General features: G+C 58.1%; 55 protein-coding genes and 8 pseudogenes (1 of these 63 cut by a window edge). 37 read left to right on the top strand and 26 right to left on the bottom strand.

Going from position 1 to position 55,483, the window contains the following annotated elements; translation table 11 throughout:
- Together istA and KX729_RS31330 are read right to left on the bottom strand one after the other, a co-directional pair.
- Nucleotides 1–157, bottom strand: a pseudogene (gene istA / locus KX729_RS31335) (IS21 family transposase); it reaches 1,406 nt to the left of the window's first position.
- A gap of 111 nt (nt 158–268) precedes the next feature.
- A pseudogene (locus tag KX729_RS31330) lies at nt 269–1,337 on the bottom strand (hypothetical protein); the annotation flags it as partial.
- A 230-nt stretch (nt 1,338–1,567) separates the two neighbouring features.
- Here KX729_RS31330 and KX729_RS31325 point away from each other — a divergent pair.
- The 4 genes from KX729_RS31325 (at nt 1,568) to KX729_RS31310 (ending at nt 4,516) form a co-directional block, all read left to right on the top strand.
- Nucleotides 1,568–1,882: a helix-turn-helix domain-containing protein gene (locus tag KX729_RS31325; RefSeq protein WP_219746368.1), complete on the top strand. Its 315-nt coding sequence runs from the start codon at nt 1,568–1,570 to the stop codon at nt 1,880–1,882.
- The gene (locus KX729_RS31320) at nt 1,875–3,128 is read left to right on the top strand and encodes a type II toxin-antitoxin system HipA family toxin (RefSeq protein ID WP_219746367.1); all 1,254 of its coding nucleotides are present in this window, start codon (nt 1,875–1,877) and stop codon (nt 3,126–3,128) included. Before KX729_RS31325 ends, KX729_RS31320 begins: the two co-directional genes overlap by 8 nt.
- A gap of 327 nt (nt 3,129–3,455) precedes the next feature.
- Nucleotides 3,456–3,929 (top strand): mobile mystery protein A, encoded by a 474-nt coding sequence (locus KX729_RS31315; RefSeq protein ID WP_219746366.1) that lies wholly within the window; start codon nt 3,456–3,458, stop codon nt 3,927–3,929.
- Nucleotides 3,926–4,516, top strand: a complete 591-nt coding sequence (locus KX729_RS31310; protein ID WP_219746365.1) for a mobile mystery protein B — start codon at nt 3,926–3,928, stop codon at nt 4,514–4,516. The genes KX729_RS31315 and KX729_RS31310 overlap by 4 nt, the downstream gene beginning before the upstream one ends.
- A 189-nt stretch (nt 4,517–4,705) precedes the next feature.
- Here the strand turns inward: KX729_RS31310 and KX729_RS34015 are convergent, their stop codons facing one another.
- The gene (locus KX729_RS34015) at nt 4,706–4,918 is read right to left on the bottom strand and encodes a Fic family protein (protein ID WP_246618010.1); all 213 of its coding nucleotides are present in this window, start codon (nt 4,916–4,918) and stop codon (nt 4,706–4,708) included.
- Nucleotides 4,919–4,956: 38 nt separating this feature from the next.
- Nucleotides 4,957–5,757, bottom strand: coding sequence for a Fic family protein (locus KX729_RS31305; protein WP_246618009.1), 801 nt, complete (start codon nt 5,755–5,757; stop codon nt 4,957–4,959).
- A 379-nt stretch (nt 5,758–6,136) separates the two neighbouring features.
- Here KX729_RS31305 and KX729_RS31300 point away from each other — a divergent pair, with 379 nt between their 5' ends.
- Entirely contained in the window at nt 6,137–7,225 is a 1,089-nt protein-coding gene (locus KX729_RS31300) for a nucleotidyltransferase family protein (RefSeq protein ID WP_219746364.1), read from the top strand.
- A 176-nt stretch (nt 7,226–7,401) separates the two neighbouring features.
- Here the strand turns inward: KX729_RS31300 and KX729_RS31295 are convergent, their stop codons facing one another.
- The 3 genes from KX729_RS31295 to KX729_RS31285 form a co-directional block, all read right to left on the bottom strand.
- Nucleotides 7,402–8,151, bottom strand: a complete 750-nt coding sequence (locus tag KX729_RS31295) for an SDR family NAD(P)-dependent oxidoreductase (protein WP_219746363.1) — start codon at nt 8,149–8,151, stop codon at nt 7,402–7,404.
- Nucleotides 8,152–8,232: 81 nt separating this feature from the next.
- Nucleotides 8,233–8,955, bottom strand: coding sequence for a ribonuclease activity regulator RraA (locus KX729_RS31290; RefSeq protein WP_219746362.1), 723 nt, complete (start codon nt 8,953–8,955; stop codon nt 8,233–8,235).
- Nucleotides 8,956–8,980: 25 nt separating this feature from the next.
- On the bottom strand, nt 8,981–10,228 hold the full coding sequence (locus tag KX729_RS31285) for a glucarate dehydratase family protein (RefSeq protein WP_219746361.1): 1,248 nt from the start codon (nt 10,226–10,228) through the stop codon (nt 8,981–8,983).
- A gap of 90 nt (nt 10,229–10,318) precedes the next feature.
- Here KX729_RS31285 and KX729_RS31280 point away from each other — a divergent pair, with 90 nt between their 5' ends.
- The 6 genes from KX729_RS31280 to KX729_RS31255 all read left to right on the top strand — a co-directional run bounded on the left by KX729_RS31280 (nt 10,319) and on the right by KX729_RS31255 (nt 16,364).
- Nucleotides 10,319–11,086 (top strand): GntR family transcriptional regulator, encoded by a 768-nt coding sequence (locus KX729_RS31280; RefSeq protein WP_246618008.1) that lies wholly within the window; start codon nt 10,319–10,321, stop codon nt 11,084–11,086.
- A gap of 66 nt (nt 11,087–11,152) precedes the next feature.
- Nucleotides 11,153–12,751 (top strand): ABC transporter substrate-binding protein, encoded by a 1,599-nt coding sequence (locus KX729_RS31275; protein WP_219746360.1) that lies wholly within the window; start codon nt 11,153–11,155, stop codon nt 12,749–12,751.
- 23 nt (nt 12,752–12,774) lie between these two features.
- Complete coding sequence (locus KX729_RS31270) at nt 12,775–13,833, top strand: ABC transporter permease (protein WP_219746359.1); 1,059 nt, start codon at nt 12,775–12,777, stop codon at nt 13,831–13,833.
- Nucleotides 13,833–14,729 (top strand): ABC transporter permease, encoded by an 897-nt coding sequence (locus KX729_RS31265; RefSeq protein ID WP_219746358.1) that lies wholly within the window; start codon nt 13,833–13,835, stop codon nt 14,727–14,729. The genes KX729_RS31270 and KX729_RS31265 overlap by 1 nt, the downstream gene beginning before the upstream one ends.
- 1 nt (nt 14,730) lies before the next feature.
- A complete protein-coding gene (locus KX729_RS31260; RefSeq protein WP_219746357.1) occupies nt 14,731–15,618 on the top strand; it encodes an ABC transporter ATP-binding protein in 888 nt (295 codons plus the stop codon).
- Nucleotides 15,615–16,364: an ABC transporter ATP-binding protein gene (locus KX729_RS31255; RefSeq protein WP_219746356.1), complete on the top strand. Its 750-nt coding sequence runs from the start codon at nt 15,615–15,617 to the stop codon at nt 16,362–16,364. The genes KX729_RS31260 and KX729_RS31255 overlap by 4 nt, the downstream gene beginning before the upstream one ends.
- Before the next feature lie 125 nt (nt 16,365–16,489).
- Here the strand turns inward: KX729_RS31255 and KX729_RS31250 are convergent, their stop codons facing one another.
- Genes KX729_RS31250 through KX729_RS31240 form a run of 3 tightly spaced genes read right to left on the bottom strand, consistent with a single transcriptional unit; the run spans nt 16,490 to nt 19,925 of the window.
- Entirely contained in the window at nt 16,490–18,142 is a 1,653-nt protein-coding gene (locus KX729_RS31250) for a hydantoinase/carbamoylase family amidase (protein WP_246618007.1), read from the bottom strand.
- Nucleotides 18,142–19,077 (bottom strand): dihydroorotate dehydrogenase, encoded by a 936-nt coding sequence (locus KX729_RS31245; protein ID WP_219746354.1) that lies wholly within the window; start codon nt 19,075–19,077, stop codon nt 18,142–18,144. Before KX729_RS31245 ends, KX729_RS31250 begins: the two co-directional genes overlap by 1 nt.
- Nucleotides 19,077–19,925 (bottom strand): dihydroorotate dehydrogenase electron transfer subunit, encoded by an 849-nt coding sequence (locus KX729_RS31240; protein WP_219746353.1) that lies wholly within the window; start codon nt 19,923–19,925, stop codon nt 19,077–19,079. The genes KX729_RS31245 and KX729_RS31240 overlap by 1 nt, the downstream gene beginning before the upstream one ends.
- A 339-nt stretch (nt 19,926–20,264) precedes the next feature.
- Between KX729_RS31240 and KX729_RS31235 the strand changes: the two genes are divergently transcribed.
- The 7 genes from KX729_RS31235 to KX729_RS31205 all read left to right on the top strand — a co-directional run bounded on the left by KX729_RS31235 (nt 20,265) and on the right by KX729_RS31205 (nt 26,609).
- Nucleotides 20,265–21,152, top strand: coding sequence for a helix-turn-helix domain-containing protein (locus KX729_RS31235; RefSeq protein WP_312993065.1), 888 nt, complete (start codon nt 20,265–20,267; stop codon nt 21,150–21,152).
- A 187-nt stretch (nt 21,153–21,339) separates the two neighbouring features.
- Nucleotides 21,340–22,113, top strand: coding sequence for an ABC transporter ATP-binding protein (locus KX729_RS31230; protein WP_219746351.1), 774 nt, complete (start codon nt 21,340–21,342; stop codon nt 22,111–22,113).
- Nucleotides 22,113–22,877 carry an ABC transporter permease gene (locus tag KX729_RS31225; RefSeq protein WP_219746350.1) on the top strand — a complete coding sequence of 255 codons (765 nt, stop codon included), beginning with the start codon at nt 22,113–22,115 and terminating at the stop codon, nt 22,875–22,877. Before KX729_RS31230 ends, KX729_RS31225 begins: the two co-directional genes overlap by 1 nt.
- Complete coding sequence (locus tag KX729_RS31220; protein WP_219746349.1) at nt 22,874–23,665, top strand: nucleoside phosphorylase; 792 nt, start codon at nt 22,874–22,876, stop codon at nt 23,663–23,665. Before KX729_RS31225 ends, KX729_RS31220 begins: the two co-directional genes overlap by 4 nt.
- Nucleotides 23,666–23,669: 4 nt before the next feature.
- Nucleotides 23,670–24,674 (top strand): ABC transporter substrate-binding protein, encoded by a 1,005-nt coding sequence (locus KX729_RS31215; RefSeq protein ID WP_219746348.1) that lies wholly within the window; start codon nt 23,670–23,672, stop codon nt 24,672–24,674.
- Nucleotides 24,675–24,676: 2 nt separating this feature from the next.
- A complete protein-coding gene (locus tag KX729_RS31210; RefSeq protein ID WP_219746347.1) occupies nt 24,677–25,420 on the top strand; it encodes an ABC transporter permease in 744 nt (247 codons plus the stop codon).
- Nucleotides 25,421–25,430: 10 nt separating this feature from the next.
- A complete protein-coding gene (locus tag KX729_RS31205) occupies nt 25,431–26,609 on the top strand; it encodes a phosphopentomutase (protein WP_219746346.1) in 1,179 nt (392 codons plus the stop codon).
- A gap of 41 nt (nt 26,610–26,650) precedes the next feature.
- Here KX729_RS31205 and KX729_RS31200 read toward each other — a convergent pair whose 3' ends face one another.
- On the bottom strand, nt 26,651–27,241 hold the full coding sequence (locus KX729_RS31200; protein WP_312993106.1) for a LysR substrate-binding domain-containing protein: 591 nt from the start codon (nt 27,239–27,241) through the stop codon (nt 26,651–26,653).
- A 76-nt stretch (nt 27,242–27,317) separates the two neighbouring features.
- On the opposite strand from KX729_RS31200, the gene KX729_RS34010 reads away from it, so the two are divergent.
- Nucleotides 27,318–27,524 carry an ATP-binding protein gene (locus tag KX729_RS34010; protein ID WP_376776105.1) on the top strand — a complete coding sequence of 69 codons (207 nt, stop codon included), beginning with the start codon at nt 27,318–27,320 and terminating at the stop codon, nt 27,522–27,524.
- Between the two features lie 132 nt (nt 27,525–27,656).
- Here KX729_RS34010 and KX729_RS34720 read toward each other — a convergent pair whose 3' ends face one another.
- From KX729_RS34720 to KX729_RS31185, 3 genes are all read right to left on the bottom strand, one after another.
- Nucleotides 27,657–27,932, bottom strand: coding sequence for a DUF892 family protein (locus KX729_RS34720; protein ID WP_376776109.1), 276 nt, complete (start codon nt 27,930–27,932; stop codon nt 27,657–27,659).
- Between the two features lie 164 nt (nt 27,933–28,096).
- Nucleotides 28,097–28,699: a general stress protein gene (locus KX729_RS31190; RefSeq protein ID WP_219746344.1), complete on the bottom strand. Its 603-nt coding sequence runs from the start codon at nt 28,697–28,699 to the stop codon at nt 28,097–28,099.
- Between the two features lie 28 nt (nt 28,700–28,727).
- Entirely contained in the window at nt 28,728–29,045 is a 318-nt protein-coding gene (locus KX729_RS31185) for a PepSY domain-containing protein (protein ID WP_219746343.1), read from the bottom strand.
- 282 nt (nt 29,046–29,327) lie between these two features.
- Here KX729_RS31185 and KX729_RS31180 point away from each other — a divergent pair, with 282 nt between their 5' ends.
- The 3 genes from KX729_RS31180 (at nt 29,328) to KX729_RS31170 (ending at nt 33,360) form a co-directional block, all read left to right on the top strand.
- A complete protein-coding gene (locus tag KX729_RS31180; RefSeq protein ID WP_219746342.1) occupies nt 29,328–31,265 on the top strand; it encodes an AI-2E family transporter in 1,938 nt (645 codons plus the stop codon).
- Between the two features lie 88 nt (nt 31,266–31,353).
- Entirely contained in the window at nt 31,354–31,524 is a 171-nt protein-coding gene (locus KX729_RS34005) for a response regulator (RefSeq protein ID WP_246618005.1), read from the top strand.
- A gap of 351 nt (nt 31,525–31,875) precedes the next feature.
- On the top strand, nt 31,876–33,360 hold the full coding sequence (locus tag KX729_RS31170) for a phospholipase D-like domain-containing protein (protein WP_219746341.1): 1,485 nt from the start codon (nt 31,876–31,878) through the stop codon (nt 33,358–33,360).
- Nucleotides 33,361–33,392: 32 nt separating this feature from the next.
- Here KX729_RS31170 and KX729_RS31165 read toward each other — a convergent pair whose 3' ends face one another.
- Nucleotides 33,393–33,776 carry a lysozyme inhibitor LprI family protein gene (locus tag KX729_RS31165; RefSeq protein WP_219746340.1) on the bottom strand — a complete coding sequence of 128 codons (384 nt, stop codon included), beginning with the start codon at nt 33,774–33,776 and terminating at the stop codon, nt 33,393–33,395.
- A gap of 356 nt (nt 33,777–34,132) precedes the next feature.
- On the opposite strand from KX729_RS31165, the pseudogene KX729_RS31160 reads away from it, so the two are divergent.
- Nucleotides 34,133–34,318, top strand: a pseudogene (locus KX729_RS31160) (DUF1403 family protein); the annotation flags it as partial.
- A 2-nt stretch (nt 34,319–34,320) separates the two neighbouring features.
- Nucleotides 34,321–35,004, top strand: a pseudogene (gene scpB / locus KX729_RS31155) (SMC-Scp complex subunit ScpB).
- Between the two features lie 151 nt (nt 35,005–35,155).
- On the opposite strand, the gene KX729_RS31150 reads toward scpB, so the two are convergent.
- Nucleotides 35,156–36,922, bottom strand: coding sequence for a sensor domain-containing phosphodiesterase (locus KX729_RS31150; protein ID WP_219746339.1), 1,767 nt, complete (start codon nt 36,920–36,922; stop codon nt 35,156–35,158).
- Between the two features lie 97 nt (nt 36,923–37,019).
- Here KX729_RS31150 and KX729_RS31145 point away from each other — a divergent pair, with 97 nt between their 5' ends.
- Nucleotides 37,020–37,295, top strand: a complete 276-nt coding sequence (locus tag KX729_RS31145) for a hypothetical protein (protein WP_219746338.1) — start codon at nt 37,020–37,022, stop codon at nt 37,293–37,295.
- A gap of 388 nt (nt 37,296–37,683) precedes the next feature.
- Nucleotides 37,684–37,932, top strand: a complete 249-nt coding sequence (locus KX729_RS31140) for a CapA family protein (protein WP_219746337.1) — start codon at nt 37,684–37,686, stop codon at nt 37,930–37,932.
- Between the two features lie 324 nt (nt 37,933–38,256).
- Here KX729_RS31140 and KX729_RS31135 read toward each other — a convergent pair.
- Nucleotides 38,257–38,388, bottom strand: a pseudogene (locus tag KX729_RS31135) (IS5/IS1182 family transposase); the annotation flags it as partial.
- Between the two features lie 163 nt (nt 38,389–38,551).
- Here KX729_RS31135 and KX729_RS31130 point away from each other — a divergent pair.
- On the top strand, nt 38,552–38,758 hold the full coding sequence (locus KX729_RS31130; RefSeq protein ID WP_219746336.1) for a hypothetical protein: 207 nt from the start codon (nt 38,552–38,554) through the stop codon (nt 38,756–38,758).
- Nucleotides 38,759–38,861: 103 nt separating this feature from the next.
- Here KX729_RS31130 and KX729_RS31125 read toward each other — a convergent pair whose 3' ends face one another.
- From KX729_RS31125 to KX729_RS31110, 5 genes and pseudogenes are all read right to left on the bottom strand, one after another.
- Nucleotides 38,862–39,563 (bottom strand): glutathione S-transferase family protein, encoded by a 702-nt coding sequence (locus KX729_RS31125; RefSeq protein WP_219746335.1) that lies wholly within the window; start codon nt 39,561–39,563, stop codon nt 38,862–38,864.
- A gap of 71 nt (nt 39,564–39,634) precedes the next feature.
- Nucleotides 39,635–40,813 carry a molybdopterin cofactor-binding domain-containing protein gene (locus KX729_RS31120; RefSeq protein WP_219746334.1) on the bottom strand — a complete coding sequence of 393 codons (1,179 nt, stop codon included), beginning with the start codon at nt 40,811–40,813 and terminating at the stop codon, nt 39,635–39,637.
- 412 nt (nt 40,814–41,225) lie between these two features.
- Nucleotides 41,226–41,705: pseudogene (locus tag KX729_RS34000) on the bottom strand (molybdopterin cofactor-binding domain-containing protein); the annotation flags it as partial.
- Entirely contained in the window at nt 41,705–42,184 is a 480-nt protein-coding gene (locus tag KX729_RS31115) for a (2Fe-2S)-binding protein (RefSeq protein WP_219746333.1), read from the bottom strand. The gene KX729_RS31115 and the pseudogene KX729_RS34000, both read right to left, overlap by 1 nt.
- Before the next feature lie 533 nt (nt 42,185–42,717).
- Nucleotides 42,718–43,682: pseudogene (locus KX729_RS31110) on the bottom strand (tyrosine-type recombinase/integrase).
- A 185-nt stretch (nt 43,683–43,867) separates the two neighbouring features.
- On the opposite strand from KX729_RS31110, the gene KX729_RS31105 reads away from it, so the two are divergent.
- Nucleotides 43,868–45,637 carry a methyl-accepting chemotaxis protein gene (locus KX729_RS31105; RefSeq protein WP_246618004.1) on the top strand — a complete coding sequence of 590 codons (1,770 nt, stop codon included), beginning with the start codon at nt 43,868–43,870 and terminating at the stop codon, nt 45,635–45,637.
- Nucleotides 45,638–45,724: 87 nt separating this feature from the next.
- Nucleotides 45,725–46,210, top strand: a complete 486-nt coding sequence (locus KX729_RS31100) for a GAF domain-containing protein (RefSeq protein ID WP_219746331.1) — start codon at nt 45,725–45,727, stop codon at nt 46,208–46,210.
- A 290-nt stretch (nt 46,211–46,500) separates the two neighbouring features.
- Here the strand turns inward: KX729_RS31100 and KX729_RS31095 are convergent, their stop codons facing one another.
- From KX729_RS31095 to trpB, 3 genes are all read right to left on the bottom strand, one after another.
- Nucleotides 46,501–47,163 carry a ChrR family anti-sigma-E factor gene (locus KX729_RS31095; protein WP_219746330.1) on the bottom strand — a complete coding sequence of 221 codons (663 nt, stop codon included), beginning with the start codon at nt 47,161–47,163 and terminating at the stop codon, nt 46,501–46,503.
- Nucleotides 47,160–47,744, bottom strand: a complete 585-nt coding sequence (locus KX729_RS31090) for a sigma-70 family RNA polymerase sigma factor (protein ID WP_246618003.1) — start codon at nt 47,742–47,744, stop codon at nt 47,160–47,162. Before KX729_RS31090 ends, KX729_RS31095 begins: the two co-directional genes overlap by 4 nt.
- A gap of 212 nt (nt 47,745–47,956) precedes the next feature.
- Entirely contained in the window at nt 47,957–49,159 is a 1,203-nt protein-coding gene (trpB, locus tag KX729_RS31085; RefSeq protein ID WP_219746329.1) for a tryptophan synthase subunit beta, read from the bottom strand.
- Nucleotides 49,160–49,478: 319 nt separating this feature from the next.
- Here trpB and KX729_RS31080 point away from each other — a divergent pair, with 319 nt between their 5' ends.
- The 4 genes from KX729_RS31080 to KX729_RS31065 all read left to right on the top strand — a co-directional run bounded on the left by KX729_RS31080 (nt 49,479) and on the right by KX729_RS31065 (nt 50,929).
- A complete protein-coding gene (locus tag KX729_RS31080; RefSeq protein ID WP_219746328.1) occupies nt 49,479–49,754 on the top strand; it encodes a hypothetical protein in 276 nt (91 codons plus the stop codon).
- Nucleotides 49,755–49,795: 41 nt separating this feature from the next.
- Entirely contained in the window at nt 49,796–50,071 is a 276-nt protein-coding gene (locus tag KX729_RS31075) for an ArsR/SmtB family transcription factor (protein ID WP_219746327.1), read from the top strand.
- 89 nt (nt 50,072–50,160) lie between these two features.
- Nucleotides 50,161–50,565, top strand: a complete 405-nt coding sequence (locus KX729_RS31070) for a response regulator (protein WP_219746326.1) — start codon at nt 50,161–50,163, stop codon at nt 50,563–50,565.
- Nucleotides 50,555–50,929, top strand: a complete 375-nt coding sequence (locus KX729_RS31065; protein WP_219746325.1) for a response regulator transcription factor — start codon at nt 50,555–50,557, stop codon at nt 50,927–50,929. Before KX729_RS31070 ends, KX729_RS31065 begins: the two co-directional genes overlap by 11 nt.
- 517 nt (nt 50,930–51,446) lie before the next feature.
- Here the strand turns inward: KX729_RS31065 and KX729_RS34715 are convergent.
- Nucleotides 51,447–52,070 (bottom strand): annotated as a pseudogene (locus KX729_RS34715) (HWE histidine kinase domain-containing protein); the annotation flags it as partial.
- Between the two features lie 443 nt (nt 52,071–52,513).
- Between KX729_RS34715 and vapB the strand changes: the two are divergent.
- The 4 genes from vapB to KX729_RS31045 all read left to right on the top strand — a co-directional run.
- Nucleotides 52,514–52,744, top strand: coding sequence for a type II toxin-antitoxin system VapB family antitoxin (vapB, locus tag KX729_RS31060; RefSeq protein WP_219746324.1), 231 nt, complete (start codon nt 52,514–52,516; stop codon nt 52,742–52,744).
- Nucleotides 52,744–53,145: a type II toxin-antitoxin system tRNA(fMet)-specific endonuclease VapC gene (vapC, locus tag KX729_RS31055; RefSeq protein WP_219746323.1), complete on the top strand. Its 402-nt coding sequence runs from the start codon at nt 52,744–52,746 to the stop codon at nt 53,143–53,145. The genes vapB and vapC overlap by 1 nt, the downstream gene beginning before the upstream one ends.
- Nucleotides 53,146–53,654: 509 nt before the next feature.
- Nucleotides 53,655–54,431, top strand: a complete 777-nt coding sequence (locus KX729_RS31050; protein ID WP_219746322.1) for a PAS domain-containing protein — start codon at nt 53,655–53,657, stop codon at nt 54,429–54,431.
- Between the two features lie 84 nt (nt 54,432–54,515).
- Nucleotides 54,516–55,483: IS110 family RNA-guided transposase (locus KX729_RS31045; protein ID WP_219746321.1), on the top strand; the 968-nt coding region annotated here is incomplete at its 3' end.

The following is a 55,483-nucleotide window of genomic DNA, read 5'->3' as shown; positions in this document are numbered from 1 at the left end:
TGCTCGGTCGTTCCGGTACCGTGAACGTCGGCTCGATCGTACCCGCGCTCAGATACTTCGCGATCGTGTTGCGCGACAGTCCAGTCCGCCCGCTGATCTCGCGCACCGACAGCTTCTCACGCAGCGCCATCCGACGGATGATGTTTAAAAGTCCCATGTGGATCACTCCGTTGCCCCCGTCGCTCTCCGCGTTGGGGGAAGGTTCACATGGCTCAATTCTCAATGGAAATTATGCGCCTAACCGGCTCCGTTCTGCGTGGAAACCAACAGGCGGGGCATCGACGACGCCGGACAGCAGATCTGGATCGTCGAACTCCTCGGCCATATGCTTGTTGGCATTGGCAGCAGATGCCAGTGCGCGCGGCGAAAGTGAACTGCCGCCATAGGTGACCCCGGGAAAAACGGATCGCATAACGCTCCTTGCTCTTTGCGGCCTGGTAACGGCGATACTCAGTCGAACCCGAGATAATTACTCGACGCACCCAGTCGAGAATCTCCTCCCGCTTGGTGAAGGGCAGGCTGCTGAAATCATCTGGCAGATGCATAGAGATCCGCCGACGCTCGGCCGGGCTGATGTCGCCGAGATCATGCCCGTACAGCGAGCGCGCCTGATGCGGCAGCTTCGCCTTGAAATACCCCTCCTCCAGTCGGTAGCGACTCTCGATCCGGCGCAGGATGTCGAAGCTCGTAACCGACCGTGGCACACGCTCGCCCTGGATCCAGGACAAAAGCGTCTTGCTGTCGAAGGTCTCTGTCAAACGAACCACGGCACGATAGAGCTGCCAGTAGCTGTCGCCGAACCGGCGCATATGGTAGATGAGCGCATCCTGAAAGCTTGCTGGATCGTCGGTCGCCTCGAATAACGGATCTGGAAATGGGCTGATCGGCTTGGGTGCCTGCCCGCGTTGTGCGGATGTGTTCCTGGCAAACACTCCGTCGGCCGCAGCGCGTTGCGGTTTTCTGGTCGACGAAACCGCTGCGGTCTTTTTGACCGGTTCGGCCTTGCTTGTGCGGGAAGATGGCTCTGCCGATGGGACATCGTCGCGAACTGGAGGCGCCTTCAGCCATCGGATGATCGCATCCAGTGCCGGCCGCAATTGCTTCCGAAGCTCGGCGGTCATGTCGTCTCCGATCCCGCAGGCCTCCCCGATCGCGATCCAGTCGATATGGCCGTTCAGAATCGGCGGCCGTTTGCGGTAGATGATCAGGCTGATCAGGTAAGGGCGGACATTCTCCAGGACCCGCTTCGAGGAGGTCGGTGCAATACGCACCTCGCAGTATTCCGAAATTTTTCGTTGAAAATGACGTGATGAAAGATCGTGTTTGGGCATACTCATTCGGTTTCTCTCCGGCACCAGTGCCGAGGGCGATCGGAAATAGGGGGGTGCCTTTAACAAACCACGTATGTTGGATCAGACCCGCAGGTTGCGACACTACCATTCAAAAAACAGCATGAATGATATGTAAACGGATCAATTCAGTAATAATGATTCGTATTCATGTCTTTCGCATTGACTTACCTCAAAATATTTGAGATAGCTTTCCTTACACCACGGAGATGGGTGGTATGGCACGATCAGAGTCAGAATCCTTGCTGGAAATCGGGCGATTGCTGAAGGCGACTCGCAAAGCCCGGCAACTGACCCAAGAGCAGATTGCTGACATGGCGGGCATATCGCGTCCCCGCTATCGTGAGATCGAGTCCGGAAGCAGTTCCGCACGCACGACGACCCTGATCAACATCGCTCGCGCTCTCGGGCTTGAACTGATGTTCGTCCCACAGGCAATGGTTCCCGCCGTCGGTGCGCTGCTGCGGCCGCAGGATGATCTCGACGATCTTCCGGCATTTATGGCGCATCCGGACGGGGATAAGAATGTCTGAGGTTTCTTCCGATCCCAGATCCATTTCGTCGCTCGACGTGCTGCTGAACGACGCGAAGGTCGGCACGATGGTCAGGACGCCCGGCGACTTCAATGCCTTCAGTTTCGAGGACAGCTATCGCGCAACCGGCGGATTTCCTGTGCTCAGCCTGTCTTTCCGAGCGGCCACTGGCGGATTGCGCAAGGACCCGAAACCCGTCGCCAGAGCGTTGCCAGCGTTCTTTGCCAATCTGCTCCCGGAAGACAAGCTGCGCGAGGCGATGGAAAAACATCACGCGGGGAGCGTTCGTGCCGGAAACGATTTCGACCTGCTCGTCGCGCTCGGGTCGGACCTGCCTGGCGCCGTCCGCGTCGTGCCAAGCGACAAGACGATTACTCGTTTTGATACCCTGTCTGCTCCCAAGCCTAAAGCCCGGTTCTCACTCGCCGGCGTTCAGATGAAGCTTTCAGTCATCAAGAATACGGGGAAGGGCGGTGGACTGACGCTGCCGCTCGGCGACGACCAGGGATCCTATATCGCCAAGTTTCCATCGACCTCGTTTCCCGGCGTTTCGGAAAACGAATATGCCAATCTCGCTTTGGCCGAAGCGATCGGCATGGAGGTGCCGGAGCGGGAGCTTGTCGAACAGTCCGAGTTCGAAGGAATCCCAAAGGAGTTCGAGACTCTGTCGGATGGAAAAGTCTTGCTCGTCAAACGCTTCGATCGCGGCGCAGACGGCGAGCGTATCCACATCGAGGATTTCGCGCAGGTGTTCGGCATCTATCCGTCCCGGAAATACGAAGGGGGTGCCTATCACGATATCGCCGCAGCCTTGAACGTTGCCGTCTCGCCGACCGCTGCTCTTGAGTTCGTCCGCCGACTGGCGCTGGCAGCCATCACCGGCAATGGCGACATGCACCTCAAGAACTGGTCGCTGATCTATCGCGGGGCAGGCGACAAACCGCAGCTCGCACCCATCTATGACGTGCTCTCGACAGTTCCCTACATTCCCGCGGATGCCATGGCTCTATCGCTCGCCAGCGAGCGACCTTTCAAGGCGCTGAACGTGCAACGATGGAAAGCCTTCGCCAACCGTGCACGGCTGCCGGAAGCGGCCGTGCTCAAAGCTGTGGTCGATACAGTCGAACAGGTGAACGGTTTTTGGTGGTCGCTGCCGGGACGTGATGTCGTCCCGGCGAAGGTTCTCGAGCGTATCGATACGCATGTAAGGCTGATGACGCCGATCCTTGGCACTTGTGCCAATTAACGTGGCGGCAAATCACGCTGATCTGCAACAACGCCGTGAGACTTTCCGGATCGTATCGCGGGCGATCGCCCGCGCCAGATGCCGACAGCTGGAAATCCTTTAAAAGAAACAGATAGATGTAAATAAGTCTGTTCATTATTGGGCTCGTCCGGCCCCAGGCCTAGCGGGCGCAGCAAATAACCTTATTGCGTGTTACTGTCGAGGCGAACAAAGCACCGTGGTGGAGCCTAAAAATTCCAAAAATCTACATAACTGGAATCTATAAATTCCGAATATATGGATTTGTCAGAATTCATAGGTTATAAATTTTATAGGAGATTGAAACCTATGAATTCTAAAAAGCGCAATGTGAATGCCCTCGCGCGGTGGGCGCTGGACATACAATTAAAGCCTCTGCGGACAATGGAGCCGTTGATCCGCCCAGAAAGGGGATGGATCCGGGCTATTCGCGAATCCATCGGCATGACGACTGGGCAATTCTCGAAGCGATTGGGCGTTTCTCAGCCACGCATCGCAGCTCTTGAGCGGGCTGAGGCAAACGATGTTGTAACGCTCAAGAGCCTGCGAGAAGCAGCCGACGCGTTGGATTGTGTTCTCGTCTATGCTGTCGTGCCTAAAGCTCGGTTGGAAGATGTAGTGAGAGCCCGAGCCCGTTATGTGGCCGAGCAACAACTCAAACGGACCGATCAGACCATGCGGCTGGAAAATCAAGCTGTCAGCCGCGCACGACTGGAACGCGCCCGAGATGACCTCACGGAGGAGATTCTCAGGGACTATAAGCGCTTGTGGGCGGACATATGAGCGATCCGCTGATCGATGCTGAGGATGATGCTGCGACGCCGTTGACGCCGGATGAGCGCCGCGATCTGATCCCCAGCTATATTACGACGCGCGACCAATTGAATGAAGTAGAGCAACTCGGGATCGCGGAAGCTGACCGATGGGCCTTTGGCCGAAAGCGCGACGTCCTCGATGAGCGATTTTTGCTAGGCCTGCACAAGCGGATGTTCCAGGATGTCTGGAAGTGGGCCGGAAATTTCCGCACGACACCGCGAAATATCGGAGTTGACGCCTATAAAATCGGCGTAGAGTTGCGCCAGCTCCTTGGTGATGTACGCTATTGGAGCGCACATTCCACTTTTACACCGGATGAAACTGCACTTCGATTTCATACGCGCTTAACCTGGATTCATCCGTTCCCAAATGGAAACGGTCGTCATGCACGTCTTGCGGCTGATCTTCTGGTGGTGGCGTTGGGTAGTCGTCGCTTCACTTGGGGCGGAGCCGGCCTGGTCGATCCGAATGCCATGCGGAGAGCCTATATCGACGCTGTACGTGCTGGTGACAATTATGATTTTGCACCGCTTCAAAGATTTGCGCGTTCCTAAATTTAGATTCGGGTCGGGTGCCGTTGTCGCAAACGCGTAAGCTAACCGATGCGCCCGTCCGAATGGCATGATAAAGTATCATACCGGATAATATCAATCAAACCATCAGCTTAGGAAAAACGACTGCGGGGCCGCCGGTTCACATCCCTTCAAGAGCAAACCCAGTAGATCTGCCTGTTATCTGATTGATCAGGAAAGACCGTACCAAGCACCGCGGCCCGCACCGTGCAGGACGAGGTGCCCTTGATCGACGAGGGCCTTGAGGTGATCCTTGATGGTGTGACGGCTCGCATGTGAAATGCTGGCAGCCTCGGCGACCGTGATCTGCCCATGCTCGCGCGAGAACTCGAGCAATGTGACGGATAGTTCCGGCATGTCGGCGAGGATGCGCTCACGCTCCATTTTCTTTTCAAGTCGGGTCTTCTGCCGATGCAGGGCTCTTAAAAAGAACTCGATCCAAGGATTCCAATTGGGTTCAGTGCTTCGGATCGTTCCCTGTGTACGCCGGAGAGAGATGTAATAGCTCTCCTTGCTTTGCTCGATGATGCTTTCGAGCGAGCTGTATGGGACGTAAGCGTAGCCAGCTCGCTTAGCAGCAAGGTGGTCAGAATACGCGAGAGGCGGCCATTGCCATCTTGGAACGGATAGATTTCCAGGAATACAACAACGAAGATCGCGACGACCAAAAGCGGATGGAGCCGTTTTTCTCGTCCTTGCTCGTCCAGCCAAGCGAGAAGTTCTTCCGTTCGACGCGGCGTATCGAACGGCGACGCCGTTTCGAAAACGATGCCAAGGCTCTCGCCTTGTTCGTTGAACGCTTCCACGTTGTTGGAGAGATTTTTGTAGGAGCCGCGATGACGCTCATCCTTGGTCGAATGTGCAAGAAGGTCGCGGTGGAGCTGACGGATATGATTCTCGGTGAACGAGATAGCTTCGTAAGCACTGAAGATAGTCTCCATCACCTCCGCATAGCCAGCAACCTCTTGTTCGTCGCGCGTTGTAAACGACCCCAGGCGAATGTTTGCCAGCAACTTTTCGACCTCTCGGTCGGTGAGGCGCGCTCGTTCGATACGTGTGGAGGAACCGACACTTTCGATCGTCGCAACGCGCCGGAGATTGGACAGCCGCTCTGGAGCGATCCGGCCGATCGCACGCCAAGCGCCTTTGAATTCGTCGATTTCGGCGATCAGGGACAGGATTTCGGGCGTGATCCGCACGGTCGCCGTGTTCAGAGTTTCCATTCTTCCATCCATTTCCATCCAATTTCTTAATTGGTGGTCTGCGCGTCGGCCTGCGCGTCGTGAAACAGAAGAATTGCCAGTCTTCGTTAGAGCGGATCCAGACTTTTATGGGGCGAGACAAAAGAGATGTTGAGGATGGCTCCCAGCAGAAGCTGCAACGGTCTTTGGATTTCATCAGGAAGGCAATAGCGACCAAGAACGAGGACCGGGATTTCTAAGTCCCTGCCGTCCCTAAGAATTCGAGTGACATGGAAGCGAAACAACATCAGGTCGCAGGTTCGGATCCGTTCAAGGCGATAGAGCTAGCATCCTATCTTGCTATCTATCCCTTGGCCGTTATATTGTTTTTGAAAAACGGTATAACCCCGGAGACGAGTCTGTGAAGTCAATCGACCTCATGTATCAGACGATGCTCGCCGAGCTAGGTCAGCGCTCGCTCGACGCCGCTTGGACGGCTGATTTCCCTCCGGAGGGTCGGTTCACTCCGGCGAACATCAAGGGGCGCAAGTACTGGTATTTCGACATCCCCGATGGACATGGTGGTACGAAACGTCGTTACGTCGGTTCAGCTGATGATACGGTTATCGCGCAGCGCGTAGCTGATCACAAGCGTGATAAAGACGATCTACGGGCTCGCAGGCGCTTGGTAAATACATTGACCCGCGAAGGCGGGATGATTGCCCCTGATGCGATGTCGGGTGACATCGTCGAGGCTCTTGCCGATGGCGGTCTCTTTCGGCTCCGGGGTGTTCTCATCGGCACGGTGGCTTTTCAATGTTATTCAGGACTGCTGGGCGTCCGCCTTCCAATGGCTGCGATCCTGACCGGCGATGCGGATATCGCTCAGGACTATGCCATCAGTCGAGAGGTTGAGGACAGTCTGCCTCCGATTGTAGAGCTGCTGCAAGGCGTCGACGCCAGCTTCCGGCCAGTTCCACATCGATCGGGATCCGCGGCCTCGTCGGCGTTTCAGAATGCCGATGGCTACAGGGTTGAATTCCTGACATCGAACCGTGGTTCGGACGACTATGTCGACCTGCCGGCAAAGATGCCTGCACTTGGTGGTGCCAGCGCGGATCCACTACGCTTTCTTGACTTCCTCATAAGGGAACCCGTCAGGACAATGTTGCTCCATCGAAGCGGTGTTCCCGTCGTCGTCCCTGATCCGTCCCGGTATGCGGTCCACAAGCTCATTGTGGCCAGCCGCCGTCATACTGATGGCCAGGGTCCAGCGAAGCGAGAGAAGGACGTTCGTCAAGCTGCGCTGCTCTTTGAAGCCCTGCAGCAGACGAGACGATCCACCGACTTGGCGCTAGCCTACAACGAAGCATGGGAGCGCGGACCTGCCTGGCAAGAAGGTATTCGAACCGGAGCAGGAATGCTGCGAGCACAAGATGCCGAGCGGCTCAACACGGTCCTGCTCGAAGGCGCAAGACGAAACCGTGAAGAGATTGAACTTCCGTTTTGAGAATAGGTCGTCCTTCACTTCGAAAGCCAAGCAGTTGATTTGATTCGAAATGGCGAAGACAAAAATGGTGCCGAGAGTTCATATCCTTTCAAGGCGAAGAAGCATACTTACACTGCCGCTCACTCAAGTCTTGAACAGGACGACGGCGCAAATGTCGCGCCGTCGTCCTGATTGCATCAAGAGAAAAGAGTGCCGCCATTGACGTCGTAGCATGCGCCGGTCACGAACGACGCGTCGTCGGAGACAAGAAATGCCACGAGCGAGGCCACTTCTTGCGAGCCGCCTTCGCGCTTCAGCGGCGTGGACGCGGCGACCCGTTCGCGGACTTCCGGTTTGGTGAAGGTATCGTGGAATGTCGTGGAGATCATTCCCGGGCAGACTGAATTGACGCGAATGCGCGGCCCAAGCTCCTTCGCAAGCCCGCGGGTGAATGTCATCACTGCGCCTTTTGAAGTGGCATAGGCGACCGCCCCCGCCCCACCGCCATCACGACCGGCCTGTGATGCGAATGTCACGATCGACCCACCGTCCGGCAGCACGGAAGCCGCGGCCTTGGATACGTTGAACAGGGAAACCAGATTAAGATCGATCACTTCCCTGAAGAAGGCCTCGTCCATGTCCGCCAGCGTCTTGCGCGCCAAAAGGCCGCCGGTGACATGCACGACGCCATCCAGCTTTCCGAACTCTTCCACGGTGCGGTGTATCGCGCCCTGTGCTTCCGAGGCCACTCTGAGATCCGATTGAATGCTGACGGCTTTTCCGCCTGCCTCGTTGATCATGCGTACACAGTCGTTCGCGCCATCGGCCGATTGTTTGTAGGTCACGGCCACCTTTGCGCCTTCCGCTGCCAGCCTCTCGGCACAGGCCCTGCCGATATCGCGCCCGCCGCCGGTCACAAGAATGACCTTGCCTTGCAGTCCCTTCATGGAGATTATCCTTTCATTCCAGATACTGAGGGAGCGAGCAGGATGTTATCTGGCTCGCCCGTTAAGATTGCGCAGCCGGCTTCAGCGCTTGGCTGTCCCGCGCCAGCTTTCGAAATCAGCGGCCGCCTTTTCATCGGTCGGTGGATAAAGGCCGAGTATCGATCGGCCGCCATTCACCTCTTCCAGCACAAAATCCTCGAAGGCGGTCATCTCGACCGCTTCTGCTGCGACCTCATCGGCCAGCTCGGCGGGAATGACTACTACGCCTTCGCCGTCACCCACCAGAATGTCGCCGGGAAAGACGGCAACGTCGCCACACCCGATGGGAACATTGATGTCGAGCGCCTGATGCAGCGTCAGATTGGTCGGCGCCGAGGGCCGGTTATGGTAGGCGGGGAAGGGGAGACTGCCGATCTCGGGCGAGTCCCGGAAGCCGCCATCGGTCACCACGCCTTCGACGCCCCGCACCATGAGACGTGTCACAAGGATCGATCCGGCGGAGGCGGCGCGCGCATCCTTACGGCTGTCGATGACGAATACCGCGCCTTCGGGGCAGTCCTCGACGGCCTTGCGCTGGGGATGTGCCCTGTCCCTGAAAACAGAGAGCGGGTTCAGATCTTCGCGTGCCGGGATGTAACGAAGCGTAAAAGCTTCTCCGACCATGTTGCGACTGACTGTGCCCACGGGGCGCACGTCCTGAATGAACTGGTTGCGAAGGCCGCGCTTGAAAAGCGCCGTGCACAGCGTCGCAGTGCTGACATGGCGCAGTTTTTCTCTCGTTTCGGCGGAAAGTTTGCCGGTCATTGCATGGTCCTCTTTCTGAATATGTTCACCAGCGCGGTACGCGCCGTTCGTAGCCGGGATCGAACTGCTGCATGTAGGCCGTGTCGTTACGCTCGCTGACGCCGGCTTTCTCGTAGAGTGCAGCAAAACCGGCCAGTTTCTCCTGGTTGAGGGAGACGCCAAGGCCGGGCTTGTCCGGCACAGCAAGGCTTCCATGTTTAAAACGGAAAAGTTCGCCTTCGATGACGTCGACGCCAGTCCAGGGATAATGCGTATCACAGTCATAGGTAAGGTTCGGCGTAGCGGCCGCGACATGGGTCATCGCCGCCAGCGTTATGCCGAGATGCGAGTTGGAATGCATCGAAACGCCGAGATCAAAAGCATCGCAAAGCTGGGCAAGGTGGGTCGATGCCCGCAGGCCGCCCCAGTAATGGTGGTCTGACAGAACGATCTTCACGGCTTTCTTGCGCACCGCCGCCGCGATCTGGTCGAATTCCAGCACGATCATATTGGTTGCCAGCGGAATGCTCGTCGCCGCAGCGACTTCTGCCATCGCATCCATGCCGATCACGGGATCCTCCAGATATTCCAGAACCCCCTCAAGCTTTTTGGCGATGTAGATCGCAGTTTCGACTGTCCAGCCGCCATTTGGGTCGATGCGCAGGGGGTGATGAGGGAAGGCCTCGCGGAGCTTGAGCATGGTCTCGATTTCGAGATCGGGTTCCAGCACGCCGCCCTTCAGCTTCAGAGATCTGAAGCCGTGTTCGGAGACGAAACGACGAGCCTGCTCCACCATGGTATCCGGCGACATCACCTCGCCCCAGTCGTCCGGCTCCTCGCCGAAATGCCCTGCAAACTTAAAAAACAGGTAAGCGCCGAAAGAAACTCTTTGGCGCGCAGGGCCGCCCAGAAGGTCAACGAGCGGTCGGCCGACCGCCTTGCCCTGAATATCCAGACAGGGAACTTCAAAGGCTGAAAAGACGACATCCGTCACCTTGTGGTCCGCGACAGCCGTTTTCGCATTGATGCCTCCGCCATTCGGCAAGGCCTTCAAAACCCGCTGTTTCAATTCGTTTATATGAAACGGATCAAGGCCGATCAGGGTGGGAGCGGTGTCCCGCAATCCCTGAAGCGCCTTGATGCTTCCGTAACTCTCGCCAAGGCCGACCGTCCCGTCGTCACAGAAAATCTCGATCACGGTGCGCAGCGCATATGGCTGATGGACGCCCTTGCAGTTCAGCAGCGGCTTGTCCGGAATGGCAACCGGCGTGAGTTTCACATGTTCTATACGCATGAGCTTTCCCAAAATCGTGATATTCCGACTTATGTCACTTGCATATTTCAAATGCAATGTGATATCTCAGATTTAAGTTGGAGATATTAGATGGCCTTGCAGCTTTCTTCAGACATCACCGAAGTTCTGTCGCCTTCATCCTTGGATGCTCAGGGAAACCTGGTCGATCAGGTGCATCGCGCGTTGCGCTCTGCCATTGTCGAGGTGCGGCTTCGACCCGGTAGCGCTCTGTCCGAAAAGGAAATTGCGGCCTGCCTCAATGTCAGCAAGACGCCCATCCGCGAGGCCCTGATCCGCCTGGTGGAGGAGCGCCTCGTTATGGTCGTTCCAAAAAGCGGTACTCGGGTCTCGACCATTGACATAGATCGTTTCCGGGAAGGCTGCTTTGCGCGCCTGCATATCGAAGTCGCCGCCGTCGCTCAGGCTGCAACGCTGCGTACCGACGAACACATTATCCAGATGAAGGCGAACCTTTCCCGTCAGCGGGACGCGCTGGAACGGGAAGCCTATTGGGATTTCTTCCTGTGTGACGAGCAGTTCCATGCGCTGATTCTCAAGGCTGCAGGCCTGTCCGGTCTGGTGCCGATCATGGAGGCGGCGAAGGTCGAAGTTGACCGTATCCGCAGCCTGAAGAACCGCCTCGGCGTGCGGCGCACGGAAATCGTCATCCGGGAGCATGAGGCCATCGTTTCTGCGATCGCTGCACGCGATCCGGGGCGGGCATCGCAGGCGATCCGCGAGCATCTGGGCGAGGTGGACCAGCGCATCTGGGCGCTCGGCGAGGATCACGTCCTTTGGAGCTTCATCGAGTCGGTCAGCAAGGTGCCGGGGCGAAACTCGCTGGGCATCGCCGGCTAGGGCCGGGACGAATTCAGATTTATCGAAAACACGGCGCGGAGGCGCCGGTCATGGGAGGATCATACAATGAGAACACGTATTCTGGCGTCGCTTGCAATGGCCGCGCTGCTTTCATCGGCCGCAATGCCAGCATGGGCGGATACACCGAAGGACCAGCTGATCATCGGCCTGTCGATGACCAATCTTCTGACGCTCGATCCAGCCGAGGCCGTTGAAACGGAGTCCTTCGACGTTCTCAACAACCTCTATGACCGCCTCATCGAGATGGATGCCAAGGTTCCCAGCAAGCTGGTGCCGGGGCTCGCGGAAAAGTGGGATGTCGCCGCCGATGGCACGCTGACTTTCACGCTGCGGTCCGGTGCGAAATTCCAGTCCGGCAATCCGGTCACCTCCGCCGATGTGGTCTGGTCCCTGAAACGTGTCATGAAACTCAATCGCGGTCCGGCATCGTTTATGCGGGAGATAGGTTATTCTGGCGAGAACCTCGAAAAGCTGCTGAGCGCGCCCGACGAAAAGACCGTGGTGCTGAAGCCGGCGGAAAAGATCAACCCGGAAATCGTGCTCTACACGCTTGCCCGCACGGTCGGCAACGTCGTGGACAGCAAGACGGTGATCGGCCACCAGAAGGGAGAAGATCTCGGCCGTGCCTGGCTGACCAACAATTCCGCAGGTTCGGGTCCATTCGTGCTGCGGCGCTGGAGCGCCAACGATGCCGTCATTCTAGATCGCAACGAGGCCTATTGGCGGGGCGAACCGCAGATGCGGCGTGTCGTGATCCGTCACATGCCGGAATCGCAGAGCCAGAGACTGCAGATCGAGCAAGGTGACATCGACGTCGCGCGCTCCCTCTCCGCGCCGGATCTGAAGGCGATGGCCCAGAACAGGGCCATCCAGATCCAGAAGGTCGGCAGCGGTGGTTTTTATTATCTTGCGGTCAGCACGGCAGACGAGATTTTTGCCAAGCCGGCAGTCCGCGAGGTTCTACCCTATCTCATCGACTATGACGGCATTGGTTCGGCGGTGGTGGGGGACTATGGTATCAAGCGCCAGGTACCCGTTCCCGCCGATTATCCGGGCGCCATCGCTGATCCGGGCTACAAGCTCGATATCGCCAAGGCTAAGGACATGCTTGCAAAAGCCGGATATCCGAACGGGTTCAGCACGAGCATGCTGGTTCTTTCAGACTCTCCCTTCGTTGATATCGCCACGGCGATACAGGGCACGCTGGCCCAGGCCGGAATCAAGGCGGAGATCGTTCAGGGCAATGGCACTCAGGTCTACGGCAAGATGCGTGACCGCAAGTTCTCCATGATCGTCGGCCGAAGCGGCGGCCAGATGCCGAACGTGCTGGGCGCCATCCAGGCCTATACCAGCAATTTCGACAACGGGCCGAAAAGCACCCAGACGGCGAGCCTTGCCTGGAGAACATCCTGGGATATTCCGGAGCTGACAAAGCTGACGACCGAAGCCCGATCCGAGGGTGACGAGGCCAAGCGGACTGCGCTCTACAAGCAGATCCAGGAGACGTTCCTGAACACGGCACCGCCGCTGTTTTCCGTCGCCGCCGCAACGCAGCCCAGCGCCATCCGGGCCAATGTCCAGGGCCTGACGGAACAGCAGGCCCGTTCACCCTATTGGTTCTACGTCACCAAAAGCCAGAAGTAACACAGCATCCGAAAGGAGCCGAGATGTCGGCCGTCCCTTCTCCAGAGCGCATCGAGCGCGGCCAGCACCTTCGGGAACTGGCCGCCGCCGCTGCGGGTCCACTTGTCAGCATTCTGATCGCCTTCGTGGGATTGCTGGTGATCATCTTTTTCATGGGCCGCATCTTGCCCATCGATCCGGTGCTCGCCATCGTCGGCGATCAGGCGGACGCTTCGACCTATCAACAGGTCGCGCGGGAAATGGGATATGACAAGCCGATCGTCCAGCAGTTCCTCATCTATGTGAGAGATGCGCTGAGCGGTGATTTCGGCCGGGCCAGACTGACCGGTAATCTGGTCTGGACCGACATTCTGTCCGTGTTCCCGGCGACGGTGGAACTGGCAACCGCGGCGATCCTCATCGGCGCGATTCTGGGCATACCGCTTGGCGTGACCGCTGCGGTAAACCGGGGCAAGCCGCTCGATCATATCCTGCGTGTCGTCATGCTGATGGGGCATTCCGCGCCAATCTTCTGGCTCGGGCTTATCGGCCTTATCGTTTTTTACGCCACCCTTCAATGGGTTGGCGGTTCGGGACAGCTCAGTCTCTACAACATGGATATCGTGCCGCGCGTCACCGGGTTCATCCTGATTGATTCCTTGATCGCCGGAGAAGTGGAGATCTTCCAGGATGCGGTGAACCACCTCATCCTTCCGGCAGGCATTCTGGGTTATGGCTCGACCGCCTTCATCGGACGCATGACGCGAAGTTTCATGCTCGACCAGCTCACCCAGGAATATGTAACCGCTGCACGGGTGAAGGGACTGTCCCGCCGGCAGGTGATCTGGAATCACGCTTTCCGCAATATCCGGGTTCAGCTTTTGACGGTGCTGGCACTTGCCTATGGCGGATTGCTCGAAGGTACGGTGCTGATCGAATCCGTATTCTCCTGGCCGGGGCTTGGCCAGTATTTCACCAATGCCTTGCTGATCGGGGATATGAACGCGGTGATGGCGAGCACGCTGGTCATCGGCTCGATCTTCCTTGGTCTCAATCTGCTGACCGACATTTTCTACAAGATACTGGACCCGAGGACCCGCTGATGCTGCATGGTGTAGTCGAAAACGCCGGCGCGAAGGCCGCCGACGCCGAGAGCCGGCAGGTCAGCCGCCTTTTATCGTTCTGGCGGATTTTCCGTACAGATTTCTCGGGAATGCTCGGTCTGGCGGCTGTCGGTATCCTGATCGTGCTGGCGCTTCTTGCTCCGGTCATCGCGCCTTACGACCCCTATCTCCAGTCGCTCCAATCGACGCTTCTGCCACCGAGCGCGCGGCATCTTGCCGGTACGGATGAGCTTGGCCGCGATGTGCTGAGCAGAATGCTCTATGGGGCGCGCACCACGCTTCTCGTCGTTGTGTCCGTCTCGGTCCTTGTGGCACCGATCGGCCTGTTGATCGGCATCTGCGCCGGTTATTTCGGCGGATGGATCGACCGGACGCTGATGCGGGTCGTCGATATCTTTCTGGCGCTGCCGTCGCTTGTTCTGGCTCTCGGCTTCGTCGCGGCACTCGGCGCAGGCACTGAGAACGCGGTACTTGCCATCGCCTTGACCGCCTGGCCGCCCATCGCGCGACTTGCGCGGGCCGAAACCTTGACGATACGCTCGTCCGACTATATCGCTGCGGCCCGCATGTACGGCGCGTCCTCATTTCGTATCATTACCGCGCATGTCGTTCCGCTCTGCATGCCCTCGATCATCGTGCGCGTCACGCTCAGCATGGCTTCGGTGATCCTGACCGCTGCGGGCCTCGGCTTTCTCGGCCTCGGCGCACAGCCGCCAAGCGCGGAATGGGGTACGATGATATCGACCGGCCGCAAGGTGATGATCGATCACTGGTGGGTTGCGGCCTTTCCCGGTATCGCGATCCTCGTCACCAGCCTCTCCTTCAACCTGATCGGCGACGCGCTTCGCGATGCGCTTGACCCGAGAAAGGCGTGACATGACATCTCGATCACAGACCCTTTCTGCGGCAGGGCAGGACAGTCTCCTGAGGATCCGGAATTTGAGTGTCCGCTTCGGTACTTCGCCCGAGGCGACCCGGGCGTTGCGCAATGTCAGTTTCGATCTCGGCAGGGAAAAGCTCGGTATTGTCGGGGAATCCGGTTCCGGAAAGTCCACGCTTGGTCGGGCGATCCTCAAGCTTCTGCCACCCATTGCCCAGATCTCGGCCGATCGAATGCAGTTCGACGACATGGATCTCGTCAACGCGTCGGAGCGCAACATGCTGGCAATCCGCGGCAGCCGTATCTCGATGATCATGCAGGACCCGAAATATGCACTCGATCCGACCATGCGCATCGGCGATCAGGTGGGTGAGGCGGTGGCGCTTCATCTCAAGCTTCGCGGTCGAGAGAAGCGCCGCAAGGTGCTGGAGCTGCTTGAGTCCGTCGAGATCCGGGGCGTGGAGCGCGTCTACGATCTTTATCCGCATCAGGTTTCCGGCGGCATGGGGCAGCGCATCATGATCGCCTCGACGCTGGCCGCCAATCCGAAGGTGATCATTGCAGACGAGCCGACTTCGGCGCTGGATGTCACCGTGCGGCGCAAGCTTCTCATTCTGCTCGACAAGCTGGTATCCGCCCAAGGGATAGGATTGATCTTCATCACGCATGATCTCAATCTCGCACAGGATTTCTGCGACCGGCTGCTGATCATGTATTCCGGGCAGGTCGTGGAAAGCCTGAAGGCTGCCGAATTGCGACAGGCACGGCATCCCTACACGCAAGGCCTTCTGGCTAGCCTGCCGCGCCTTGACCTCGACCTGCCGCGACTGCCGGTCATGATGCGCGATCCGGCCTGGGCCAAAGACATGGAGACGGCGCGATGATCGAGATCAGAGATCTGGAACTCACCTTCGGAACCGGCCGGCACCTGGTTCGGCCACTGTCTGATCTCGCCTTTTCGGTCGGAAAAGGTGAGACATACGGTATCGTCGGGGAAAGTGGATGCGGCAAGTCGAGCCTGCTTCGCTGTATCGGCGGAATGGAAAAAGGCTGGACCGGGGCAATTGAAATTGCAGGCCAGCCGGTGCCGCGCATAAGACGCGGAAGCGAATGCCGCGTCGTGCAGATGGTGTTTCAGGATCCCTATGGCACGCTTCATCCAAGGCACACGATCGGCATGGCGCTGTCCGAGCCGTTGAGGGCACAGGGCATGGAGCGGTCGACCTCACGGATCGCCGACGCGCTGCGCGCCGTGGGCCTCAACCCGGCCTTTGCCGAGCGTTATCCTCATCAGCTTTCCGGCGGGCAGAGGCAGCGCGTCGCGATTGCGCGCGCGCTCATTCTCAAGCCGGATGTCGTCCTGCTCGATGAACCCACGTCGGCGCTGGACGTGTCGGTGCAGGCGGAAATCCTCAATCTGCTGGCCGATCTGCGAGAACAACTGGGCCTTACCTACATTCTCGTGAGCCACGATCTGGCGGTTGTGGCGCATATGTGCGGCCGTATCGCAGTCATGCAGTCCGGAAAGGTCCTTGAGGAGTTGTCAGCGTCCGATCTCCGGCATGGTCGAGCGACCGCAGAGTATACGATCGAGCTCATTGAAAGCAGCCAGCTGAAGACTGCAGCCTGAATACAACCCTGATGCAAAACTGTAGGACGGATCATTTTCGCTGCGATTCAGTAGGTAATTTTCGACAAGATACCTCAAGTTTCCTTGGGGGGCGGTTCATATCCCTTCAAGAGCAAGTATCTGGCCTACGATGATTCGCGGCACAGGTGACTTGCTAACGCCGAGGTCACCTTGAGCCATTCGGATTTATCCTCGTGATTGAATGCTTCTTCTAACCGGATCGCGGTCTCTTGAAGCCGCGCGAGTTCTTCATCGAATAACGCGGCTTGGGTCGCTTCGCCATAGTAGCGGTCCGCAAAAGCCTGGGCGGAATGAGCCAGCATGAAGTACCCGACCGCCCGCAGCGGATAGGCGAGAGCAGCTTCGCGCGCAGCCATGGCAGCCGCCTGATAGGCTCTTACGGCATTACCTTTCTGACGGATGATGTCTGTGATGTTGGTGAACATGGGACTGGTTTCCTTTGTTCTATTGCCGGCTGACCCAATAGCGTTTGGTCGTTGATTGGAATTGCTTAGGAACTGATGCAAGATTGAGGCCGCAATAACGAAATCCTCGATCTCCATGGCCTCCTGCGGATTGTGCGAACCGTTGCGGTTGCGGATGAAGATCATGCCGGAAGCAATTCCCGCTTCGGAAAAGACCGCCGCATCGTGCCCGCCGCCGGACGGGATCAGCGCCGTCTTGACGCTGATCGCGCGAGATGCGTGGGCAAGCTGCTCGGTCAGCCCCGTGTCGCAAAGTGCGGGGCTGGTCCACAAAGCCTGCCCGAGGTCGAAACGCACGGCCCGTTCCTTCTCGATACGGGCCACGTGCTTGAGCACCAGTGCATGCATCGTCTCCAGCATGTCCCGGTCCTGGCTGCGAATGTCGAGGCTGAATTCGACGCTGTCCGCGATGCGGGAGAGAGCGTGCTTCTGTTGATCGGTCGAGACCATGCCGCTGGTGACGACGAGGTCGCGGCCCTTGGCGACGAAGTCATGCCAGGCGGCGTCCAGCACGTTCAGGAGTTCCGCCATCGCGAGTACCGGATCGTGCCGATAGGCGAGGGGGACGGCGCCGGAATGGCCTGCTTCACCAAAGCAGGAAATCTTCTTGTACCGGAAATTGCCGCGGATGCCGGAAACGATCGCCGCCGGCAGATTGCGCTCGATCAGCACCGGACCCTGTTCGATATGCACTTCTACATAGGCCTTCACCGTTGTCCGGTCGAGAAGCGGTTTACCGGCGCGGACGGGCATCATGTCTATGCCGACTGCCTCCATATGTTCGTCGAGCTTGCGGCCGTCCTTCTTGTGGCGCGCAGAAAGTTCGGTTTCGGAGAGCGCGCCGAGCAAAGCTTTGGACGCGATGTAGCAAGGACCGAACCAGGCGCTTTCCTCGCCTCGCATGGCGATGACTTTTACCGGTTCGGGGAAACGGTTGCCTTCGCGCCGGGCGCGGACGAGGCAGAGCAGGCCGGCCAGTACGCCGGCCAGTCCGTCGAAATTGCCGCCGCGCGGAACGCTGTCGACATGCGAACCGACGAGGATGTAACGTTCGGCCCTTGTATGTTCGGGCAGAGAGAAGACCACATTGCAGCCGGCGTCCCATTCCGTGGAAAGGCCTTCGGAACGGGCGAACTCGATCAGGAAATTGAGCGTTTCCGTCTCGATTTCAGAAAACGCCGGACGGCTTACGCCTTCGATATCAGCGGTGCGCGTAGCGATTTCGGCGAATAGCCGGGTTGCCGTATCGGCGATATCGAAGCAGGCGGGTTTTTCGAGAACGGCGGCGTTCATCATGCGTACTCCGCAAGAGTAATGGCTTCGTCGGCGTTGTCGACCGTGCCGATCAGGGCGTCGACGGAAGGAAGCACGCGTCTTTCGAGTTCCTGTTCGAGCTCACGGACAAGGCGTGGCATGGTGGTGGGGCTGATAAATGTGGCGGTGCCGATCTGCACGGCGCGGGCACCGGCGATCAGATATTCGAGCACGTCATCGACGGTCGAGATACCGCCGCAGCCGATCACCGGAATGGCGACGGCGCGGGCACACTGGTATGTCATGCGCAAGGCGATCGGCTTCAGCGCCGGTCCGGAGAGCCCGCCCATGACATTGCCGAGCCGGACGCGGCCGGTACGACTGTCGATCGCCATGGCGAGCATGGTGTTGGCGGTGACAAGCGCATCGGCGCCTGCGGCTTCTGCCGCCTGCGCTACCTCCACCACTTCGCCGGTATTGGGCGAAAGCTTTGCCCAGAGCGGCAGATCGGTGGCGGAGCGCATCTTGCGGATGACGTCGCGGGTAGGGCCGGGCCGCATGGCGAACGCCTTGCCGTCGTCCTCGATATTGGGGCAGGAAATATTTACCTCGATCGCCGCCACGCCCGGCACGCCGACTTCTTCGGCAAAATGGGCGAATTCATCCGCTGTATTGGCGGAAATGCTGATCACCAGCGGCGCTTCGTAATCCGCATAGAAGGGCACGATGTTCTTTAGGAACCATTCAGCGCCCTTGCTCGGGATGCCGATCGAGTTCAGCATTGCGCCGTTGACCTCGCAGACGCGCGGCACGGGGTTGCCGGCGCGCTTTGCCCGGGTGATCGTTTTCGCCACATGCGCGCCGAGGCAGTCGAGGTCGAAGACTTCCGCCAGTTCCTCGGAAAACGTGCCGGAGGCCGGCATGATCGGGTTCTTCAGCGTAAGCGTGCCGATCTTCGTGGTGAGGTCCACCATCACAGCACCTCCTGCAGATCGAAGACCGGGCCTTCGCGGCAGACGCGCAGGGTCGCCGCGCCGTCCTCGCGCCGGAAGGGCCGCACGCAGGCCTGGCACATACCGATGCCGCAGGCCATATGCTGTTCGAGCGCGGCTTGTCCCCCGATGCCATGGCGGGCGGCGATCTCTTGCAGCATGCGCAGGAGCCGTGCCGAGCCGCAGGTGAAGAAGGCATCGATGCCGCGGCTGTGGATCAGTCCTTCGATCAGTGCGGTCAGGTTTTCGACGCTGGAAGTGCCGTCTGTATCGGTGACGGTAATGACCTCGGCGCCGCAGGAGCGGAAGAGGTCGGTCGACATCAGGAGATCCGGCGAACGGGCACTGCAAATCGCCGTCAGCGGCCGGCCGAGTTGCGCGCATTCGCGGGCGAGTGGGGCGAGCGTCGCAAGTCCGACGCCACGGGCGACGAGCAGCGGTCGGCGCCATTCAGGCCGGATTTCGAAGCCCTGCCCGAGCGGGCCGACAATATTCAGGCTCTCGCCGGGTTTCAGTTCGGCCATCGCGCCGGTGCCGGTGCCCGTGACCTTGTAGAGAAAGGCAAGCTCCCCTTTCATCTGATCATAGGAATAGATGCTCATCGGCCGGCGCAAATAGGGCTGGAAGCGATCCGTCTGTGGGCAAAGAAGATGGAAGAACTGGCCCGGCTCGCAATCGAGTACAGAAGCCGGTGCTGCAAGCACGAGCAGGCGGTATTGGCCGTTCACCCATTCATGGGTTTTCACCCGGGCTTCGACCTCGTGGATCGAAGGCTGCCGCGAGGTGCCGGCAAAAATGGAATCAGGGACGACGCAGAGACTGGCTGGCATGAGGGCTTCCGAACTGAGAAAATTAGGCCCCTCGGCGAATCTGGCCGCCGGTCGAGGGCATGTCTGTGGGGAGGGGCGACGGGGAGCTGAGTTCAGATCCCGCTCGTCGCGCGCAGCCGGTCGCTTATGGTCAGCGTCGGGCGGAAAGGCGGTCGGACGTCATAGGGTGCTCCATGCGTTCAAAAACAGAGCCTAATTTGGAAATGCGGAAGCTGTCAAGACTATTCTCAAAAATGAGATTTTTCGCATTAAAATTATCTTCATTGCGAATTGTCCATTTTTTGTATAGAGCGTCCAAGATTTAACAATGACATGACGGAAGGAATCGCCTTGGACTTCGTGAGTTCCACAGAGGACGTCGGTCGTCGCCTTCGCGCTTTCCGTATGGGGGCCGGTCTGACCCCGGAAGAGCTTGCGGCCAAGGCCGGTGTGTCGCGAGCTGCAATCTACCGCTATGAATCCGGCAAGCCGCCGAAGGTCGATACCCTCGGCAAGATCGCCGACCTGCTTTGCGTTTCACTGCCGACGCTGCTGGGTGTCGGAGTGGAATACATCGCTTCGGCCATCAGTTTCTTCGAGCGCATGCGTCAGATGGAAGAGGATGTCGATCAGATCACGGTGATGTTTGGACCGATCTCCTACCTCCTCACAACCGATCGCTATGACGAGCTGCTGCCGAAAGTGCTGGATGAAAGCATTCCGCAGGATGTCGGCGACCGGAAGGCGGCAATCCGCGAAATTGGCGCGCTGATGGATATCCTCAAGACGCGCAAGGAGACTTTCCGCCGCCGAAGCCCCAATATCGTCAGCCTCGTCTCGGCCGCGGAGCTGGAAGATTTCGGCCGCGTCGGCTTCATCGGCGCCCATAATCTGCCCGGCATCAACCTGGCCGAACGGCAGGCGGCAGCCCACGACGAAATCCACAATATCGTTCGTGTGCTGCGCGAGCAGCCGATCGGTGTTCAGATCGGTGTGGTGATCGATTCCATGCCGGGCGCGAGCTTTCAGGTATTCAAGCGGGCCGACAAGGCGCAGGTTGCCGTCAGCCCGTTCCGGCTCGGCTCCTTCGCCAATATCCGTGTGGGGGTCGCGACGATCACCGGCGCGGCTGAGGCCGTGCAGCTTTATGGCAGCATGACCGATCAGCTCTGGCGGCGCAGCCTCAAGGGTGATCAGGCCGCCGACTTCATTGAGAAGAACATTCTTCACCGTCAGGCGGCGGCCTGAGGGCCTTTCTCATATTGCAGGTTGATTGCTGCGATTTTGATACAAATCTCATCTTTGAGATTTTGGTTGCGTCGGTGAAAGTTTTGTGAAAGCTTGGCTTCTTTCCCGGGCGGGCCAATGACGCAAGAGGATATTCGGTCCTCCGAAAAGCTATTGGCGCCCCCGCTGCTAGGCATGGGAGTTTTGGGTGGCGCAATCGGAGCGGATGATCGATATCGCGGGTGTTCACAAGACATTTGTGGCAGACCACGGCACAGTGACAGCGCTGGAGCCGGTCAGCATCACCATCAAGGCTGGCGAATTCATCTCGATCGTCGGCCCTTCCGGCTGCGGCAAGTCCACCCTGCTGCGCCTGATTTCCGGGCTCGACCAGGCGAGCGGCGGTACGATCACCCTCGATACGGCTGGGCGCAAGCGCCCCGTCGGGTTCGTTTTCCAAGAGCCGGTGCTGCTGCCGTGGAAGACGATCATCGAGAATGTCCGATTCCCGCTCGATACAGCCGGTGTGAGCCGCGCCCAGAGCGACAAGATCGCGCTCGACCTCATCAAAATGGTCGGGCTGGACGGCTTCGAGAAGGCCTTGCCGCGGCAATTGTCGGGTGGCATGCGCCAGCGCGCCGCGATCGCCCGCTCGTTGTCCGACGATCCGCCGATCCTTTTGATGGATGAACCCTTCTCGGCGGTGGATCTCATGACCCGCGATACATTGAACGACGAACTGCTGCGCATCTGGCAGTCGACCGGCAAGACGATCCTGCTCGTGACCCACAGCGTCGATGAGGCAGCCTACCTCGCAGACCGTGTGATGGTGATGACCGCACGGCCCGGCAAATTGAAATGCATCCATAACGTTGATCTCGCCCGTCCGCGCGGCGAGGAAACCAAGCTCGATCCGGCCTATCACGCGCTGGTCGCCCAGCTTCGCCGCGATCTTCGTACTTCGGGTGGGGAGGCGCATTGATGGCCAAGCGCCTCGCTGCCTGGGTCGACTATGCGCTGGCACTCATCGTGCTTCTGGCCGCCTGGTGGTTTGCGACCGGGCCGATGGAAATGCCCACCTATCTCCTGCCGTCGCCGCTGCGCACCTGGAACGCGCTGGTCGGCATCGCGGTGACCGGCGAACTCTGGGTGCATCTCGGCTTCACGCTGCAGAATATCGTCCTTGGCCTCGTTCTCGGCTGCGTTGCGGGGATCGCGCTCGCCTACCTCATGACGCGCTTTCCGAAACTTGCCGTCTGGCTGGACGGGCCGCTGGTGATCCTGCAGACGGCGCCGAAGATTGCGCTGGCGCCGCTCTTCGTCGTCTGGTTCGGCTTCGGTATCCTGTCGAAGATCATCCTGATTTTCTCGCTGGTCTTCTTTCCGGTCTTCATTGGCGCGGTCGCTGGTTTCCGCTCGCTCGATCCGAAGATGAAGGATCTCGCCAAGCTCCTGGGTCTCAGCACCTTCCAGCGATTCCGCCAGATCGAGCTGCCGTCGGCCATGCCGGAAGTCTTCGTTGGCCTGAAAATCGGCGCAGTGCAGGCGCTGGTGGGTGCGGTTCTCGCCGAATGGATGTCCGGCAAGTTCGGCCTCGGGTATCTGATGACCTTCGCGTCGGCCACATACAAGACGCCACTGCTCTTCGCTGCCGTGCTGATGACGGTCGTGCTGGGACTTCTCCTGCATGTTATGCTGACCATGCTGGAAAATCGGCTACTGTCCTGGAAGAGCGCGAAGAAATGACCAAGACGAGCGCCGCCTTTCCCTGGAAGAACGGCCGGCCGCCGCATCTGCCTTGCGGCCCGGGCGATATTGCGGAAAACGTGCTGACCCCGGGAGATCCGGATCGTGTGCGGCTGCTTGCCGACATGCTGGAAGACGTGACCGATTTCGGCCGCAAGCGCGAATTCGCCGTCATTACCGGCACATATGAAGGTGTGCGGCTGACCATCTGCTCCACCGGCATCGGCGGCCCTTCCACCGAAATTGCGCTGGTGGAACTCGCGATGCTCGGCGCAAAGCGAGTGGTGCGCATCGGCGGCATGTCCGCGCTCGTGGCGGAATATTCGACCGGCTCCTTCGTGGCTGTCGATCGCGCCATCGGAGATACCGGCACGGCCCGCACGTATCGCGCCGCCGGCGGGGAGGCGATAGCCTCACCCCGCGTGGTTGCTGGTCTCGTCGGCGCGGCTGCTGAACTCGGACTTACCTGCCGCCCCGGCATGGTTGCCTCCACCGACAGCTATTATTTCGGCCAGGACCGCCGCTATCGTCCCGTCGACGACGGGCAGGACTTTTCCGGCAATTTCATTGACCGCTTCCAGGCCGAGGGCGCCATCGGTGTCGAGATGGAAAGCGAGATCATCTTGACCGTCGGCGGAGCAATCGGCCTCGAGACAGGCTGCCTACTTGGTGTCCATGGAAATCGCGCCACAGACGACTGGCTCGACGACTATGAGGCAACCCAACGAAACCTTCTGCGCATTGCGGGAAGGGCATTTTCCTCCAAAGAATGGGAACTCAGGAGCTAATAACATGATACAGTTTCGCGTAACGACTGCAGCAAGCCTGCTTGCCCTCATCGCCTCGCCGCTTTTCGCCACCATCGCTGAGGCCGCCGACAAGGTCGTGCTGCAGATTGATGGTGCCGCCGCTCCGTTCTACGCTCCGCTGTATGCCGGCGTTGAGAAGGGCGTTTTCGAGAAGAACGGCATCGAGGTGGAGTTCATCTATGCGGCGGCTGCCGACATCCTGACGAACATCGCGGCCGGCAATGTCGATTTCGGCTTTCCGAATGGTGACGCCGTGGTGGCCGCCGCCGCCAACGGGCTGCCGGTCAAGGTCGTCCACACCACCTATCAGCGCGGTATTGGCGCACTGCTCGCCAAGGAATCCAGCGGCATCAAGACGTACAAGGACCTGAAGGGCAAAAAAATCGCCGTTACCAGCCTTGCCAGCCCGAACTATCTGCAGCTCCAGGTGGGCTTGCAGCAGGCGGGCCTGAAGCTTGACGACGTCTCCGTCGAAGTCGTCGCCACGGGTGCCATCGTCCAGTCGCTGCAGGCTGGTCAGGTCGATGCGATCGTGTTTTCCGAATTGCGCAAGTATAACCTCGAAGCCGACGGCACCAAGGTCACGATGATCCTGTCGAACGACTTCCTGCCCTCCTTCGGCAACGTCGTCGTTACCAGCAGCAAGAAGCTCGCCCAGAACCCGGACCTGGTGAAGCGCTTCACCACCGCCGTCACCCAGTCCTACCAGTGGGTTATCGACGGCCACATTCCGGATGCGCTTGACATTTCGCTGACGAAATACACGCCGACCTGGCCGAAGGACCAGAAGGCCATCCTGACGACCGCTTTCGAACAGACCTTCGTGCCGTCGGTCTGGCAGAGCCCGCTCACCAAGGAAAAGGGCCTCGGCGCGGCCGATATGACCGGCTGGCAGATGAATGCCGACATTCTGGCGCAATACAAGGTGATCGACAGCGCTCCGAAGGCGGCTGATTTCGTCGTCGATCCGTCCACGATCGGTAAGTAATCATGATCCTGCGTGGCATAGCGGGTCTGATCGCGACCCTCGTCCTGTGGACGGCGATCGTTTTCATCTTCAAGGTCCCGGCGTTTCTGCTGCCGGGCCCGGTCGAGGTGTTCGATCGCGTCGCTTTCCTCTTCGAAAACGCCAAGCTCACCCGGCATATCTGGGTGACGCTCTCGGAGATCATCGCGGGCTTTGTGTTCGGAACCGCCGCCGGCATCCTGGCTGGCGTCGTTTTCGCACGCGCTCCCCGCATCGAGCGTTTTGCCACGCCACTCATTCTGCTTCTACAAACGGCTCCGAAGATCGCGATCGCGCCGCTTCTTCTTCTCTGGCTTGGCATCGGCCCGGCCCCGAAGATCGTACTGATCGCGATCGTCACCTTCTTCCCCGTGATGCAGGGAATGGTGACCGGCCTACGCTATGGCGAAGGCAGTTTTCGTGATCTCGCCTCGGTGCTGAGGCTCAGCCCTTGGCAGCGTTTCCGGCATATCGAGCTGCCTTCTGCGCTGCCATCCGTGCTTGCCGGCATGGCAGTCGCGACGACGCTTGCGATGACTGCGGCGGTGATCGGCGAACTGATCGGTGCCAACGAGGGCCTCGGCTATCTTCTCTCTTCGGGTCAGGAAAACAGCGATACCGCGGTCGTCATCGGCATGGTCATGCTCTTGTCGCTGATCGGCTGGGCGTTCTACGAAGTCATCGAACTGATCCGCCGCCGTTCGCTCGGCCGTTTCCAGCTTTCCTGAGTGCGAAGCGATGGCCCGCGTTTTCCTCTGCGTTCTCGATTCCGTCGGTTGCGGCGGTGCACCCGATGCGGCGCGTTACGGCGACGAGGGATCCAACACGCTGTTGCATATCGCCGAAGCCTGCGCCGCCGGTCGTGCGGAAGACGGCAGGAGCGGTCCGCTGAAGGTTCCGAACCTCGATGCGCTTGGGCTTGGCGCCGCGATCACTCTCGCCTCCGGTAAAGCTTCCCCCGGCCTTTCGGCCGTGCCTACCGGATGGTGGGGTGCGGCACAGGAAGTCTCCGCCGGCAAGGATACCCAATCGGGTCATTGGGAGCTTGCGGGCGTACCCGTCACCCGAGACTGGCATTATTTTCCCCGTACCGAGCCGGCATTCCCCGCCGAGCTGATGGCGGAGCTGGTATCCCGCGCCGGCATACCCGGGAGCCTTGCCAACAATCATGCTTCGGGTACCGAAGTGCTCGATCGGTTCGGCCTTGAACATATCGCGACCGGCAAGCCGATCGTCTATACGTCGGCCGACAGCGTCGTGCAGATCGCCGCCCATGAGGTCCATTTCGGCCTCGATCTCCTGCTCGAAACTTGCCGCATCGGCGCCGATATTTTCCATCCGCTGAATGTCGGCCGCATTATTGCCAGGCCCTTTATCGGCGAGGCGCCCGGTAGCTTCATCCGCACCGCCAACCGAAAGGATTTCGCCATCACCCCGCCGGACGGGACGATCTGCGACCGCGTGGTGGCGTCGGGCGGCGCAGTCCACGCCGTCGGCAAGATTGGTGATATCTTCGCCATGAAGAGCATTTCCGATGTTTCCAAAGGTGAGGACGACATGGCGCTGTTCGACCATGTGCTTGCCTTTACCGATAAGGCCAGGCCCGGCGATCTGATCTTCGCCAATTTCATCGAATTCGACAGCCTCTGGGGACATCGCAGGAATGTCGCCGGTTATGCCCGCGCACTCGAAGCTTTCGACGCGCGCCTGCCGGAACTGACAGCGCACCTGTGCCCGGACGACCTGCTGATTATCACGGCCGACCATGGCAACGATCCGACTTGGCCGGGTACGGACCATACCCGTGAGCGCGTGCCGGTGCTGGTAACCGGACCCCGCGTGACGGCGCGAGAACTGGGAATCGTCCCTTTTACTGTTGTCGCGCAACTGACTGCCTCCCATCTGAGCTGCCGGTAAGGCATCGCTGGACAGGATCGTAACGCAGGCTTTCGATGCCATTATGAACCGCTCCGGAAACTCACCTCCGAAGGCGCGCGATCCCTCCGTCCTTGCACCATCAGCCAATTTCCGAACTCACGGGCGGCGGCATTGTCGACACGGCTCGGCCGAATAAAGTGGAACCGGAATTGTAGCGGAGAAAACACCCAAGGTGCCACCAGCCTTCCCGTTTCGATTTCGGATTCGACGTAGGCCCAGGCCGTCACAGCGATCCCGATCCCTGCCGAAGCCGCTTCGATCAAAAAGAAGTTGTGCTCGAATCCGACCTCTCGCGCGGCAGGGGGCAAAACAATGCCTTTGTCGGACGACCAACGCATCCACCCGGCGGCAAAGGTCTTGCTGTGCAGACGCGGCAGGCCGAGAGCCTTCACGTGGTTCTCGCCGACATCGTGCCACCTCTTCGAACTGACGACAGGCCGGTAAAAGTGCCTGAGGAACGGCAGCGACGAAAGTCCCTCTCCATTCCAGCCGTTCTCGAGCCTGATTGCCGCATGGATGCCGGAAAGATCAAAGTCCGCCGCAGCGTTATCGGACACGACCTGCACGTCGCCGGCCAACCCGTTCGGAGCAAAATCGGGCAAACGGGGAATCAGCCACTCAATGCGAAGGTTTCGGGACAGGAACGATCAACGACAGAAGCTGGGGAATTGACGCTCTCGGTCACCAATGGCGGGGATCCTATTTCCGACGATGCCATGGCACGTCTTTTTCAGCCGTTTTTCCGTGGCGAGGTTCGCGAGAGCCACCAGGGGCCTCGGACTCGGTCTGCATATCGCGTCAGAGATTGCCCGTGCCCATGGCGGCGCCATCATGGTCAACTCCGCCGATCAGGAGATCGTGTTCACCTTCACCATGCCGACTGCGTCAGTATGATCGGCGGAACGAGCAGGCGGACGGAGGGAGCAAGGCAGGTGCTCAATCATGAGCAAACAGTCGGAACGATACTTCCTTCGAGATCATCGGGCTAGGCCGTCCTCACGATCACACCACCTCGCGCATCCTTCATCAAAGGCAATGTTTCGGACCCTGACGATACTTAAAATTGCCGTCAGTCGCGGCGAGGGTTCCCGGGTGGCGGAAGTAATCCTTCATGATCTCGTCGCTTCGTCGGTAATCGAGAATGGCATCGCAGGTCTTTTTCTCCGGCTTGGCGCCGATAATCTTGAACACCTGCTCGAGGCGTTCGCCATGTACCTTGGTCTCTGCCAGATGCTTGGTGAACGCCGCCTTAAGCTCCTTGCTCTTGGCGGCCTTTTCCATCTTCGGAAGAGTGTCGACAATCTTGCCTTCGGCAAAATAGACGTCTTTCAGTGTGTCGTGAAACAGCTCGTCGAGTTTTTTATTTCCTTGGCCATGGTGGTCTCCTCACATTGGTCAGCACCCGGTGACCCTCGGTTACGTTAGAAGAAAACGCGCGCTCTTGAGAACGCGCGTGATTTTATGGCTCAGAGGCCAGGGCGCCGGTAGCGACCGCGTTCCTGTTTGATCTGTTCCGGTCCGTAGGGATCGAGCGTGTCATCGAACTTGGTCCAGCCCTGTTCGTTGTAGGCAACGCGGCGCTGGGCCGGATCGACCCAGTTCGAGCGCTTGAGGATCGCCTCGGCTTCAGGCACGAGCGCATCGTCGACCTTGGCGGTCACCAGCGATCCGCCGCGGCGAACGCCCTCGGCATACACGTGAGCATCCGCTTCAGAGACGCCGGAGCTGGTCATGGCCCCAATAATACCGCCTGCGGCACCACCAGCGACGGCACCCGCAACAGCACCGGCCGCTGTAGCGGCAAGCCAGCCGGCCGCCACGACCGGGCCGACGCCCGGGATCGCCATTAAGCCAAGGCCGGTCAGGAGACCGCCAGCGCCGCCGACCACCGCACCGATACCGGCGCCTGTCCCGGCGTCTTCGCCGGCATTGGAATGGTCGCCGTGGCGGTTGTCGGCGTTGTTGGAGACGATGCTGATATCGTTGGACGGAACGCCCGCGGATTCCAGCGCGCTAACGGCAGAGCTTGCGTCTGTGTAATCGTCAAAAAGTCCGGTAACAGTTTTCATGTGTGTCTCCTCCTTGGAGATGAATTGCTTACTTGGCGACAACGTTGCCCTGGTAGTCGAGGGCGATCATGACGGCCTTACCATCCTTCATGCCCGACGCCATCCAGATGCCTTTGTCGTCCTTCTTGAGATCCTTGACCTCGGAGTAACCAGCCTTTTCGATGCGATCCTTGGCCTGACCTTCGGTGAAGCTGTTGGCGCCCTCGACGGGAGCGGTAGCATTCTTCGTGTCTGGTGTGGCAACAGCAGGAGTATTGCCGTCTGTCGTCGTGGCGGGCGTTGTCTGGGCAAAGGCCGACAGTGCCGATGCGCCGACGAGCGCTGCGGCGAAAATAATGGTTTTCATGGAGACATCCTTTCGTGTCGGATCCGCGTTCACGGGTCCGTGAGCAGAGAACTCCTCGCCAGGCCGTTCGTTCCGCCGCTAACGGTCCTCAGCCATCGACTGCGCACCGCCTGAGGCCCGGGACGCAGGTCCGATACTCCGGTGCAACCGTATACCAATGACGGAGTGTGCGCTTCGCAGAGGCCGGGACCGCGTGACCAGCCTCTCAAGATGCCTTAGACTCGCAACGCCGCCCAACTCCCAGGCAGTCTGCGGAGATTCGGCCAGAGGTTGGAGACCGCGATGATAAAACCGACCTCGTCCCCGGTGCCTGATTTGTATGGTGTGCGCGACGCTCTAGGGCACAGCCGATTGTCGGGCCGCACGATCCTCATCCTGATCGGTGTCGCTGTCCTTTTGAAGGTTGGGCAGGAGATCTTCGTCCCACTCGCTCTCGCGCTTCTTCTAACGTTCTCGCTCGCGCCGATCGTGTCATTCCTTCGCAAGCGATCTGTTCCCAAGATAGCAGCGGTCATTCTGGCGGTTAGCTCAGCTTTCTGCGCGATTGCGCTGTTTAGTTTCGTGGTTGGGAGCCAGGTCGCAAACCTTGCGGAGAATATTCCCACTTATCAGCGCAATCTCGTTAACAAGGTTCATGCCCTCAGCCAGGCGGGTGCCGGAAATGGCATGCTCGATCATCTCACCAAGGCCGTCGAACGGGTTAGTGCCGAGATGCAGAACCGCGCCGCCGATAGCAAAAACCAGCCAGTCCCTGAGCGGTCGCGCGAGCCGATGCTGGTCGAAATCGTCACACGTTCCGACCCTATCCAGACGCTTGGCAATCTGATCCTGCCTCTGATCAGTCCATTTGCGACCGCGGGCCTGGTCATCGTTCTGGTGATATTCATGCTGCTTGAGCGCGAGGATCTGCGCGATCGTTTTATCCGTCTCGTGGGGTTGGGCGATCTTCACAGGACGACCGCTGCTCTTCAGGAGGCCGGCGGACGGGTTGGCAAATACTTGCTGATGCAGCTGGTGGTGAACTCGCTGTACGCGCTGCCGATTATGGTCGGGCTGTGGGCTCTTGGGATCCCGAATGCCATTCTGTGGGGGCTACTGACACTGGTGCTGCGTTTCGTTCCGTATATCGGTGCGGCGATCGGTATGATTTTGCCGCTGTTTCTGGCCCTTGCCATCTCACCGGGTTGGTCCCTGGTCGCGTGGGTCGCAGCGCTCTTCCTGATAACGGAACTGGTCAGCAACAACGTGATAGAGCCCTGGCTTTACGGCGCACATACGGGCCTGTCGCCGCTCGCCATCATCGTTTCCGCGATATTCTGGTCTTGGTTGTGGGGACCGCTTGGCCTGATGTTGTCGACGCCGTTGACGGTATGTTTGGTGGTTCTGGGTCGTTACGTGCCGCAATTCGGTTTCCTCGACGTGCTGCTCGGAAATGAACCTGTGCTGGAACCGCAGGAAAAGCTCTACCAGCGGCTGCTCTCGGGCGATCCGAACGAGGCGACCGATAATGCCGAAGAATACCTAGAGGAAAACTATCTCGTCGATTATTATGACCGGATCGGATTGCCGGCATTGCTGCTCGGCGAGTTGGACCGTCAGCGTGGAGTGATGACCGACCCGCAAATCGATCTTTTCGTGTCGAGTGCGAGGACCCTGATCGATAACTTGTCCGAAATCGCGGACGAGGAGGAGGGTGAGGAGCACATTGATGAGCAGCAGCCCAGAGGCACGGAACTTCCGCTGGAAGTCACGCTGCCTGATGGCGAAGGCCGATCGATCCTTTGCATAGGCGGCCGTGGCCCTATCGATGATGTCGTCGCTGCGATGCTCAGTCAGGTGCTGGTGATCCAGGGAGCTGCTGCCCCAACCGCTGATTACGCTTCACTGGAAATCGCTAAATTGGCGGTGTTGCCGCTTGACCAGGTCGACACGGTGGTGGTCGGCTTCTTGAATGGCAGTTCGAAGTCGCATGCGCGTCAGGCCATCCGCCGGATGAAACGGGCTAAGCCAAGCCTGCGCGTCGGCATCCTGATCCCTGCGGCAAACGGACAGGATTATCCAGCCATCGAGCCGGACGATATCAGCGCAGACTTTGTCGCCTCGACGATAGCCGAGGCGGCGCGCTCGGCCTTGATCGCTCTTGACCCTGTCAAACTTAGATCAGGCACCCGCAGGCCTGTTCGCCCACGCGCCCGAACTGTCGACGCAAGCGGAACTTAAAGCACTTGTGAGCTTGGTGTTTGGGCAGCACGCTTGAAGGCGACGGCAGGGCTGCGGAACATTTGGTCGTCCCGTAGCTTCTGTACCGATGAATGAAGTTGAATTCTCCCAGCTGCAAGAACCGATCGCACTCGTTGTTGACGACGAGCCGCTTATCCGCATGAACACTGCCGATATCGTCTCGGATGAAGGCTTCGATGTGATCGAGGCCACCACCGCGGATGAAGCATTGCATTCCTGGGGCGGCATCCATCCCTGAAGTTACTGATCACCGATGTGCAAATGCCGGGCGTTTTCGATGGGCTTGAACTGGCGAGGTTGTAGCTGCCCGTTGGCCGCATATCGTGGTGATTGTCGCTTCAGGCGCGGCTCGACCGGGGCCAGACGATATGCCTGCAAAAGCAAAGTTTATCGCAAAGCCGATTTCATCCGATCTGGTACGCGAAATTCTCAAGGAACATCGCATTCTTCCAATGCATAACGACTAAGATGACGGCCGACTCTTTGAGTAGGGAAGCCGCCGTGAGAGACTTGACGTACATACAGTTTCATACTCAATAACCTGGTTTTGGCGCCTGCTTTATGGTGCTTTGAGCTAAGGACCGTTTTCATGCCGAAACTGCTTCAGCCGTCGACCAATGTTTGGCGGATAGAGCAGGCGGACGAGTTCTCGATCATAATAGACGCTGACGCTTACTTTGCCGCTGCGCGGGCGGCTATGACGTCAGCAAAAAAGTCGATTTTCCTAGTGGGCTGGGATTTCGACGCATCGATTACCCTTGGGCGCCCGGGCGAACAATACGAAGGCCCCAGCCATGTAGGCGATTTTCTTCTGTGGCTGACCAAGCGAAACCCTGACCTTGAGATCCGCCTCCTGCTCTGGAACCCAGGCTTCTTATCGAGCTGGGCGAAACCGTCAAACGTTCCGTATCTTCTGCGATGGAAACTCCATCGCCAAATAACCGCCCGGCTTGACGGCAACCATCCCGTCGGGAGCTCGCACCATCAGAAAATCCTCGTTATCGACGATGCGATCGCCTTTTGTGGCGGTATCGACGTTACGGCAGGGCGATGGGATACGCGCCGACATCTGGATGACGACCCACTCCGCAGGCGACCGAACGGAACAGCCTACAATCCTTGGCACGACGCTTCGAGTTTCTGCTCGGGGCCCGCTGCTCGCGCACTCGGTGATCTCTGCCGCGCGAGGTGGAAATCGGCAGGCGGAGAGGAGTTGCGACCGGTCGACGGCCCGCTCGATCCGCCATCGATCGCCAACGCAATCTCCTTCGGGCCTGTCAACCTGGGGATCTCTCGCACAAGCCCGGTCTACGGAGATCAGGAGGGCATCTCCGAGATCGAGCGGCTTTACGTCGATATGATCATGTCGGCGACGCGGATTATCTATGCTGAAAGCCAGTATTTCGCGTCCCGGATTGTCGCGCAGGCTCTCGCCAGACGTCTCAAGGAAGAGGATGGGCCGGAGGTCGTGCTCATCAACCCGGTCAAAGCCGACAATTGGCTTGGCGAGCTAGCGATGGATACGGCACGGGCGCGGCTGCGAGAGTCAGTGCGTCTCCACGACCCACACAACCGATTTCGAATTTATCATCCGGTGACCCCCAATGGCGTGCCGATCTACGTCCACTCGAAGCTGATGATTATTGATGACAAGGCGATGCGGGTAGGGTCCTCGAACTTCAACAATCGGTCAATGCGCTTCGACAACGAGTGCGACGTTGCCTTCGAGGCGGGCGAGCACGAGCACTTGGCGAGCGGCCTGTTTCATCTGCGGGATGACCTACTGGCGGAGCACCTCGGAGCCGACCCGCAGGATGTCACGGACATCATCAAACGCACCGGGTCGGTTATTACTGCCATTGAGGAATTGCGGGAAATCCGCGACGGCGAGCGGGCGGGAACCAGGTCAACTCTTATCCCGTACGAAACCCCTGAGACTTCCGGCCTGGAACAATGGCTGGCGGACAACGAGATTCTCGATCCGGAAGGTCCTGAGGCAATCATGGAACCGATGGAGAGACGGGGATTGTTTCGTGGACTGCTACGACTACCGTCTAAAAGGACTTTTAAATGAAACTGGCGGGCTTCTCGGAATCGAGTGACGTACTATTCTGCATCGGAACGATAAATTTCCAGGTCATTTATCCGATTTTCGATAATCCTGGCCCGGCAAGCCGGGAAATGGATCACCTGCCCCTCCCTGCCGAATCCGCTGTTGTAGAAATTGGAGCCGCTCTCCTTGTACGCATTCCACAGCCGCTGTTCGGTTAACAGATATTGTTTGGCTTCCTCGCGATCTTTGAAGTGACCCATCAGCTCTTTCCAAGCCGTATTCAGTTTTGCATCGGCGCGCGCGACCCATTCGCCGCCACATTTGCCGAAGCCTGGATTAATCCCGTCTGCCATGTCCATGCATTTGTCGTAGAGGCTGTCCGCGGAAGCGGGGGACAGAGGAACGATCAATAGCAAGGCGAGAAGCAGTGTTCTCATATGGGCGTCTCCAGCAGTGGTCCAAATCCATCAAGTAATTATGGTGCTATATAAGCAAACAGCACTGTTGCAGCCAGCCGGAGCAAATCAGGCTTCGGCTGTGACCATGTTACAGAATATCTCGCTGCGCCCAGAACCGAATTTAGCGATCACCCTATGCACTTACCGCGTGGGACCATACCGCTGTCGGGCGGGCGTCCGCCCGAAACCGATGATCACCTCACCCTATGGCGAAGAGGCGAAATAAGCTGCGAGAATGTAACGCTGGAAATCCTTGACGTGCCGAAAGTGACGTGGAAATCCAAAATTTTGCGAGGTTTGGAACGTCAATGAGGGAGTTTGAGAACTGCCCAGTTAAGTTGCGCACCAGGTGTGCGGATCCGGTGATCCAAAAATTGCTGAACGAGGATGCCTTGCCCGCCTCGGAGCCCGGCAGCAACTTGTCGCGTTGGGCGGCCAATCGGCTGCTCGAGCGTTTAAAAAGATTCGAGGCAGTGCGAGAATTCTCCGGCCGCTCATCCTTCCGGATCTTTGGGTTGTGACGATGGCCGGATCTCCTGCAGCCAAATCATCGCGCCGAAAGGCAAACGTCGCGGACGAACAGCTTTATGATCGTGAACTCGATCAGTTCCCGCCGGGGATGCGCTGGCGGAGTGGATGCTGCGGGTTGAGGCGGCGATCTTTGCCGCGCGACGCTGGCGCGGGTGGTGGGAAAGACTGCAGTATCGATTTGCTGATCGACCACCTCGTCGAGGAATTGCGAGATCATCCCTATGAGCTGGTGCCGGTTGCCGGCGGCTGGCAGCACCGCACCCGACCGCGGTTCGCCGAAGCGATCCGCGCCTCGTCGGTGCCGACGCGTGGAGGGGCGGCGGCGCTCTCCGAGTTCGAGGCGATGGTGCTGATGGCGGTGGGATATTTCCAGCCGGTGACGCGCGGAGAGCTGTCAAAGATTTTTGGCAAGGAAATCAGCCGCGACACCATTGGCAATTTGCGCGGCGCAGGTTTACCGGCTCCGGGCCACGCAGCCCGACGCCGGGCGCGCCCTACACCTATGTGACGACGCCCCACTTTCATTCCGCTTTCGGCATGGACACCTTGCGCGACCTGCCTAACATCGAAGCACATCGAGGATGCCGGCCTGCTGAGCCGGAAGGCGGTTCAAAACGAAATGGCCGCCTCGGAAGGCGGCGAAAGCGAGACGGACGAAGACCCGTCCTTTATCTAGTGATGTTGGCGTCTCTAGCCCTTGGCCATCACCGATGGACTAACAAGCGTCGCCGTCTGGGCCAGCGCCATCGATAGGCCGAGCTTCATCGGAAACAGCCGGAAGTGATCGAATAACGGGCTGTCGGAGTACGCACAACGAATCGTTCGGTTCAAGCAATCGCTCGCAGATTCAAATCAGTCCTGCGTTTGTCGATGAACCCGTTAAACGCGGCAAGCTCCAGCGGACGAGCAAAGTGGTAGCCTTGGCCTTCGTTGCATCCCATGGCGCGAAGCAGATCTGCTGCCTCGGGAACTTCGATGCCTTCTGCTACAACGCGATGGCCCATGTCATGGGACAGCTTGATCATCGAGTGTACGAGCTTTTGCTCACGTGCCCCGTCTCCAAGCTTCTGGATGAACGACCGGTCGATTTTTACGACGTTCACAGGTAGCCGCTGAAGATAGGAGAGGCTGCTGTAGCCTGTGCCGAAATCATCGATGGCAAGACCTATGCCGTGCTCGACAAGTTGATCAAGCTTCGCCAGAACCTCGACGCTGTTGTGCATCAGAGACGTTTCCGTCAGCTCTATTTCGAGTGAACTGCAAGGCACTTGCCCGTCTGCGGTCGCCGACAGCACTTGGCCAAGTACATCCTCCTTCAGATTGCTGGCAGCGAAATTCACCGACAACTTGATTTCAATCCCCTGGCTCTGCCATTTGCCGAGCTTGGCGCACGCCTGTTGAAGAACCCAGCAGGTCATCGGCCATGCGAGCGCGCTGTTTTCCACAACGGGGATAAACTCACCCGGCGATATTTCGCCGAGTTCGGGATGTCGCCACCTGAGCAGCACTTCGGCAGACGCGATTTCACCCGACACAAGATCAACGCGCGGCTGCAAGACGATGCGTAACTGGCTGGTATCGCGCAGTGCGGCGGCGAAATCGTTGAGGAGGCGAAACTTCCTGCGAAAATCCAGATCATGGCTGTCGGAAAAATACCCCACCGATTTCTCGGTCGCTCGGGTCTCCTGCACAGCGCTCGCGACTGACCTCAGACAGTCACCGGGACTGGTCGAGAGGGGACTAAACGCCGTCATCGCGCAAATTGGCGTGACGGCGTATTTAAGCTCAGGACCGACGATTTCCGACTCCAGCAGGTTTAAGAGCGAAGAACGATAACTGACGGCATCGAATTCTGACGGGACCAGAAAGACGAACTGAGCGGATGAGACGTGGTAGACCTTGGTCACCCGCCCGAGGATGGTTTGCACCGAGCGTGCAGCATTCTGGATAATCTGTTCGCACGCCGCAGGTCCCATAACCGCGGAGAGGCGCTCCATCTCATGGGGTTGGGCGAGATCCAGAGCGACGATGACCCGTTCCTCGTCGGGCGCATCTTTGCCAAGGTCCGCCAGATCCTCAGTAAACTGTATTCGGTTCGGCAGGCCGCTGACCGGATCGATACGACCAAATGCGTGTTGGAGCTCGATTTGCGACATGACCATGGAAGCGAGGTCTTGCAGGGCAGTGCTCTCTGCTTGTGTGATCTTCCTGGGTTCTGTGCCCAGCACGCAGAGGGCGCCAAGGCTGTACCCCTCACGCGTCGTAAGTGGGGCGCCGGCGTAGAAGCGGATCCCGCTTACCCCCAGCAGGCTGTCGCAGTATCGTTCGTCGCGTTCGAAATCTTCAATGACGACCAGTTCGCAGTTATCAGCGACTTGCGCGCACGGGGCTTTCGTTCGCGGAATGGCGTTGTGGTCGACCCCCACTTTCGACTTGAACCACTGCCGGTCGATATCTGTGAGCGAAACTGCGGCAATCGGGAGCTGGAAAATCTGGGCCGCCATCCTGGTGATGCGGTCGAAACTCTCGCTTGGCGGCGTATCTAGAAGGTTGAGGCTTGTTAGCGCGTGCAGGCGCTTTTCTTCATAGTCCATGCCAGGCTTTTCTAAATCTAGAGCTGTGGCGATAATAATGTCTGGCGGCTTACAGTTAAGTTAAGCAGTCTTATTAATAAGGGCTGATCATATTTGGATGCGAAAAACTGAACTGGGCTCCAGTGATAGCTCGAAGGTCCCGGCATGGAGATCGCGTCTCCGTCCCATTCGGTTGTATGTCTTTGACGCGGTGGAGGAGCCGGTCGTCGAGATCCGCGATTTCATCAAGCGGCATGCCCTCTTCATCACTTCAACCCGCGCCGCCTGCTTGTCTGATGCGGCTGCGTTTGCTCTGCACACTTTTCGCTCTTCCTCGGCGATCCTGGTGCACATTAGCCACAACAAGCGTTTGATCACTCCGATCTACGGATGAGCAGTGGCGTTAATATTGGCGATATATAAGTATCTTCTCAGGAAGATATCTGGGACAGGATAATGCTTGGTTGGTTTAGACGCCGTTGGGTGTGTCGTGAAGAATACGAGCAGATGAAGGCGTCGTACGAGACGCAGATTTTACTTCTTGAGGCTGCCGTGGCGAAGAAGGACACCCTTGGAATGTTAGATGAGCTTCCGCCCAATTTAAGCTTCGAACTCCTTAGGCGTTTGAACGCAAGATCGCGACATTCGCGTTGAAGCTTGTCAGCGCGTAACAGTTTTCGCGTCCGTGAACCAGCCGGAGGTTTCACTCCAAACCCGGCTCAGTACCGCGAAGGACCGGTCCCAAGGACAAGCCCGACTCAGTCGAGTTGCAGGGCGAGACCATGTGCTCGGCGACAAGCCCGGCAACTATCACTACGCCATGGACCCAAAAGATAAGCAAGCCCAGGTGCTGGCGGTCCGCGGTGCCAAGGAAGGATCACTATCCGACCGATTACGCTATTCGTCTTGCCCACGAGCTGATCGACAACGGCCTCGTCGTTCATGGACAAGGCAACCATACGATGCAGGGCATAGAGATCTACAAGGGCCGGCCTATTTTCTCCGATCTAGGCAACCGTTCGACTACGTGATCACCGCGCAACAGGCTGGGGCCTACAAGCCGTCGCGCGACATCTTCGAATATGCCTATTGCGAGCTAGGTGTTAGCTCTGACGAGACGGTGCACGTTGCGATAGGCATGCATTAGGACATGAAGGCGCGCCACGCATTAGGATTGCGCGGCATCTGGGTGAACCGGTGCGGCGAAGCTGGCAACCCGGATTGGTTGCCTTATGCGGAGGTAAAAGATATAGACGGGGCCGCTGCACTGCTCTTGCCGGATCAGGATTGAAGAGACGGATCACCGTCCGGGCCAACGTCTTAACGCGACACTGCCGCCGCGCCGGAAGGTCGTGCCGCGAGTTCCTCATGGACACACAGTGCGATCCTGAAATAATCGAACGCATCATGGCCGATGAAATGAAACGCGACCTATAGCTTCCACCTCTTGACACCGAAAAATGCGTTTGCCGGACGCTCACTTCTGATAGGCGACTATTGTGCTGCCTATGCAATGACTGGCATACGGCTTGTCCAATACGGGGCTGCAACCCCTCTGCCCCGAGCTCGATAATCTCTCCTGGATTCGCCATCGCCTCACGACCGTATATCGTGGACAGGAATGGCGAGCTCCTTGAAACGGACCTGAATATGGTTTCACTTTATGCGGAACCAAGGGAGATCGTCGACATTGACGAGGCCGTGGAAAAGCTATCGACCGTAATCAAGGGGATCGACTGGGCCGATACCTACAAAAAGCTGCAATCCAAATCCGCGTGCCAGTGGCTCCGCCGCCGACTGACGCCGCGCCAGCAAGCAGACGGTCTGTGGATGCGGGAGGAGGGGAGCGAGGCCTGACCGCCGGCACCTGCACTGTTATTTTAGCTCCATTAGATTATCGGAAATAAATTTCCTAACCGGCAAAAGTCTTTGGCGCCGCCAAGCAGGCTACAATGGTGGCTCACCTCAATGCCGCCAAGTATGTTTGGAAATGCGGGTTTTGCTCCCGTTCCAATACAGTTCGCACCGCCGGTCTTTCGAGCATCTGATCTTTGTGTCGACTGAAATTCAACAGCGTCTCCATTGGCAAACCGTTGCTCTTTCCCCAGCCAAAGAAGACGAATGCATAGGGATCCACGACCGTGTAATCTTGCCCCATAATCCACGTTTGGTCGCCGATCATTTGGTCGATTTCGATGAGGCATTCCCAAAATCTGGTGGCCGCTTTCTCCCGGATGTCGCCATGAACCTCTTCCCTGTCAGCAAAATGATAGGGACGAAATTTCGCCTTCTGAAAGATATGAGGTGTGTTCGAAAACCAGGCCATCTGGGCGATGCAGCGCGCCTGATCGAGGATGCGTGTTGGAATAAGCCTGGCATCAGGATTGCTCAGCGCGACGTAAGTTAAGATCGCAGTGTTTTCCGTCAAAACCTCGCCATCCGCGGTGACGAGCGCTGGAACCTTCCCGCGTGGATTGATGGCCAGATAGTTTTCGGACAGGTGCTGTTGTTTCCCAAGCAATGTTTCAACTGGCCGAAAAGGCTTACCGGTCTCCTCCAAGGCAATATGGCTGGCAAGTGAACAGGCACCTGGGCTGTAGAAGAGGACTGTTTTGCCTTTCAAGTCCGCGAGCCCGCTTGGAAGCGATGAAATATTCTCCATTTCCGTCCCTCGTATAGTGTCTGCGTCAGGTGCCTAGGCCTGCAAAGCGGCGGACACAATCCGCTCGCGGGTCATCGGCATATGGTGGATGCTATGCCCAGAGCATGAGCGACAGCATTTCCAATTGCCGCGGCAGTTGGTCCGCCGGCACATTCGCCCACCCCCAATGCTTCATGCTGGCTCGCGTCAACGAGTTCAACCTTGATTTCGGGGATGTCTCTGAATCGGATAACTGGATAGCTCTGCCAGTCGAGAGTAGAGATGCCGCGCGCGTCAAAACGCACTTCTTCGAGCAGGGCCCAACTGATTGCCTGGATGATATTGCCCTCGACTTGATTGATGACGCCGTCTGGATTGATGACTAGACCCGCATCGACGGCGCACCACACATCGGTGACGCGTACTGCTTCTTCCACCGCGACCGCGGCAATAACTGCGGCATAGGCTGAAGAATTCTTGTAACGAGCGATCCCAACTCCCAGCCCACTTCCGGAACCAGCCTCTCTTCGAGATGGCCAATCGGCCATGGCGGCCACTTTCTCAAGCACCGCACGTGCGCGCGTATCAGACAGAATAGTGAGGCGGTACTCGATCGGATCCTTCCCGGCTTGAGCGGCGAGCTCATCGATGAGCGCCTCTATTGCAAAGACGTTCAAAGTCGCACCGAGTCCGCGCAAAGAGGAGGTGCGTACCGGCACATCATGGACAAGATGATAGCTGATGCGCTTAGTCGATATATCATATAGTGGGATGGCGTTGCGGACCGCGCCTCCGCCGCGATCAAGCGGTATATCGAAGGGCTTTCGTTCGGGAGGTGGCTCTTTAAATGCCTCGGCGGCCAGCAAATAAGCTCCGCCAACGCCGGGTCGCTGGCCATGTGTCGCGCTCCAAACTTCGGTCGTCCAATCCTCAGGGCGCCCCTCGCGATCGAGGCTTGTATGAACGGTGACCGTCATGGCTGACGATAGTGGTTCGTAACCAAACTCCTCTTCGCGCGTCCACATCAAGCGAATCGGCCGATCCGGAAGCGCCAGTGCCACGAGAGCGGCATCCAACGCCGCGTCGTCCGCACCATTGTGGCCGTAACAGCCAGCACCCTGCACGTGATGACACGCAACCTTGTCGATCGGCAAGCCGACCGTCTTCGCGATTTGCTGGCGCAACGGATGCATGCCCTGGCCATGCGACCAGACTGTGAGCAGGCCATCCTGGTAGAGTGCGAGCGCGCAGGACGGGTGCGATCGAGCCATGGGAGAGAAATGAGCGCGTGAACGTGAGGGATGTGGCGTCACGATCCACCATTTCGAAAGGATCGCCCAGTACAGAGTCTGTGGAGGGTTGCGCTGCTAGCCATTCCGCAGTGGCAAACTCCGGGCTGAGCACTCGCGCACCATCCCAAACGGCGTGATCCGCAGCAGCAATGGCCGCCGTGCGAACGGCCGTTTCGCTTTCACTCACGAACGCCGCAAAATTCTCGTCGCGTACAATCCAGATATCGCCATCCGCTTTGTGCCTAATGGCAGCCTCGTTTAGCGAGTTCAATTTTGCGCCACGGCCAGGCTGGCGCAGGGTCCGCGCATGCAGCATGCCCGGCAGGCTCATATCCTGAATGAAACCCGATCCTTTGAGCTTTCCCGGAAGATCAATCCTTGCAGCAGAAGTGCCCACTACACGATAGCTGCTTGGTGATTTAGGTGAGAAGTCGCCGCTTGCCTCCAACGTCAGGTCGAGATCGGCGGCGATTGACCAATAGTCGAGGCCACTCGCAACACCGTTGATGAAAAAGACGCCTTCCACGACTGCCAACTCGTCGGGTGACGCATTCAGGCGCAAGGCTGCTTGAATGAGAGCTCGAGCGCGAACTTCGGCCGCGACAAGGCGTATTGCCGACCCCGAATGCTCAATTGACCAGCTGGAAGCGGTATAACCCTCTCCTGGTCCCTCGAGACTGTTACCGGACATCACGCTGATCTGATCAATTCTCAGATCTAACTCTTCTGCAGCTATCTGAGCGAATGCCGTTAACACTCCCTGGCCGAGCTCAACCTTACCTGTGCCAATCCTGACAGTGCGAGTTTCAAGGAAGCGGATCCAGCGGTCGATACGCGGATTATCCTTTAGGCTGTTGGAAATTGCAGCCATCATGCCACCCCGTCACGCATTGCAGCCGCGGCCCTTAGGACTGCGCGCAGGATCCTGGGATGGGAACCACAGCGACAGAGATTCGCGTCGAGTGCTGAGGCGACCTCGGCTCGTGTCGGATTAGGATTTCGGTCCAGTAGTGCTTTGGATGCGATTAGAATACCGGAGAGGCAATATCCGCATTGCCCTGCCTGCTCGTCCAGAAATGCCTGTTGTAGCGGATGCAACTCTCCAGCATGGGCTAAGCCCTCCACCGTGATGATGTTTTTGGCGACGACCGTGCTGACTTCACGACTGCAGGAATATGCTGCCTCTCCGTCAAGCAAGACCATACAGGCCCCGCATTGCTCAAGGCCACATCCATACCGGCTTCCCTTCAGCCCCAAATGATTACGCAACAGATCCAGCAAAGGCAAGGTGGAAGGAACGTCTACATGATGATCGCTCCCATTTATGTTCAGCGTAACCTGTCCATTCATACCGCTTTCTCATTTCTGTCGTATATCGAGCGAAGGAGTGCAATTTTACGCTGTCCTAATTGACGATAGAACCTGCTCGCCTGAATGCGTCCTGCAACTAGGCAGCGACACCCCTCATTTGCATCGCCGGAACAGGCAGTTTTGGTCATCAGCAATTGTACTCATGGACAGCTTGCTATCAGCCGCCTTGTAATGGATCGCGATGCTTTGTCGATCATCTACTTCCACCATTCCATTCAACGAAATGATAAGCTCACCGTCGTTATTATTCGGCTGCCATCGTTGCGAGGGCCGGCTGTGTCGATTTGCGCTCGACTGTATCCACCTTTGCGTTACAGCCAGATTCAGTCACGTCGAGGCTAATCTCGTCTGGCCAGCGCGTTGGGCTTCGTTAAGTGAGCCACCGCGAAAGGGAAAAGCGGATCAGGTCTTTCTAAAATGGAACACGTAAGCCGTCCGCGTTTGACGTGCGTTACTCTTGCCATGGGATTTGAAGCGTCGATTGATGTAGTTTCGCGACCTGCTCCAGGGCGTTATAGACCGGCAGCTTTGGTTAAGTTGATCCGGAAGCGATCACGTCGCCGCTGATACCGGCGGGTCATCTCCGCCGAGACATGGCCGAGCTGCTTCTGAACATAGCGCTCACCGACCTCTGCGGACGAGGCGAGACCTGCACGAAGCGAATGGCCGGAAAACTTCAAAGCCCCCTCGATCTCACCGAGATCGCCCCGAACGCCTGCAGCCATCGCCGCTCGTTTCACCAACCGCGCCACCTCCTTGTCGTTCAGGCGCTCGGAACCGACAGCTTTTCCTTGCCCCGTCACCCGACGAAACAGGGGGCCATGAGCCAGCTTGGCGAACTTGATCCAGGTCTCGATTGCAGCAACCGGGCAGGTCGCATCGGCCGAGCCGCGGCCGACCTCGACCTCTCGCCATCCGGTTTTGCCGCGCAGGGTGATAAGCATGCCCTGATCTAAGATCTCGATCCAACCGCGGCCGTCATCGGTCTGATCCGGTTTCAGATCGAGACCGACAATCTCCGATCGGCGCAAACCGCCCGCATAACCGATCAGCAGCATTGCCCGGTCGCGCAGCCAGCGCAGTGTGCCGCGGTCGAGCGTCTCGAGCATGGCGATAATGTCTTCTGCCATGACCGCTTCTTTCTGCACCGGCGGGCGAGCGTGGCTGTTGCGGATGCCGGAAAGCACGGTGGCGATGTGAATCGTCGACACCGCGTTTGCCTTTATGCCACGCTCAGCGGCTCCGGACGCGCAGGCCGTGATGTAAAGCCCGACTGTCTGTGGATGTGGGGGGAGGGGAGCGAGGCCGGACCGCCGACACCAGGCGGAAAAATGCTTCCAGTCGGCGGCATAGGCCTTGCGGGTGTTGGCGGAACTCGCGGGCTTCAACATAACCGCGCCCGATCGGTCAGATCTTTCAGATGCCCTGGCGTATGATTGGCGTCGGCGGGAGAGGGGAGGGCGTTAGCCGTCGACATCTGCGGCGCGGAAACATCACGCCCAGCCGCCGTGCTGAGAGATGCCGCTGAGGTTTCCTCGACGTGAATGTCGCTGTTTTGCTCGATGATTTGGGCCCTTTCTCTATAGAGAGAAAGACGTCCGATAAGTCCTCTTAATTCCTTCTCAACAATAAAAGTCTAGCGTCGGACTTTCGCCGTCGGCAATGAAAACAATTAGGGCAAATAATCGGATGCAAAGCTCGTTCAGCTTGTTTAATGGCAAGGCCGCTGCCTTGCTGAATGCCCTCGACAAATCACTCGCGATCATTGAATTCGCCCCCGACGGGACAATACTTTGGGCAAATGACTGCTTCTGCAAGGCGATGGGATACATCCCATCCGAGATAGTCGGGAAGCACCACAGCATGTTTGTGGATGCTGACTACGCAAAGTCCGACGAATACAACGAATTTTGGGCAAACCTCCGCAAGGGCGATTATGACCAGAAAGAATATCGACGCCTGGCCAAGGGCGGACGAGCTATCTGGATCCAGGCTTCTTATAATCCGATAATCAACTCTCGCGGTAAGGTCACCCGGGTTGTAAAGGTTGCCACCGATACCACCGAGAGCCATCGTAGGAACGCCGCCTTTGAGGCAAAGCTGGCAGCGGTCTCCAGGGTGCAAGGCGTCATAGAGTTCACACCGACAGGTGAGATTATCGACGCCAATGACAATTTCCTCTCACTGCTGGGATATCGGCTGGAAGAAATAAAGGGCAGACATCACCGGATGTTCGTTGATGACGAACTGTCAATGTCTGACGAGTATCGCGCGTTCTGGCAAAGGCTGCGTTCTGGAGAGTTTGTCGTGGCAGAGTTTCGACGCTTCGCAAAGGGTAAGCGTGAAATCTGGATTCAGGCCTCTTATAATCCCATTTTTGACCACAACGGGGAGGTCACTTCGGTTGTCAAGTTCGCCACCGACATAACCGGCCGCGTGCGTGCAATATCCGAAGTCGCTATCGGCATCGCCGCGCTGGCCGACAATAACCTCGAATATCGCCTCAATCAACAGTTCGAGCCCGCGTTCGAGCCGTTACGGCTGGATTACAATACCTCAGTCGAGCGCCTCCAGGCGACGGTTCGAAAAGTCGTAACCAGCTCGTCAGTAATGGCCTCTGGTACCGCTGAGATTTCACAGTCTTCCGATGACATGTCTCGCCGTATTGAACAGCAGGCCGCAAGCCTGGAGGAAACGGCCGCGGCGCTCGATCAGATTACTGCCACAGTCAAGCGGAGCGCCGAGGGGGCACTGGCGGCCGCTCTTGCTGCCTCTGGTGCCAGAAGCGGTACGGAGCGTTCCGGAGTGGTCATGCAGCAAACAGCCGCTGTCATGGGCGAAATCGACGGCAGCTCCAGGCAAATCTCTCAGATTATCGGCGTTATCGACGAAATCGCCTTCCAAACTAACCTTCTTGCACTGAATGCCGGCGTCGAGGCCGCACGCGCGGGCGAGGCCGGGAAGGGCTTTGCCGTGGTGGCACAGGAAGTACGTGAACTCGCTCAGAGGTCTGCGAAAGCGGCCAAAGAGATCAAAACGCTGATTTCCTCAAGCTCTGATCAGGTGAAGCGCGGGGTCAAACTGGTGGGCGAGGTTGCTGAAGCCCTTGAAGCGGTCACCGCCAAAGTTGGAGAGATCGACTTGGTGCTTTCCGAGATGGCCCGCTCATCGCAGGAACAGGCAACCGGCCTGGCTGAAGTCAATGTTGCCGTTAATCACATGGACCAGGTCACGCAGATGAATGCCGCAATGCTCAGCAAGGCCACAGATGCTGCCGATCGGCTGCGTAACGCAGCAGCGGAATTGTCCTCAATGATCAATGAGTTTCGGGTGGGAACTGAGGATGTAGAAGCGCAATGTGGCTCGGCAGATCGAGACCGCCGCAGGGTTCCACAGTCGGTTATTGTACCACTGAGAAGCGCGGTGCGGTGATCGTACTTGTCACTTCGATTCACGCAACGGCTTCAGGCTTGATAAACCGAACCGCGATTTGAGAGAGCGGATAAAAGGACGAATATAATGGACGCGGATCAGGAAGCGCAGAGACTGAAGCGAGTTCAAGAGCTTGCAATACTGGACACCCCCGAGGACCGTAAGTTTCGCGAGCTGGCGGAACAGGCGCTGACCTTGTTTCCGGGCGCCAGTATCGCAGCTGTCAGCCTCGTTGATCGAGATCGTCAGTGGTTCAAGACGATTGTAGGTCTCGATACGAAGGAAACACCCCGCAGCCAATCGTTCTGTGCCTATACGATCGAAAACCCGAACCTCATGGTTGTGGAAGACGCAACCAAGGACAGTCGGTTTCAGCAGAATCCCCTCGTCAACTCCGGCCCCCGCATTCGATTTTATGCAGGCATCAAGCTTATGAATGGAGTTGGTGCGCTCTGTGTCATCGGGCGAGAGCCGCGAAAGGCGACGGAAAGCGAACTTGCCAAACTGACCAAACTCGCGAGCCTTGTGGACATTCAGTTAATGGCTCACGGGACGTTGTCTGCACTCCCTTAAATCGCGAGTGCGGGTCCTCCGGCAAGAATCCGGCTTGCAGCTACCATGGTAACGCCCCGTCGTCTAGGCTCCAGCGGAAAGCAAAGTCTCGCGAAGGTAATGGCCAGAGAGCGGCGGCCTCCAAGTTTTGCCCTCCGATTTAGAGCGTGGGAGGGGCTTCTACCAATTCACAGCGCGGCAACCATAGGGTTCGTCCGGTCGAGCCGGGTCTGCAAAGTTCGATGGAACCGATGCGGAGAAATACTATGGTGGTCGAAACATAGGCGACGGCGTGCGCACACACGGCGGTCTCAGATCTTGAGGATCGGCTGCATCAGACGCACGATCCAGCTGGTGAACTTCAGCGGTGCTTCGGTCACCGCGAGACAGATGCAATCTTCGCCCTCGGTCGCGATTGGCTGATGCAGCAGCGTGTCGTCCGCTTCCTCGATATCGCCCCGAGCGAAGAGGTCTTCGCCGTCGCGGAAGCTGCCGGCCAGAACCAGCGTCAGCTCGCAACCTTCATGCGTGTGCTCCGGTACCGGTTTGCCGGCAGGAATGCGCAGCAGGCGGACCTGCGTATCGCGGTCGCCGGTATCGATCAGGATCTGGTAGGCGCCGCGACCGAGGGCGCGCCATTTCAGGTCGGGAAGGTCGCCGCCCACATAAGATCGCAGCGGTTCCGGCAGGATGCCGGGTTTGACCGGCTCGCGCGGCGGTTCGGGCTTGATCTCGATCGCCTGCAGACCGCCGAGGCGAGCCTTCATCCGCTCCCAGGAATCGTCTGTGGCATTTGCCTCAACCGGCATCTTTTCAAGCAGCGCACCGGCCGCACCCTCCATTGCCTCGAGTTGGCGGCGGCAGGTGGGGCAGAGCGCCAGATGGGTGGCAACCGCAAGGCTCCAGCCTTCGGAGAGATTGCCGCCGGCATAGTCCAGCAGGAATGCGTCGCTGAGGTGACGTTTGATGTTCATCGACGGCCCTCCAATGCGCTGCGCAGTTTCTCGAAAGCGAGACGAATGCGCGACTTGACGGTGCCGAGCGGTAGGCCGAGTTCCCGTGCGATCACCGAATGGGAGACGTCGTCGAAAAAGGCGCGCTTCAATACGTCGAACTGATCAGCTGGAAGAGTTTCCATCGCCTGCCGCAACAGGCCGGCATCTTGTGCTTGTTCGAATTCCACGTCAGCCGAAGGCGTGTTATCCGGCACGAAAGCCGGATCATCGATCTCGAAGACCGGCCGTTTGCGGCGATGGGCGTCGATGCGAATGTTGCGGGCAATCGTGAAGATCCAGGCCGAGACATTGCCGCGCGCCGGGTCGAATTGTGCCGCCTTGTTCCAGACGGCGACCATGGTTTCCTGCATCAGTTCCTCGGCAACCTGCCGATCCTTTGTCTTCACCGTCATGAAGGATCGTATGCGCGGCGAATAATGGCGGAAGAGCAGTTCGAAGGCTTCCACCTTGCGCTCCTGTCCGACGATCACCAGAAGCCGCATCATCTCGACCTGCGAGATATCCGTTGCACTGACGTTGTTGTTGTCCGGTTGAGTCATTCCAGGGTCATGCTTCCCACGGGCACGCTTCGAACGGTTGCGCGGCAGCAATGCTGCCGGCAGTTCGTTGTGACACGTCTTGACGCTGATAGGAATGCTCTCAGGTTCATGCCGGTCAATACGTATGCGACCATGGATCAATGTGCGACTTCGCAATGCCATAGACCAACATTCTTCGAGAGGCAGAATAAATTTTTTGGCATCTACTGAACTCAGAGATTGATCAAGTCAGCGACGGTGAAAATGTCTTTGTCACCGCGGCCACAAAGATTGACGATGATAATCTCATCGGACGACATGCGAGGAGCAATCTTAATGACTTCTGCGATGGCATGCGACGGTTCAAGAGCAGGGATGATCCCTTCTTCAGTTGACAACAACTGAAATGCTTCTAGCGCCTCGGCATCAGTGGCGGACGAATAAGTGACACGTCCGCTTTCTTTAAGCCACGCATGTTCTGGACCAACGCCGGGATAATCGAGGCCCGCAGAGATCGAGTGACCCTCGGCGATCTGCCCGTCGGCGTCTTGTAGCAGATATGTGCGATTGCCGTGCAGGATGCCGGAGCGGCCTTTAGTCAACGACGCACAATGCTCCAAAGTGTCCAGACCCTTTCCAGCCGGCTCCACCCCTATCATCTTGACGCCGACGTCAAAGAGAAACGGGTGAAACAGTCCGATCGCGTTGGAACCGCCGCCGACGGCAGCAACCAACAGGTTGGGGAGACGGCCTTCTCGCTCGCTTATTTGGCTGCGCGCCTCTTTGCCAATCACCGACTGCAAGGTCCTCACCATCTCTGGATAAGGATGGGGACCAGCAACGGTTCCGATAAGGTAGTATGTGTCATCGACATTGGAAACCCAATCGCGCAGCGCCTCGTTCATGGCGTCCTTCAATGTACCATTGCCGGACGTCACCGGTCTTACCTCGGCGCCCAGCAGTTTCATTCGAAATACGTTCGGCGCCTGCCGTTCTATATCTTTCGCGCCCATATAAATAACGCACTGCAGACCAAAACGCGCCGCCACAGTGGCGGTAGCGACGCCGTGTTGGCCGGCGCCGGTCTCGGCGATAATCCGGCGCTTTCCCATCCTCCGCGCTATCAGTATCTGACCCATGCAATTGTTGATCTTATGCGAACCGGTATGATTGAGCTCATCTCGCTTCAGGTATATGCGCGCGCCTGCGAGGCGCTCCGTCAGGCGTTCGGCGAAATAGAGCGGACTGGGCCGGCCGACATATGAGCGCGAAAATACGTCGAGCTCCTCCCAAAAGAGATCGTCGTTCTTGGCTCTCTGCCATTCCTGGTTCACCTCAATCAGCAGCGGCATGAGAGTTTCAGCGACGAAGCGCCCACCGAATTCGCCAAAGAAACCATCAGAGTCGGGAAGGGAAGGGGTTTGGGCGGTTTGCATTTTTCAACTCCATTTGCAACCGCTACGCATCTTGTAAGCAAATGGATTGCTGGCACCAATCATGTTGCGTCGCGACGCGCCGGGCGATGGTCGAACTGCACGAACATCGAGCGCGGCAACCACTGACGCTGGAAGGGCTGATGATAGAACCGCGACCAAGTCGGCGATAACCGCTAACGTGTGAGGTCTTATTGTCATCGTGGCATTTGCCTACGTGCAGGCAGTTTGTGCTAACGACCTCTCGCCAAGAGCATCTCGCTCGCGAACGGGCGAGAGTGATCCATCTCTTCGTTGCCAACCATATGAAACTCGCCAAGATATGATTTACCTCAACGCCCGCCCAATGCAAACCTGTAGAGTCAGATACCAAGGGGGCGAACTGCAGATCACATGTCACGAAAAGAGCCGCGAGGGGCATGCTTACCGCCTTCTCGTTCGCATCCCGGCACTTGGCCGCACCTTTATCCGCTTCCAGATCGCCCGGGCTATTCAGGGAAAGATGATCTGGTCCACCATTCCCTCGTCATCACGCGCATTGCGCGACACGGCCTTTCAGCTATTCGCCGACGAATTAGACGGCCACGGCCTGCTATAAGCAGGCACGCTGTCAGTCGGTAACGATCAAGGTGGAAAAACATGAAATTCGGACTCGACGTCAGCAAGGCGGCTGTGCTGCTCCACAGCCTGGCCAATGCCAAACGTTACATGATCGTGTCGATGCTGGCAGAAGGCCAGCTGGACGTCGGTGCAATCGCAATGGCGCTTGGGTTGAGCCAGTCCGCGACATCGCAACACCTGAAGATTCTGCGCGACGGCCAGGTCGTCGAACGGCAGCGAACGGCCCAGACTGTTTATTACAGGCTGAAGGGCGACAGCGCGCTGAAACTACTGAGAACCCTACAGTCGCTCTGATATTTTGTCTCTCTGAGGATGTTAGCCGCAACGGAACCAATTCGCTTCTGGTACATTAACAGCCGCCCTCAGTGGGTTGGGAGAGCGGTATGTATCCAGCGAATTTCGATGGCATGCCGGACGGGAAAGATCCGCCGATCCGGGTGCTTTTGGCCGAAGACGACTTTTTGATCCGTTTAGACTTTGCAGACAGCCTGCGATCGCAAGGCTTCGAGGTTGTTGAGGTTTCATCCGCTGATGAAGGGATGGAACTGCTGAAGTTTCATGTCAGCTTCAATCTGGTAATCACGGACCTCAATATGCCGGGTCGTACCGATGGCGTGGGCTTGGCCAAGTTCGTGCGCAATCTGACGACGAAGACTGGAATCGTCCTTGTGTCCAGCGAGCCCCGACCTTCCGAACCGGAACTGTTCGATCTGGTGCTCCGTAAGCCGGTCTGGGACCTCGGCGCCAGGATCAAGCATTTGATAGGGAAGGCGGGCTATGGAGACTGAAGGGTCAGAGACGATCCTCCTTGTGGAGGGGGATGCTCTGCAGCGATCGACGGTGGCGCGATACCTGCGGGACTGCGGCTATCGCGTTATAGAGGCAACCAATACCGCCGAGGCGCGGCAAGCTCTGGCGCGGTTTGAGGTGACGATCGTTGTGACAGACGTCAACCTGCGCGACGCAAGTGGTTTCGAGCTTTCCAGCATTGTACGCCAGCAAAGGCCCGGAGTCCGCGTCTTCCTGACCCACTCCGTCGAGAAGACTGCAAAGCTGGCCGGCGATCTTTGCGACGATGGCCCGCTCGATCATCCCTACCATCCGCAGCACCTTGTCGAACGCATTCGGCGAATGCGTGGTAGCCAATCATAACCCGTGCCGGGCGCCGAGGTAGATCAGGCAGCTGCCGGCAAACAGCTGCATCAGGATAACACCGCCGATCCACATATTCATCCGGTTCTCTCCAATCCGCGGCGCTCAACCGCTCAGGCAGAACGTCGTTCCCACTAACGCCACCAGAATTCGGGGTCAGTTGATGAAGCGTAAGCCAGTGACGTCCTGTGTGAAGGAAGTGTCCTGTCTTAGAAACGCAGGTAGGCTTGCACCGCCTGAGGCGCGTAGACGACGTCTGCCTTTCCGATCCCGACAGGTACCGCTGCGGGAAAGAGCTTGCTGCCGAAACCGTTTTTGGTAGGCGGAAAGACAGCGGGCCCAGCGGTTTCCAGCCAGGTAAGTTCGGTCGCGCCATCGACGTTTCGCCAACTGACGGAACCTTTCCGCCGCTAACGGAGAACGCTCCATACTTCGCAGCATTGGTCGCAAGCTCATGAATCACAAGGCCAATCCGTGGCGCCAGATTTTCGTCAGGCCGGGTCGACGGGCCGGAAAGATCCACGCGCTCAAGCCCGTAAGCTCCCAACAGATCAAGAAGCAGCGACCGCAGGTCACTCGGTGCGCCATCGGTACCCGAAGACAACCGGTGGGACTTAGCGAGCGCAATCAGACGCGCTTCAAACAGCGACAGTCCGGCTGCGGGATCAGGCGAAGTCCTGATCGTGAGCTGCGCGATAGACTGATCCAGCTGCAGGACGAGCTGGTAGAGGATAACGCCTTCTTTTTGGATGTCGGAGAAGAAGTATTGTCCTTCTTTCAGGTGGGTGTTCACTTCGCGCCTTGAGTGGACAATAAAACTTACAGGCGTTTCGATCGATTTCTCGCGAACTAACCGGTCAGCTGTCTTGTACCAGTACGTCGCGAAATCGCAGAGCCGGCGGTCGTTAACGATAATCAGGAGGTCGAAGTCCGAACGATAACCCTTCATAGTGAAGGGCTCATCAACCCATCCACCCTTGGCGTAGGAACCGAATAGGATGATCTTCAGGATGCGGCCGCGCTTCTTGAACTGGGCTGTGCCCTCCTTCAAAGCGTCCTCAAACTCCTCGTGGATAATCTCCAGCACGCGGTCCAGCTCACGCTGTTTGTGAGGGGGGATATGATCACGAGACGTTTTCATTGCCAAGCGGTAAGCCAAAGCTCTGCTTTCGTCTACTCGCAGATTTGCTAGGTTTGTCCGGGGTTCAGAAGCTGTCAATCTATGCCCGCAAATCGTCACGCTGAGTTTGGCATCGTTTGAATTCTCAATTGGCGCTCCAACTTCCATTTGCATCGACAAAAATAACTTCTCCGCATGGTTTTCGATCGATAATCAGATCACGGCGGATTGGCATCTCAGTGGTTATCGGGCAGCAAACGCTTTTTCAACCCAGTGGCTGATTTGGTGCCGAGAATTACCGGGTCGGCGGTTCGACTTCCATCAAGGCGAAGGCTATCGGTGTTAGCGCTGAATGATGTTCTGCGAAGAAGGACCCACCCTGATGTATATCCCATTGACATATCCCAACCAGAGAGCTAGGTAACAAGCTACGTTATTGTTTGATTTTAAGTGGAGTTATGCAGATGGAGCAGGGAGCGGTGTTCCAGAGCAATCGAAGCCAAGCAATCCGTCTGCCAAAGGCGGTCGCTTTGCCCGATGATGTAAAGCGCGTCGACATTGTTGCAGTGGGACGCACGCGGATCATCGCACCTGCTGGCGAGATTTGGGACAGTTGGTTTGAAGGAGCGGCGGCGACAGCTGACTTCATGAGCGAACGTGATCAGCCTGCTTCACAGGAACGCGAGGCATTGTAATGCTCAAGTACATGCTGGATACCAACATTTGCATTTTTACGATCAAGAACCGGCCGCAGCAAGTGCGCGACGCATTCAATCGTTTCCATGATCAACTGTGCATCAGCTCAGTTAGCTTTATGGAACTGATTTACGGAGCTGAAAAGTCAGCAAGTCCTGAAAAGAACCTTCCCGTTGTGGAGAGCTTCGCGGCTCGCCTCGAAGTACTATGTTACGATGAACCGGCTGCAAGCCATAGTGGGCAATTGAGGGCCGAACTGGCGCGCAATGGAACTCCAATAGGTCCATATGATCAGCTAATTGCTGGACACGCCCGGTCGCGTGGGCTGATTATGGTTACCAATAATCGCCGGGAATTTGACCGCGTGCCCGGCTTGCGGGTGGAAGACTGGACTGAGTAGTCTCGATCACCGGCAGCCGAGGATGATGCGATACGCATCAACTACTGGGTCTTAGGTCCGCAACCCTCAAGACCGCGGATTGGCAGGGCGGCTTCAGCCGGCTGAGATAGGGAAAGTCCCAGATTCGACCGCAATGCTGTACGCCTTGATCCGTCGCTTCGACCGGCCAGTGTTTCTGTCATAGGTATGCGAGGAGGGACTTGGGTCGCTCGGATGCTCTGTCCCCCGGTATAGAGAACCGACGGGACGAACGGGACTTAAAAACGCCGCACCCCGTTGGAAATTATGCAATCAGAGCTGGAGACACGCGGAATCGACGTATCGTATGCATGTCTTGTCATGGGTTCGCTCGCGTGAATGAACGCAGACGGCTGCGGCATTTGCGAGGAGCGCATTGCTTCCCGATACGTGCAGGCGGTGTCGTGCGAGAGACGGGGTTCGGTAAGTATTTTCACATACGGCCGACGGAGGCTATATGGGACCGGGCATCGCATTGGGATGTAAAAGATATGGTAGCAAGTGGGCCGCGCAACGACATCCCATTCCAGGCGCTTTTTGATGCATCGCCGACACCATTGCTCGTTCTTGCTCCGCCGAACTGGACGATCATTGCAGCAAATGAGGCCCGGCTTCGCGTGACTGGTACCTCCCGCGATCACCAGATCGGCAGGCCACTTTTCGATGTCTTTCCTGACGATCCCGACGACCCGCAAGCAGATGGGGTTGCCAATCTCACTGCGTCGCTCGAACGGGTGATGAAGACCAGATCGGCCGACGCGATGACGGTTCAGCGTTACGATTTGAGGGATCCAACCGGGCAATTCGTGCAGCGGTGGTGGACACCTATCAACACGCCCGTGCTCGGTGAAGAAGGTGCGGTTGAGTATATCATTCATCGGCTTGAAGACGTCACCGAACTGATGAAGATGCGCGGCGAAGCCGAAGCACGTGATCAAATTGCTCGGGACCAGCAAGCGATCATCGAGACCTTGCGCGCCACCGAGCTTGCGCTGCGGGAAAGTGCAGAACGTCTGCATTTCTTCCGCGCCCTTGAGGAGCGCCTTTTCGCTTGCGCCGATGCCTATGAAGCAATGAGGATCGCAACGGAAATGCTAGGGCAAAAACTTGGAGTATCGCGTTGCGCGTATGCCGATGTTCATGAGGACGGGGACAAGTTCTGGATACGCAACGACTACAACGCGCCTAGAATGCAAAGCTCAGCCGGCGCCTATAGTCTCGATCTGTTTGGGCCTAGATGCCGTAATGGGCCGGCGTCTCACGAGTAGCCAGTTAGGTGGCTGTCCCTCAGAATGATGATGTTTTGAACGAGGTCCGAGCGATCGGCCTCAAGCATCATGAGAGGAACAGCCATGGAGTATTATGCAGGAATTGACGTCTCGCTGAAAGAGAGCAGCGTGTGCGTGGTCGACGCGACGGGCAAGTTGGTTCGCGAGGCCAAGGTGGGCAGCGAGCCAGAATGCCTGGTCGGGTTTTTTGCTCAACTGGAGTTTCCGGTAGAGCGCATCGGCCTTGAAGCGGGGCCTTTGTCCCAATGGCTATACGCGGCTCTCGCTGCTGCGGGTCATGAGGTGGTTTTGCTGGAAACACGACATGTGAAGGCGGCGCTTTCGGCGATGACGGTGAAGACAGATCGCAAGGATGCACGGGGGATCGCGCAACTTCTGCGCATGGGATGGTATCGTCCGGTCCACGCGAAATCGTCGCCGGCGCAGGACACTCGGGCTCTGTTGGTGGGTCGCAAGCTTCTGCAGTCCAAGCTGCTCGACGTCGAGCTCAGCATACGGGGTATCCTGCGCGGCTATGGACTAAAGGTCGGCGAAGTGAGCCGAGGGCGTTTTGAGGTGCGCATCCGCGAACTGATTGCAGGGCATGCGACATTGTCGACGGTGATTGACGCGATGCTGACGGCGCGAGCAGTGTTGTGGAGCGAATTTACGAAGCTGCACCGCGAGATGCTCAGGATCGCCCGCGCTGACAAGGTTTGCCAACGGCTGATGAGTGCGCCAGGTGTCGGTGCCCTGGTTGCGCTGACCTATCGCTCTGCCGTCGATGATCCTGCCCGGTTCCAAAAGTCCAGCACCGTGGGTGCCTACTTCGGGCTGACGCCGAAGAAATATCAATCCGGCGAAACTGATCGCGATGGCGGCGTCAGCAAGGTCGGCGACGCGATGGTGAGAACCGCATTGTTCGAGTCCGCGCACATAATGCTGACGCGGGCCACGCGCTTTTCCAGTCTGAAGCGCTGGGCGCTCGATGTGGCCAGGCGTCGCGGAATGAAGCGCGCGAAGGTTGCCCTTGCACGCAAACTCGGTGTCGT

Source organism: Neorhizobium populisoli, from assembly GCF_019430945.1.
GTDB lineage: Bacteria > Pseudomonadota > Alphaproteobacteria > Rhizobiales > Rhizobiaceae > Neorhizobium > Neorhizobium populisoli.
The sequence above is the reverse complement of the archived record's forward strand: the minus strand, read 5'-3'. Positions and strand labels throughout refer to the sequence as shown.

Bases quoted from the DNA above. Each gene is read 5' to 3' on its own strand.
- KX729_RS31325 (WP_219746368.1), top strand. From the start codon at position 1,568: ATGGCACGATCAGAGTCAGAATCCTTGCTGGAAATCGGGCGATTGCTG.
- KX729_RS31320 (WP_219746367.1), top strand. From the start codon at position 1,875: ATGTCTGAGGTTTCTTCCGATCCCAGATCCATTTCGTCGCTCGACGTG.
- KX729_RS31315 (WP_219746366.1), top strand. From the start codon at position 3,456: ATGAATTCTAAAAAGCGCAATGTGAATGCCCTCGCGCGGTGGGCGCTG.
- KX729_RS31310 (WP_219746365.1), top strand. From the start codon at position 3,926: ATGAGCGATCCGCTGATCGATGCTGAGGATGATGCTGCGACGCCGTTG.
- KX729_RS34015 (WP_246618010.1), bottom strand. From the start codon at position 4,918: ATGGAGCGTGAGCGCATCCTCGCCGACATGCCGGAACTATCCGTCACA.
- KX729_RS31305 (WP_246618009.1), bottom strand. From the start codon at position 5,757: ATGGAAACTCTGAACACGGCGACCGTGCGGATCACGCCCGAAATCCTG.
- KX729_RS31295 (WP_219746363.1), bottom strand. From the start codon at position 8,151: ATGAAGGGACTGCAAGGCAAGGTCATTCTTGTGACCGGCGGCGGGCGC.
- KX729_RS31290 (WP_219746362.1), bottom strand. From the start codon at position 8,955: ATGACCGGCAAACTTTCCGCCGAAACGAGAGAAAAACTGCGCCATGTC.
- KX729_RS31285 (WP_219746361.1), bottom strand. From the start codon at position 10,228: ATGCGTATAGAACATGTGAAACTCACGCCGGTTGCCATTCCGGACAAG.
- KX729_RS31280 (WP_246618008.1), top strand. From the start codon at position 10,319: ATGGCCTTGCAGCTTTCTTCAGACATCACCGAAGTTCTGTCGCCTTCA.
- KX729_RS31275 (WP_219746360.1), top strand. From the start codon at position 11,153: ATGAGAACACGTATTCTGGCGTCGCTTGCAATGGCCGCGCTGCTTTCA.
- KX729_RS31270 (WP_219746359.1), top strand. From the start codon at position 12,775: ATGTCGGCCGTCCCTTCTCCAGAGCGCATCGAGCGCGGCCAGCACCTT.
- KX729_RS31265 (WP_219746358.1), top strand. From the start codon at position 13,833: ATGCTGCATGGTGTAGTCGAAAACGCCGGCGCGAAGGCCGCCGACGCC.
- KX729_RS31260 (WP_219746357.1), top strand. From the start codon at position 14,731: ATGACATCTCGATCACAGACCCTTTCTGCGGCAGGGCAGGACAGTCTC.
- KX729_RS31255 (WP_219746356.1), top strand. From the start codon at position 15,615: ATGATCGAGATCAGAGATCTGGAACTCACCTTCGGAACCGGCCGGCAC.
- KX729_RS31250 (WP_246618007.1), bottom strand. From the start codon at position 18,142: ATGAACGCCGCCGTTCTCGAAAAACCCGCCTGCTTCGATATCGCCGAT.
- KX729_RS31245 (WP_219746354.1), bottom strand. From the start codon at position 19,077: ATGGTGGACCTCACCACGAAGATCGGCACGCTTACGCTGAAGAACCCG.
- KX729_RS31240 (WP_219746353.1), bottom strand. From the start codon at position 19,925: ATGCCAGCCAGTCTCTGCGTCGTCCCTGATTCCATTTTTGCCGGCACC.
- KX729_RS31225 (WP_219746350.1), top strand. From the start codon at position 22,113: ATGGCCAAGCGCCTCGCTGCCTGGGTCGACTATGCGCTGGCACTCATC.
- KX729_RS31220 (WP_219746349.1), top strand. From the start codon at position 22,874: ATGACCAAGACGAGCGCCGCCTTTCCCTGGAAGAACGGCCGGCCGCCG.
- KX729_RS31215 (WP_219746348.1), top strand. From the start codon at position 23,670: ATGATACAGTTTCGCGTAACGACTGCAGCAAGCCTGCTTGCCCTCATC.
- KX729_RS31210 (WP_219746347.1), top strand. From the start codon at position 24,677: ATGATCCTGCGTGGCATAGCGGGTCTGATCGCGACCCTCGTCCTGTGG.
- KX729_RS31205 (WP_219746346.1), top strand. From the start codon at position 25,431: ATGGCCCGCGTTTTCCTCTGCGTTCTCGATTCCGTCGGTTGCGGCGGT.
- KX729_RS34010 (WP_376776105.1), top strand. From the start codon at position 27,318: ATGGCGGGGATCCTATTTCCGACGATGCCATGGCACGTCTTTTTCAGC.
- KX729_RS31190 (WP_219746344.1), bottom strand. From the start codon at position 28,699: ATGAAAACTGTTACCGGACTTTTTGACGATTACACAGACGCAAGCTCT.
- KX729_RS31185 (WP_219746343.1), bottom strand. From the start codon at position 29,045: ATGAAAACCATTATTTTCGCCGCAGCGCTCGTCGGCGCATCGGCACTG.
- KX729_RS31180 (WP_219746342.1), top strand. From the start codon at position 29,328: ATGATAAAACCGACCTCGTCCCCGGTGCCTGATTTGTATGGTGTGCGC.
- KX729_RS34005 (WP_246618005.1), top strand. From the start codon at position 31,354: ATGAATGAAGTTGAATTCTCCCAGCTGCAAGAACCGATCGCACTCGTT.
- KX729_RS31170 (WP_219746341.1), top strand. From the start codon at position 31,876: ATGCCGAAACTGCTTCAGCCGTCGACCAATGTTTGGCGGATAGAGCAG.
- KX729_RS31165 (WP_219746340.1), bottom strand. From the start codon at position 33,776: ATGAGAACACTGCTTCTCGCCTTGCTATTGATCGTTCCTCTGTCCCCC.
- KX729_RS31150 (WP_219746339.1), bottom strand. From the start codon at position 36,922: ATGGACTATGAAGAAAAGCGCCTGCACGCGCTAACAAGCCTCAACCTT.
- KX729_RS31145 (WP_219746338.1), top strand. From the start codon at position 37,020: ATGCGAAAAACTGAACTGGGCTCCAGTGATAGCTCGAAGGTCCCGGCA.
- KX729_RS31140 (WP_219746337.1), top strand. From the start codon at position 37,684: ATGTGCTCGGCGACAAGCCCGGCAACTATCACTACGCCATGGACCCAA.
- KX729_RS31130 (WP_219746336.1), top strand. From the start codon at position 38,552: ATGGTTTCACTTTATGCGGAACCAAGGGAGATCGTCGACATTGACGAG.
- KX729_RS31125 (WP_219746335.1), bottom strand. From the start codon at position 39,563: ATGGAGAATATTTCATCGCTTCCAAGCGGGCTCGCGGACTTGAAAGGC.
- KX729_RS31120 (WP_219746334.1), bottom strand. From the start codon at position 40,813: ATGGCTCGATCGCACCCGTCCTGCGCGCTCGCACTCTACCAGGATGGC.
- KX729_RS31115 (WP_219746333.1), bottom strand. From the start codon at position 42,184: ATGAATGGACAGGTTACGCTGAACATAAATGGGAGCGATCATCATGTA.
- KX729_RS31105 (WP_246618004.1), top strand. From the start codon at position 43,868: ATGAAAACAATTAGGGCAAATAATCGGATGCAAAGCTCGTTCAGCTTG.
- KX729_RS31100 (WP_219746331.1), top strand. From the start codon at position 45,725: ATGGACGCGGATCAGGAAGCGCAGAGACTGAAGCGAGTTCAAGAGCTT.
- KX729_RS31095 (WP_219746330.1), bottom strand. From the start codon at position 47,163: ATGAACATCAAACGTCACCTCAGCGACGCATTCCTGCTGGACTATGCC.
- KX729_RS31090 (WP_246618003.1), bottom strand. From the start codon at position 47,744: ATGACTCAACCGGACAACAACAACGTCAGTGCAACGGATATCTCGCAG.
- trpB (WP_219746329.1), bottom strand. From the start codon at position 49,159: ATGCAAACCGCCCAAACCCCTTCCCTTCCCGACTCTGATGGTTTCTTT.
- KX729_RS31080 (WP_219746328.1), top strand. From the start codon at position 49,479: ATGATTTACCTCAACGCCCGCCCAATGCAAACCTGTAGAGTCAGATAC.
- KX729_RS31075 (WP_219746327.1), top strand. From the start codon at position 49,796: ATGAAATTCGGACTCGACGTCAGCAAGGCGGCTGTGCTGCTCCACAGC.
- KX729_RS31070 (WP_219746326.1), top strand. From the start codon at position 50,161: ATGTATCCAGCGAATTTCGATGGCATGCCGGACGGGAAAGATCCGCCG.
- KX729_RS31065 (WP_219746325.1), top strand. From the start codon at position 50,555: ATGGAGACTGAAGGGTCAGAGACGATCCTCCTTGTGGAGGGGGATGCT.
- vapB (WP_219746324.1), top strand. From the start codon at position 52,514: ATGGAGCAGGGAGCGGTGTTCCAGAGCAATCGAAGCCAAGCAATCCGT.
- vapC (WP_219746323.1), top strand. From the start codon at position 52,744: ATGCTCAAGTACATGCTGGATACCAACATTTGCATTTTTACGATCAAG.
- KX729_RS31050 (WP_219746322.1), top strand. From the start codon at position 53,655: ATGGTAGCAAGTGGGCCGCGCAACGACATCCCATTCCAGGCGCTTTTT.